Here is a 55217-nt window from a genome sequence, read left to right as displayed (position 1 = left end):
ACGAAGAACAGGATGAGTGCGACGAACGGGACGATCGAGACCACGACGTAGCCCCAGCGCTCCGGGCGACGACGGGAGGCGTCCTCGTCGGCGTACCCGGCGGCGCTCTGCTGGGCCGCCATCGGCCGGCGCACGGAGCCGGTCGCCGGCGCTCCCCCGTCCAGCTCCAGCGGCCCCGGCAGGTCGGAGAACAGCGGCGCGAGGTCGCCTCTGGTGACCGCGGCGCGCGCCGCAGAGCTGCGGGACGCGAGCTCGGCGTCGGTGAGCCTGCCCTGCGCAGCGTGGGCCTGCAGCGCGCCGACCGCGCGCTCGCGCTCATCGTCGCTCAGGCGCAGCGACGCCCCGGACGGATCGCTGAAGTCAGTCATGGCGCTCAGTATGGCAGGTGCGCTCCGTCGGCCGGGAGGTGTCCTGTCCCGGCAGATCGGCGACCGTTCCGGCTACGCAGAGGAACCACTGGCTCCGCGGCGGACATGAAGGAGGGGTGCGAGCCTGGGCTCGCACCCCTCCGTGTTGGTCTACGTGATAGCCGGCGCGGTGATGAGGTCAGTGCGTGATGCGTGCAGCGGTGTGCTTGCGGGCCCGCAGCCGCCGGTATCTTTGCCCGAGGAAGTAGACCCCCGGCGCTCCGAGCGCGGTCGCGAGAATCGCCTGCATCGTAGCGCCGAGCATTACCAGAATGGCGGCCATAGCGGCGCCGACGAGCAACGATACGAAGAAGTCCTCGACAAGGTAGTAGAGCGGTGACTTCGGTCCTTCAGCATGTGACATCGTAGATCAGCCCGGTCCGACGTATGGGATATTCAAAGCGGGGCGACAGCGCCCGGATTTCACGGTACAATACCAGATCTTACATGGGACTCAGTCGATGAACCCATCGATTCCCACGTCCGTCTCGTCATCTCGCAGTGGCCCGACGATGTCCGCGCGGCGCCGTCTCATCGTATTGCGCGGCACGTGCATCTGCCGGAAATCGTTCTACGAATAGCGGAAACGCAGGCGGACGGCATCGGTATCACAGTGGTCGAGTTCGTTTGACGACGCCGAGAATTAGTGCGGCTGCCAGCCCGACCACGGCGATGATGGAGGCGGTGGTCACGTAGCCCATCGCTGCGCTCGTCTGGTTCATGAGCATCGGCAGGGCGATGATGATCAGCGTGGCAGCAGCGCCGACGAGGATGCCGATTCCGACGAGGACGAGCCTCTCGAGCGTTTTCATGAGCGTCTCCGTTCTGATCGGTGGCACTATTGCGCACAGCAGACGAAGCCTGCAAACGCCAGCTCGACGCCGGTCCCGTTCGCAGCGCAGGCCTGAATCGACCACACGCGGTATTGCATCAACGCTGGCACGATAGCGGTCACCGCGCCAACCCCCAACTCACCGCAGCGGCGATGATGGCAGCGAGTGCTGTGGCACCGACACCGGCTTGCAACGCGCCGACCAGTTGGGGCACCACACACGAACTGAACTTCGCGTGCCCGCCAAGCCAGTCCGTCCACATCGTGCCGACGCCCTGGATGCAGAACGTCACCGATGCCCTGCGACATGACACCGTCGGCCGGGAGGCTTACACTTCTCTTCGAACATATGTTCGAGCCCACCGGCTCGGCACGGAGGGAGGAGGCGTCCCATGACCGACATCGACGAGTCCGTCGCGGTGTGGACGACCGACGACGGCGTCCCCACCCGGCTCGTCTGGCGCGCGACCCGCTACCGGGTCACCGACACCCCGACGGTGTGGGCGGAGATCTGCACGTGGTGGCGGCCGTTCGGCGAGCACCGGTACGGGGTCGGCAGCCTGCCGAGGGAGATCGGCGGCTGGCGGTTCCAGGGCACGAGCGACAGCGGAGACGCGCACGTGTTCGACGTGCGGCACGACCCGGGCGAGCGCACCTGGCGGCTGGTGCGGGTCTTCGACTGACGGAGCGCCTCCCCCACCCGCGGGCCGCGTTCGCCTAGCCTCCACAGGGTGATGGACGACCGCTACGGAACCGATGTGCTCGCGACGGACTGGCGGAGCGCCGGCCGGAAGCCCGTGCCCGAGGTGGAGGCCGTGCGCGACCTCGTGGTCGAGGAGGCGGCGACCGGCTTCTGCGGGGCGATCACGCGCCTGGAGGCGCAGACCGTCGAGCTGGAGGACTACTTCGGCAAGAAGCGCGTCTTCCCGCTCTCCTCCGGCTTCCTCATCGACGGCGCGCCCGTGCGCCTCGTCGTGCCGAAGGCCGGGCAGCAGGGCAGGACGCGCACCGCGTCCGGCTCGTTCGCGGTCGGCGACGCGCCGGCCAGGGTGGCGCGCGCCAGCCGCATCTTCGTGGAGGGCAGGCACGACGCCGAGCTCGTGGAGCGGGTGTGGGGCGACGACCTGCGCGTGGAGGGCGTCGTCGTCGAGTACCTCGAGGGCGTCGACGACCTGGACGCGATCGTGAAGGAGTTCGCTCCCGGCCGCGGCCGCCGGATCGGCGTCCTGGTCGACCACCTCGTCCCCGGCTCCAAGGAGAGCCGGATCGCCGAGCGGGTCGCGCGCGGCCCGTACGGCGCCCACGTGCTGGTGGTCGGCCACCCGTACATCGATATCTGGCAGGCGGTGAAGCCGGCCAGGGTGGGCCTGAAGGCGTGGCCGAGCATCCCGCGCTCGATCGAGTGGAAGCACGGGATCTGCGAGGCGCTCGGCCTCCCGCACGCGTCGCAGGCGGACATCGCGCGGGCGTGGAAGCTGATCCTCGGGCGCGTGAGCACGTACTCCGACCTGGAGCCAGAGCTGCTCGGCCGGGTAGAGCAGCTTATCGACTTCGTCACCGCGCCCGACGCCTAGCGCCCTTCCGCACCGGCACGGCTCCAGCCCCCGCCGTCTGCCACATTTCGCACAATGTCGGCTTCAGCCCCGCCGCCTGCCACATTTGGCACAAATGTGGCCTCCAGCCCCTGCGAACCCCAACATTTGGCACAAATGTAGGGTCCGGGGCGGCGTGTTTGCGAGGTTGTGGCGCACATGTCGGGGGTGCGTGGCAGGGTCGCGCACAGCGAAAATGCATTTGCCAAGTTCGAACATGTGTTCGAAAATAGGGATATGTCCCTGGCAGCCCTCCACACCGCAGACCCGGTCGTCGACCGGGCGCAGGTGCACGAGCTGCAGACCCGCATCCGCCAGATGCAGGCGACCAAGCTGGAGAGCCGGTCGCTGCAGACCCACCCCGCACTGGGGCCGCTGCTGCCCGGCGGAGCGCTCAAGGCCGGGGCCGCCTACTCGGTGCTCGGCTCCACCACGCTGCTGATGGCGATGCTCGCCGGCCCGAGCGCCGCGGGCGCCTGGTGCGGGGTCGTCGGCATGCCGGACTTCGGGGCGGAGGCGGCGGGCCGGTTCGGCATCGACCTGGAGCGGCTGGTGCTGGTCCCGCATCCCGGCGACCAGTGGCTGACGGTCACCGCCGCCGTGGTCGACGTGCTCAGCGTCGTGGTCCTCGCTCCCCCGGCCCGCGCGACGGACGGCGACGTGGCCCGGCTGAGCGCGCGACTGCGCCAGCGCGAGTCGACGCTCGTCGTCGCCGGCGCCTGGCCGCAGGTGGAGGCGACGCTGCGGGTGGCCCGCAGCGGCTGGGACGGGCTCGGCTCCGGCACCGGCTACCTCTCCGCGCGGCGGGTGACCGTGGAGTCCGCGCCGCGCGGCGGCTCCGGCCCCCGGCGCCGCGCCGAGCTGTGGCTGCCCGCGGTGGACGAGAGCTTCCGCGCGTCCGGCCCCACCCGGCTGGAGGCGGTGGGTCCGATCCAGGGGGTCGGCTGATGCGCGAGGTCACCCGCGCGATCGTGCTCTGGTGCCCGGACTGGCCGGTGATCGCCGCCCGGCAGCACCTCGAGCTGCCGGAGGACGTCCCGCTCGCGCTCGTGGAGAAGGGGGTCGTCTTCGCCTGCTCCGCCGCGGCGCGGGCGGACGGGGTGAAGCGCGGGCTGCGGATGCGCGAGGCGCAGGCGCGCTGCCCGCAGCTGGAGGTCGTGCCGTACGACCCGGTGCTCGACGAGCGGGCGTTCGACCCGGTGCTGACGGCGATCGAGCAGATCGCGCCCGGCGTGCAGCCGGTCCGGCCCGGCACCTGCGTCCTGCGGGCGCGCGGGCCGGCGCGCTACTACGGCGGAGAGGAGCAGGCCGCCGCCGAGCTGCTGCGCTGCCTGGACGGGCTGTCGCTGACCGAGGCGCGCATCGGCGTCGCCGACGGGCCGTACGCCGCGGAGCAGGCCGCACGCTCCACGGGCGGGGAGCGCGTGCGCATCATCCCTCCCGGCGGCTCCCCCGGCTTCCTCGCGCCGCGGCCGATCGCCCAGCTGGGGCTCACCGACCTCACCCCGCTGCTGCGCAGGCTCGGCCTGCACACCCTCGGCGACCTGGCCGCACTCGACAGGGTGGACGTGCGCGAGCGCTTCGGCGAGCGTGGCGAGCACGCCCACGACCTGGCCAGCGGCATGGACAGCGCAGGCGTGGTGCCGCGCACCCCGCCGAAGCAGCTGGACCGGGCGATCGAGTTCGAGCCGCCGCTCGACCGCGTCGACCAGGTGACCTTCGCCGTCCGCGGCACCGCCGAGCAGTTCACGGCCGGGCTCACCAAGGCCGGCCTGGTCTGCACGGCGCTGCGGGTGGAGGTCACCGACGAGTCCGGGCGCACGAGCGAGCGCACCTGGCTGCACCCGCGGCTGTTCTCCGCGGCGGACGTCGTGGACAGGGTGCGCTGGCAGCTGCAGGGCTCCGGGCCCACCGACAGCGGCCTCGCCTCCCCGATCGCCCGGGTCGCGCTCGCCCCGGAGGCGGTGGACGACATCGGCCACCACGAGGACGGGCTGTGGGGCGGAGGGGCGGACGAGCGCATCCACCACGGCCTCACGCGCGTGCAGAGCATGATCGGCCACGACGCCGTGCTCACCGCGACGATCGGCGGCGGCCGCGCGCTCGCCGACCGGCAGGTGCTGGTGCCGTGGGGCGACCGGCCGGTCGGCGTGCCGAGCGCCGACCGGCCGTGGCCGGGCTCGCTGCCGGCGCCCGCGCCGTCCACGGTGTTCGAGGTGCCGCGGCCGGTCGCGGTGCTGAGCCCGTCCGGCGAGACGGTGGAGGTGACCGACCGCGGCGAGGTGACCGCGCCGATCGCCGCGTTCTCGGCGACGGGCGCCGCACGGGACGCCAAACCCGTCGACTCGTGGGCGGGCCCCTGGCCGGTGCGCGAGCGCTGGTGGGACGCCTCCCTCGCCCGCGCGATGCACCGCTTCCAGCTGGTCGACGCGGATGGGACGGCGTGGCTGCTCGCCCTCACCGGCACGGCCTGGTTCGCCGAGGCGCGCTATGACTGAGCGCCTCGCGCCGGCCGGGATGGGAGGACTTCGCGCCCGTTCCGGCCCGGAACTCCTCCCCTTTCCGCATCCGACCGGCGTGTCGCGGCGCTCCTCCTCCCCTTCCAACCGTCCCGACACCAGGCGGGGGGCGCGCTGATGGGCTGGAACAATCCGCCGATCCCGTGGGCCGAGTTCGAGCGGCGGCTCTCCGGGCGCCGCACCGGCGAGCAGCCGGAGCGCCCGTCCTCGCGCAAGCGCCAGAAGTACGTCCCGCAGCCGATGCCGGACGAGCCGGAGACGGGTCATGTCGGCTACGCCGAGCTGCACGCGCACAGCAGCTTCAGCTTCCTCGACGGCGCCAGCTCTCCGGAGGAGCTGCTGGAGGAGGCGACCAGGCTGCGGCTGCACGGGCTGGCGATCACGGACCACGACGGCTTCTACGGCGCCGTGCACCTCGCCGAGGCGGCCGAGGCGTACGACCGGGTGAAGACGGTGTACGGGGCGGAGCTGTCGCTCAGCCTCAGCCGGCCGCAGACCGGCGAGGCCGACCCGGAGGGCAGCCATCTCGTACTGCTGGCCAGGCAGCAGTCCGGCTACCACCGGCTCGCGGCGGCGATCACCGCCGGGCAGCTGGCCGGCGAGGAGAAGGGCCGCCCCGTCTACAGCATCGAGCAGCTCTCCGAGCAGTCCGGCGGCGAGTGGATGGTGCTCACCGGCTGCCGCAAGGGCGACGTTCGGCTGGCGCTCGCGGACGGCGGCGAGCGGGCGGCCGAGCGCGAGGTGGCCAGGCTCGCCGAGCTGTTCGGGCGCGACAACGTGCTCGTCGAGCTGATCGACCAGGGCAACCCGCGCGACACGACGGACAACGACATCCTCAGCCGGATCGCGGGGCGGCTCGGGCTGCCGGCGGTGGCGACCAACAACGTCCACTACGCCTCGCCGGCGCAGTACCCACTGGCGACGGCCGTCTCCGCGGTGCGTGCCAGGCGCAGCCTGGACGAGATGGACGGCTGGCTTCCCGCCTCCGCTGCCGCCCACCTGCGCAGCGGACGGGAGATGGCGGTGCGGTTCGCGCGTTACCCGGGAGCGGTCGAGCGCACCGTCGAGGTCGCGGACGACCTCTCCTTCCGGCTGCGCAGCGCCCGGCCCCGGCTGCCGAAGCAGGAGGTGCCGGAGGGGCACACGCCGATGAGCTGGCTGCGCGAGCTCACCTGGCGCGGGGCGGCGGAGCGCTACCCGGACCTGGAGAGCACCCCGGCCAAGCGCGAGCGCATCCAGCGCGAGCTCGACGTGATCGAGGCGAAGGACTTCCCCGGCTACTTCCTCATCGTCCACGACATCGTCCAGTACGCCCGCAGCCAGGGCATCCTCTGCCAGGGGCGCGGCTCTGCCGCGAACTCGGCCGTCTGCTACCTGCTCGGGATCACGGCGGTCGACTCCATCAAGTACGACCTGCCGTTCGAGCGCTTCCTCTCCAGCATGCGCGAGGAGGAGCCGGACATCGACGTCGACTTCGACTCCGACCGGCGCGAGGAGGTCATCCAGTACGTCTACCGCAGGTACGGCAGGCACAACGCCGCCCAGGTCGCCAACGTGATCACCTACCGGCCCAAGAACGCGGTGCGCGACATGGCCAAGGCGCTCGGCTACTCCACCGGTCAGCAGGACGCGTGGAGCAAGCAGATCGACTCGTGGAGCCGCGTCGCGACGACGGACGACCACGACATCCCCGAGCCGGTGGTCGACCTCGCGCAGCAGGTGCTGAAGTTCCCGCGGCACCTCGGCATCCACTCGGGCGGCATGGTGCTCACCGACCGCCCGGTCGGCGAGGTGTGCCCGATCGAGCACGCGCGCATGCCGGGCAGGACGGTGCTGCAGTGGGACAAGGACGACTGCGCGTGGATGGGCCTGGTCAAGTTCGACCTGCTGGGGCTCGGGATGCTCTCCGCGCTCGACTACGCCATGCGCACCATCGAGGCGTCGCTCGGCGAGGCGTGGACGCTGGAGCGCATCCCCAAGGAGGAGCAGGGCGTGTACGACATGCTCTGCCGGGCCGACTCGATCGGCGTGTTCCAGGTGGAGAGCCGCGCCCAGATCGGGACGCTCCCCCGGCTGCAGCCGCGCAGCTTCTACGACCTGGTCATCGAGATCGCGCTGATCCGGCCGGGGCCGATCCAGGGCGGCGCCGTGCACCCGTACATCCGCCGCAAGCTCGGCAAGGAGCCGGTGACCTACCTGCATCCCGCGCTGGTGCCGGTGCTGGAGCGGACGATGGGCGTTCCGCTGTTCCAGGAGCAGCTGATGCAGATGGCGGTCGCTGTCGGCGGCTGCACGGCGGAGGACGCCGACCTGCTGCGCCGCGCGATGGGCTCCAAGCGCGGGGTGGAGCGGATCGGCGCGCTGAAGGCGAAGCTGTACGACGGGATGGCGGGAAACGGCATCACCGGCGACGACGCGGACGCGATCTACGAGAAGATCGAGGCGTTCGCGAACTTCGGCTTCGCGGAGAGCCACGCGATCAGCTTCGCGCTGCTGGTCTACGTGAGCTCGTGGATGAAGCTGCACTACCCCGGCGCGTTCCTCGCCGCCCTGCTGCGCGCGCAGCCGATGGGCTTCTACTCGCCGCGCACGCTCACGGCCGACGCCAGGCGGCACGGCGTCGTCGTGCGCCGGCCGGACATCCAGCTCTCCGGGGTGTTCCCGCTGCTGGAGCCGATCGATCCCTCCCGGCCGGGCCCCACCGGGTCGGCGGCGTGCCTCGAGCACGACCAGCCGCCGGTCGGCCGCTTCGAGCGCGCGGTGCCGCTCGACCACGCCGCGCACCGCAGGGACGCCGGTCACGCGGTGCGGCTGGGGCTCGCCGGGGTGACCGCGATCGGCGAGAAGCTGGCGGAGCGCATCGTCGCCGAGCGCGAGGCGGGCGGTCCGTACGCCGACCTCGGCGACCTGGCGCGCCGCACCGGCCTGAACACCGCGCAGCTGGAGGCGCTCGCCGCAGCCGGCGCGTTCGAGGGCTTCGGGCTGAGCCCGCGCCAGGCGATCTGGGAGGCGGGCAACGCGGCGCAGGAGCGCCCGGAGTACCTCGCGGGCACCACGATCTCGGTGCAGCCGCCACTGCTGCCGATGCTCTCCCCCGCCGAGCAGCTGGCGAGCGACCTGTGGGCGACCGGGGTCTCCCCGGACGACCACCCGATCCGCTTCCTGCGGCCGACGCTCACCGCGCGCGGGGTGCGGGCGGCCGACACGCTGGCGACGGCGGAGTCCGGCAGGCGGATCGAGGTGGGCGGGGTGGTCACGCACCGGCAGCGTCCCGCCACCGCCGCCGGCGTCACGTTCCTGAACCTCGAGGACGAGACCGGGCTGGTCAACGTGGTCTGCCCGGTCGGCGTGTGGAACCGCTACCGCCGGGTGGCGAGGCAGGCTCCGGCGATGATCGTCCGCGGCATCCTGGAGCGCAGCGAGGAGGGCGTCGTCAACGTGGTCGCCGACCGCCTGGAGCCGCTGGACTCCGCCATCCGCACCACCTCCCGCGACTTCCGCTGACCGCGCCGGACGCTGAAGGGCACGTCATCGTCGCCTTCTCGGGTGAGAAGCGACGACGACGTGCCCTTCGAGGAGACGGATCAGGCCTGCTGCAGGACCGCCTGCAGCTCGAGCGTGATGGTCACGTCGTCGCCGAGCAGCATGCCGCCGGTCTCGAGCGCCGCGTTGTAGGTGAGGCCGAAGTCCTCACGGTTGATCTTGGTCTTCGCGGTCGCGCCGGCCTTGTAGTTGCCGTACGGGTCCTGGCCGAAGCCGCCGAAGTCGAACTCGAAGGTGACCGGCTTGGTGACGCCCTTGATGGTCAGGTCGCCGTCCACCAGGAACTCGCCGTCCTCGTGGCGGACGCCGGTGGAGACGAAGTCGATGGTCGGGAACTCCTCGGCGAGGAAGAAGTCGCCGGTGCGCAGGTGCGCGTCGCGGTCGGCGTTCTTGGTGTTGATCGAGGCGACGTGCGCCTTCGCGGTGACGGTGGACTCCAGCGGGTTCTCCGCGGTGACGAAGCTGGCGTCGAAGTTCTCGAACACGCCCTTCACCTTGCTGATCATCAGGTGGCGGATGCTGAAGCCGACCTCGCTGTGGGTGGGGTCGATGGTCCACGTGCCGGCCTTGTAACCGGGGATGTCGATCGTCATTCGTGGGTCTCCTTGGATCTGGTCTGTGGTGACGACAAGCCGTCGAAGTGTATGCAAGCGCATCGACCGGCACGCTATTCCGGAAATCCGAAAAAAAGTTGACGCGTCACCGCTGAGGCGCGAGCGAGCGGCGCAGCTGGAGCACCGCACGGGCGTCCGCGTCGATCGTCGACGCCGGGATCGCGCCCCTGACGACCGCGGCGACGACCGCGTCGATCATGGCGGCGGGGTCGGTGCCGGAACCCTGCACCATCAGGATCATCGTGTTGCCGGCCGCGAGCGCCTGCACCGCGTTCGCCCCCGCGTCCCGGTACTGCGGCAGCCCGGTGTCCTGCAGCATCCGCATGTCGTCGGTGATGGTCACGCCGTGGAAGCCGAGGTCGTCCGCCAGGATGCGGTGCCAGGCCGGCGAGAGCGACGCCGGGCGCGCATCCACCCCGCTGTAGACCAGGTGGCCGAACATCACGAGCTCCGCGCCCGCGTCGATACCCGCGCGGAACGGGGGCGCGTCCTGCGCCGCCCAGCGCGCCGCGTCCACCGGCGCGGTCGGCACGGTCAGGTGCGAGTCGGCGTCGGTCTCGCCGTGCCCGGGGAAGTGCTTGATCGTGCTGAGCACCCGCCCGCGCTCCCCCGTCACCGACGCCGCGACCCGCGCGGCGGCGGACGCCGGGTCGGTCCCGAGCACACGCCCGAAGATGAACGAGGACGAATCGGCGGTCACGTCGGCGACAGTGCCGAAGTTCACGTTCACCCCCGCCTGCTCCAGCAGCGCCGCGCGGGCCGCGAAGGCGTCCTTCGTCGCCTGCGGCGGCCGGCCGCGCAGGACCTCGGCGCCCGGCGAGCCGTCCCAGGGCAGCCGGGTGACGTCGCCGCCCTCCTCGTCGGTGCCGATCAGCAGCGGCAACTCCGGGTCGGAGGCGCACGCGGCGGCGGTCTGCGCGGCGAGGGCGGCGGGTGTCGCGGGGATGTTGTCGCCCATCAGGATCAGCCCGCCGAGCCCGTAGCGGTCGGCGAAGGCCCGCAGCGCGGCACCGTCGGTGCCCGGTCCGTGCAGGATGAACAGGCTCGCGACCTCCTGCCGCAGCGTCATGTTCGCCAGCCGTGCGTCCGCGTACGCGGCGACCGGGTCGGGCGAACGCGTCGCGGTCGCAGCCGGCGTCGGCCGGGCCGACGCCGAGCCCGGCGCCGCGGACGCCCCGCCCGTGGCCGTGGCCGTGGGTCGCCCGGCTCCGGCACCCGCCGCGCACCCCGCGAGCGTCGCCGTCAGCGTCGCGGTCAGGGTCGCGGCGACCACCGCGGGGAACCATCGGGAGCGTCGCATCCCAGCGATGGTAGCCCTCAGCCCTTGACGGCACCTCCGAGCCCGGCGCTGCGCAGGAACAGCCCCTGGAACACCAGGAACAGCACGATCGGGATGAGCGTGGAGATCGCCAGCGCCGCGAGGTACACGTCCAGCTGGATCGCCGCCTGCAGGGTCGGCAGCCGCACCGACAGCGGCTGGATGCCGGGGTCGCGCAGCACCAGCAGCGGCCAGAGGTAGTCCTTCCACGCAGCGATGATCGCGAACACCGACACGACGCCGAGGATCGGCTTGGACATCGGAAGGACGATCGACCAGAACAGCCGGAACGGTCCCGCCCCGTCGGTGCGCGCCGCCTCGAACACCTCGCGCGGCAGGTTGTCGAAGAAGCGCTTGACCAGCACCAGGTTGAACGCGCTCGCGCCCGCGGGCAGCCAGACCGCCCAGAACGTGTTGATCAGCGACTGGCCGAGCAGCGGCGGGTTCAGGATCGTCAGGTACAGCGGGACCAGCAGCACCACCGACGGCACGAACAGCGTGCACAGGATGAGCCCGTAGAGCACCTTTCCGTACTTCGGCCGGAGCACGCTCAGCGCGTAGCCCCCGGTGGTCGCGACGATGACCTGCATCGCCCACGAGCCGGCCGCGACCCAGATCGTGTTCATGAACTGCACGTCGATGTGCACCGTCGACCACGCCGTCGACAGGTTCGCCCAGTCGACGCCGTTCGGCCAGAGCGCCATCGGCGTCTTCAGCGTGTCGGCGGTGGGAGTGATCGCCGACTTCGCCAGCCACAGCAGTGGTCCGAGCCCGACGACCAGCAGGACGACCAGCAGCACCGCGTTGATCACCCCGCTGGAGACGCGCACCCCGCGCCGGCGCCGGTCGGAGACGGAGAGGATGCCGCGGTCGCCGTCGTCGGCGGACCGGCGGCGGCGCCGGGGCGGGCGGCCGCCCGGCGCGCCGTCCCCGTCGAGCTGCTCGCCGGCGACATCGGTGAGGACGCGCCGCACTTCGGGCGGGGTCTGGGTGGAGGTGGTCAATTCTGGCTCCAGGACTTGGTGAGGCGGAAGTAGACGAGGGAGAGCACGGCGAGGAACGCCGCCAGCATGAGGCTGAGCGCGGTCGCGGCGCCGTAGTCGCCGCCCAGCGAGTTCTGGAACGCGTAGCGGTAGATCAGCAGCAGGATCGTCACGGTCGAGTCGACCGGCCCTCCCCCGGTGAACAGGAACGGCTCCAGGAACACCTGCGCGGTCCCGATGATCTGCAGGATGAGCGTGATCAGCAGGACGCTGCGCAGTTGCGGCAGCGTCACGTGCCAGATCTTCCGCCAGATCCCGGCGCCATCCACCTCGGCCGCGTCGTACAGCTCCGGCGCGACGCCGGTGATCGCGGCCAGGTAGATGATGATCGTGCCGCCCGCCGCCGCCCAGGTCGCCTCGACGACGAGCGAGGGCATCGCCTGGGTGGCGTCCTGGATCCACGGCTGCGGTGGGATCCCCACCCACCCGAGGATGGTGTTGAAGACGCCGGTCGGCCGCGCGTCGTAGAAGAACTTCCACAGCAGCACCGCCACCACCGGCGGCACGACGACCGGCAGGTAGGCCAGCGCGCTGTAGAGGCCCTTCGCGCGCTTGACCTCGCTCATCAGCACCGCGGCGACGAGCGGGATCGGGTAGCCGAGGATGAGCGCGAGGAAGGCGAACCAGGCGGTGTTGCCGACCGCCGTCCAGAACAGCGGGTCGTTCACCACCTGCACGAAGTTGTCCCAGCCGACCCAGGTGGGCGCCGAGACGAGGTTGGTGTGCTGGAAGCTCATCACGACGCTGCGGACGATGGGCCACCAGGAGAAGACGCCGAAGATCACGAGCATCGGCGTGAGGAACAGGAGGGTCGTCAGCCCTCCTCCCCTGATCCAGGTGAGCGGGCTCCGCCGCGGCCGGCTTCTCGCGGCCGCCTGTGTGGGGCGGGGTCGGTCGATCGCTGTCATGCGCAGGTCCTTCTGTGCGGGTGCCGGCGGGAGGCGCGTCGCTGACGCGGCCTCCCGCCGGCGGGGGGTGAGGTGCCCGGCCGTGCCGGGAAGGGGGTCCGGCTACTTGTCCGCGTCGACGAGCTTCTGGATATCGCTGTCGACCTTGCTGAGCAGCGCGTCCACGTCCGCGTTCTTGTCGGTGAGCACCGCCTGGACGACGGAGTCGAGCGCGCCGTACAGCTCCTGGGTGTGCTTGTTGGGCTCCGGGACGAGGTTCGCGTCGAAGATCGCGTCCGTGAACGGCGCGACGTTCTCCTGCGGGACGTTGATCTCCTCCTTGATCCACTCCATGTTCTGGTCGTAGGTGGCCTTGTCGAACACCGGGAGGGTCGGGACGCCGACCGGCTGGCCCGACTTCACCAGCACCTTGGCGTCGGCGACGGCCTGGTCCTCGTTGAGCAGCTTCTGCATGTAGTAGAAGTCGATCCACTTCACCGCGGCCTCCTTCTGGGCCTGCGACGACTTGGGGCTGACCGCCGCGACGTTGCCGCCGCCGAGCACGCCGGCGTCCTTGTTGCTGCTGTCGATCGGCAGCATGGTCAGCCCGTAGTTCTTCGGGTCGACCGCGTTCTGCTGCACGAGCGTGGTGAGCACGTCGGAGCCGGACGGGTACATCGCGACCTGGCCGGCGCCGAACGCCTGGTTGATGCCGCTCCAGTCGAGCAGGAAGTTGCTGCCGACCGAGTTGTCCTCCCAGCGGAGGTCGTGCAGCCACTGCAGCGCCTCCTTGGTCACCGGGTTGTTGGTGGTGACCGTCGTCTTCCCGCCGTCGCTGGTCTCCATCCGGCCGCCGCGCGCGTAGACCGTCGTGGTCAGCTCCCAGCCGCCGGTGTTGCCCTGCGTCATCTGCATGTAGCCGGCGACGCCGGGGACCTTCTCGGCGATGGTCTTGGCGTCGGCGCGGACCTCGTCCCAGGTCGTCGGCGGCTTGTCCGGGTCGAGCCCGGCCTTCTGGAAGAGCTCACGGTTGTAGGAGAGCCCCATCGCGTACGGCCCGTACGGGATCCCGTAGATCTTGTCGCCCTGCTTGGCGACCGCGAGGACGTTCTCGTTGAACGTGTCCGCGTACGGCAGCTTCTTCACCTCGGCGGTGATGTCGGCCAGCTGGCCGGCCTGCAGCAGCGACTGGGAGTCGGTGAAGGGGACGTTGAAGACGTCGGGAAGGGTGCCGCCCGCGAGCTGCGTCGCGAAGGTCGGGCCCGTCCACTGGTACTCCTCGGACTTCACGACGATGTCGGGGTTCGCCTTCTCGAACTCCTTGACGCGGTCGTCGAAGGCCTTGAACGCGGCCTTGTCGCTGCCGGGGATGAGGCTGGCGACCGTGATGTGGACCTTGCCGTCGCCGGAGTCCGAGCCGGACGACGAGCATCCGGCCAGGAGCCCCGCTCCGGCGATCGTGACCGCGGCCACCGCCGCGATCGTGCGTGCTGACTTCATTGTCGGTGACGTTCCTTTCATTCAGTGGTGAGGTTCTCCGGCGGCTAGTGCTGTGTTCTGAGCCACGCCGTGGAGTCGGAAGGCAGCTGGCCGCCGGCGAGCGGGCTGCTGCTGAGCAGGATGGCGACGTGATCGGGCAGGTCGACCGGCGCCGCCGAGAGGTTGGTGACGGAGACGAAGCGCTCGCCGCGCTCGAAGACCAGCACCCCGTCCGGGGCGTCCCGCCAGGTCAGCGGTCCGTCGCCGAGCCCCGGCTCGCTCCGCCGCAGTCGCAGCGCCTGGCGGTAGAGCCAGAGCATCGAGGACGGGTCGCTCTGCTGCGCCTGGACCGTCAGCGCCGCCCAGGACGCCGGCTGCGGGAGCCACGGCTCCGCCGTCGCGCCGTCGGGGCTGAAGCCGAACGGCGGCGTGAGGCCGCGCCACGGCAGCGGCACCCGGCAGCCGTCCCGTCCGGGGTCGACGCCGCCGGAGCGGAAGTGCATCGGGTCCTCGATCCGGTCCTCGGGCAGGTCCTCGACCTCGGGCAGGCCGAGCTCGTCGCCCTGGTACAGGTAGAGCGACCCCGGCAGCGCCGCCGTGAGCAGGGCCGCCGCCCTGGCCCGCCGGGTGCCGACGGCGAGGTCGGTGGACGTTCCGCGGCGCTTCGTGGCGAATGCGAACGAGCTGTCCTCTCGCCCGTAGCGGGTGACCGGCCGGGTCACGTCGTGGTTGGACAGCACCCACGTGCTCGGTGCGCCGACCGGGGCGTGCGCCGCGAGGGTCTGGTCGATGGACGCGCGCAGCTGGCGCGCATCCCACGGCCGGGCCAGGAAGTCGAAGTTGAAGGCGGTGTGCAGCTCGTCCGGGCGCAGGTACTTCGCGAACCGGTCGATGTCCGGCAGCCAGATCTCGCCGACGAGGACGCGGGTGCCGGGATAGGAGTCAGCGAGCCGGCGCCACGAGCGGTAGATGTCGTGGAGCTCGTCCCTGTCCTGGTTCGGGTGCTCCCCCGGTCCCGGGTCGGCCGGCACCTCCGGCAGCGCCGCGTCCTTCACGAGCAGGGCGGCCGAGTCGATGCGCACGCCGGCGACGCCGCGGTCGAACCAGAACCGCAGGATGTCCTCGTGCTCGGCGCGCACGTCCGGGTGCTCCCAGTTGAGGTCGGGCTGCTGCGGGCTGAACAGATGCAGGTACCATTCGCCCGGCGTCCCGTCCGGGTCGGTGGTCCTGGTCCAGGTGTCGCCGCTGAAGTTCGACGGCCACCTCGTCGGCATGCCGTCGCCGTTCTCGCCGCGGCCGGGCCGGAACCAGAACCGCTCGCGCTCGGGCGAGCCGGGACCGGCGGCCAGCGCCGCCTGGAACCAGGGGTGCTCGTCGGAGACGTGGTTGGGGACGACGTCGATGATCGTGCGGATGCCCAGCGCAAGGGCCTCGGCGATGAGCGCCTCCGCCTCGGCCAGGTCGCCGAACGCCGGGTTGATCCTGCGGTAATCGGCGACGTCGTAGCCGCCGTCGGCCAGCGGGGAGGCGTACCACGGCGTGAACCAGATCGCGTCGACGCCCAGGTCGCGCAGGTAGCCCAGGTGCTGCCGGACGCCCGCCAGGTCCCCGACCCCGTCCCCGTTCCCGTCCGCGAAGCTGCGCGGGTAGACCTGGTAGATGACGGCGCTGCGCCACCACTGCGGATCGTCGGCCGGGGCGGGTGCGGCCGGCGCCGTCGCTGCGCTCGCGGTCGCTACGGGCGCGGCGGTCTTGCCGGCCAGCACGGAGAGGTCCACGGTGAGCCCTTCGCTCTGTGCGACCCCGGGCGGGGTCGGCGTTGCTCACCGAATGTAGCTATCGCGACAGAATGACGCAAGAACTAAACAATACGCAATTCGTTTGCGTACATTTGCGCCGAATTGCGTTACGAGACCGCGTGCGTCGCCGGTCCGGTCGAGCCGCGGACGACCAGCTCCGGCTCGAAGAACAGCTCGTCCCTGATCGCCGAGTCGCTCGAGATCTGCCGCAGCAGCAGCTCGATCACGGTGCGGCCCATCGGCTCGATCGGCTGACGGATCGTCGTCAGCGGCGGCTCCGTGCAGTTCATCAGCGCGGAGTCGTCGTAGCCGACGATCGACACGTCGCCCGGCACCGACAGCCCGGCCCGCCGCGCCGCGCGGATCGCGCCGAGCGCCATCGGGTCGCTCGCGCACACGATCGCGGTCACCCCGGCGGCGAGCAGCCGCGCCGCCGCGGCCTGCCCCGCCTCCAGCGAGTACAGCGAGTTGACCACGAGGCTCTCGTCGAACTCCTGCCCCCAGCCGGCCAGGATGCGCCTGGCCGCCTCGAGCTTGCGCTGCGACGGGACGTGGTCGCGCGGCCCGAGCAGCAGACCGATCCGCTCGTGGCCGAGCGAGCGCAGGTGCCCGAGCGCCTGCGCCGTCGCCACCGAGTCGTCGCAGGACACCGTCGCGAAGTGCAGGGCGTCCACCGGCGCGTTGACGAGCACCGTCGGCAGGTGCAGGTCCGCCAGGCGCGCATAGTGCTCGTGGGAGGCGTCCTGCTGCGCGTACGCCCCGCCGACGAACACCACGCCGGACACCTGCTGCTGCAGGAGCAGCTCGACGTAGTCCGCCTCGGAGATGCCGCCTGCGGTCTGCATGCACAGCACCGGCGTGTAGCCGTTCTGCGCGAGCGCACCGCCGATGATCTCGGCGAACGCGGGGAAGATCGGGTTCTGCAGCTCCGGCAGGACCAGGCCGACAAGGCGCGCGCGCTCGCCGCGGAGCTTGCTCGGCCGTTCGTAGCCCAGCACATCCAGCGCCGTCAGGACCGCCTGCCGGGTGGCGTCGGAGACCCCCGGCTTGTCGTTGAGCACGCGGCTCACGGTCGCTTCGCTCACTCCGACCTTGCGCGCCACCTCGGCGAGACGTTTCGACATGCCCACAGTGTACGCAAATCCTTGCAGATCGACGCAAGCCCTTTGCAGCATCCACCCGCGGGCCTACGATGACGCCATGGCGAACAAGCCCCTCTCCCTGCTGCTCGCCAGTCACCCCGGCCCGACCGCCGTCGTCACGGTGATCGCGACCGGCCTCGGCATCGGCCTCGGCTACCCGCCCGCCCGCCTGCTCGTGCTCGCCGTCGCCATCCTGCTCGGCCAGCTCTCGATCGGCTGGTCGAACGATTGGCTCGATGCGGCGCGCGACCGCTCCGTGCTGCGGGCGGACAAGCCGGCGGCCCGCGGCGACATCCCGGTCCCCGTGGTGCGCGCGTCCGCGTTCGTGGCGGTCGCCACCGCACTGCTGGCGACGGTCGTGCTCGGCTGGGCGGCGCTCGCGGCGCACACGGTCGCCATCGCCGGAGGCTGGGCCTACAACCTGGGGCTCAAGCGGACCGCCTTCTCCTTCGTCCCGTTCGCCGTCAGCTTCGGACTGCTGCCCGCGATCGCGACCCTCGGCCAGGAACACCCGGCCTGGCCGGCGCCCTGGGTGCTCGTCGCCGGCGCGCTGCTCGGCGTCGCCGCGCACATCACGAACGTGCTCCCGGATCTGGCCGACGACGCCCGCACGGGCATCAGCGGGATGCCGCACCGGCTCGGCGCGCGGCGCAGCGGCGTCCTCGCGTTCGGCTGCCTCGCCGTGGCGACCGCGCTCGTCGCGTTCGGTCCCGGCCTTCCGGTGCGCCCGCTGCTCGTCGCCGGGCTCGCGATCGGGCTGGCCGCCGCGGTCACCGGCGTCGTGCTCGTGCTGCGGCGCAGCCCGACGCGGCTGCTCATGCAGCTCATCATGACGTGCGCGATCGTCGACGTCGCGATGCTCGCGCTCGCCGGTCAGTCCATCACGGTCTGAATCGGCTCAGCCGCCGGCTCGTGGTTCCTGATCCCGATCGCCGAGACCACGCCGCCGACGATCAGCAGGCCGGCGGTCGCGAGCATCGCCCGGTGCATCCCGTCCACATCCAGCTGCTGGCCGATGATGATGCCGGCCATCGCGACCGTGATCAGTCCCGCGATGCGCGAGACCGCGTTGTTCACGGCGGAGCCGATGCCCGCCTGGCCCGGGTGGATCGAGCCGAGGATGGCGCTGGTCAGCGGCGCCACCGTCATCGAGAGCCCGACGCCGAACAGCAGGACGCCGGGAAGCAGGTTGAACCAGTAGTCGACGTGCGAACCGAGCAGCAGCATCCAGAGGAAACCGGCGGAGGCGACGATCGGGCCGACCGCCATGAAGAACCGCGGCCCGTAGCGGCCGGCGAGACCGCCGAAGTAGCCGGAGAGCAGCAGCATGCACAGCGTCGAGGGGATGAACACGAAGCCGGCGACCGTCGCCGCGAAGCCGACCACCTGCTGCAGGTAGAGCGTCACCATCAGCGGCCCGAACGACAGAGCGCCGTACACGAACGCGGTCGCCAGGTTGCCGACCCAGAAGTTGTGCACCTGGAACAGCCCGAGCGGCAGCATCGGCTGCTTCACCCGGGTCTCGGCGATGAAGAAGCCGACGAGGGACGCGATGCCGATCACGAACGGGATCCACACCCGCGGGCTCCCCCAGCCGTACGCGCCCTGCTCGATCAGGGCGAACACGGTGCCGGCCAGACCGATCGAGCCGAGCACGGCGCCGAGGATGTCGACCCGTCCCCCGCTCCCGGTGTCGCTCTGCCCGAGCGTGAGCATCAGCAGCAGCGTGATCGCGATCGGGATGACGTTGATCACGAACACCCAGCGCCAGGACAGCGTGTCGACGAAGATGCCGCCGATCACCGGGCCCGCGATCATCGCGATGCCGGTCCACGCCGTCCACCGGCCGATCGCCTTCGCCTGCGCCGCCCCCTCGAACGTCGAGATGATGATGGCGAGCGAACTCGGCACCAGCAGCGCGCCCGCCACGCCCTGCAGCGCTCGCGAGACGACGAGGAACACGCCGTTCGGCGCGAACGCGCACAGCAGCGAGGTCACCAGGAAGCCGATCAGGCCCGCGTAGAGCACGCGCTTGCGGCCGAACACGTCGGACAGCGAGCCGGCGATCAGGATGAGCGAGCCGAGCGTCACCAGGTAGGCGTCGACCACCCACTGCTGCAGTGGGAGTCCGCCGCCGAGCTCCTTGTCGATGGCGGGCAGCGCGACGTTGATCACCGCGCCGTCGAGGAACGCGACGAAGCTGGCGAGGATGGCGACGACGAGGACCCGGAACTGCAACGACGACATCTTCTCCCGGGCCATCCCCTCATTCAACGACCCCGATGCGGATGCGCGCAAGCGCCGTCGCCTCGGCGTATCGTGACGACGTGTCGCAGCAGCAGCGTCCCATCCCCGCATCCCGCGGCCCGCACCGGCTTCGCGCCGAGGTGCTGACCCGGCTCGCCTGGCTCGGTGTTCTGCTGCTGACGAGCCTGTTCCACGCCGTCCGCGGGGCCCCGCTCGACGCCGGCATCTACGCGGCTGGCGCGGCGGTGCTCGCATTGGACAGACTCGGCTGGCTGCGCATCCCGCTCCGGCTGCGTGCCGACAGGGACACCGTGCGTCGGCGCGTTCTCGCCGGCGTCCTGATCGCGGTCGCCGCGCTGACACTCGCCGTCACCCCGCTCTACAGCGCCGCCGACACCGCGATCGTCGTCGGTCTGGGAGTCCTGCTGCTGCCGGTCGCGTGGGCGGATCGCCCGGGGCCGGCCGGAGGCGCCGGCGACGCCGCCGAGCGCGCAGCGCTGCGCAGGGCGGCGATCGCCTGGTCCGCCGTGATCGCGGCGGGCTGCCTGTGGGAGCTGGCCGCGTTCTTCCTCGGCCGCGGTACGCCGGGCGGAATCACCGACTACCCCGCCCTCTCCGATCTCACCGATCCGCTGCTGGCATGGCCGCCCGCGCGCGCAGTCCTGGTCGCGTGCTGGCTGCTCGGCGGTTACGCGCTGGTGCGCAGGGGGTGGGCGCGGTGAGGGAGGTGACGATCGCCGGGTTCGTGCTCTGCGGGGCGCTCATCGTCCTTCTCGTCGTGCGATCCCGCCGCGACCCGCTGCGCAGTGCGCGACTCGGTTCCCTGCTCGACGTCGTGATGACCGACCGGGCGGCGCGGATCACCATCCTGCTGTTCTGGTGGTGGCTCGGCTGGCACTTCCTCGCCGTGCCGCCGGCGCCCTAGTCCTCCACCCGGCCTTTCGCGCAGGTCTGCTGCGCAGCGGTCTGTCCGGTGACGGTGTCCGGAAGTGCCCCGTCGCCGCCCGGCGTCGCAGGGGCCGAGGTGGACGGCCCCGGTCCGCCGGGCGCGTCCGCGCCTGCCGACGGCGTGGCGGGCGCCGGGCCGCCGGCGCTCGGCGGCGTCGCGCCGCCCGCTCCCTGCTGCGCCGCCACCGCCCGGCCCGGCGCACCGCTCAGTTTCAGCGGGCGGTCGGCGACGAGCGCGGCGCTCACGGCGGCGGCCGCGGACTCGTCCGGCACGACGCGGTTCGGGTCGTCCGGGTCGTCCACCACCGGGTACTGCAGGAACACGATGTTCTCCAGGCCGGTGTTCTTCACGGCAAGGGCGATCTGGACGAGCGTCGTGGGGTTGCGCAGGGTGTCCGACGGCGTGATGTTCGCCACCGCTGCCTTCGCCAGCGCGTACAGCTTCACCGGGTCGCCGAGCACCCCGCCGTTCACGATCTTCCGCGCGAGAGCGGACAGGAACACCTGCTGGCTGCTGATCCGGGACAGGTCGCTGGCGTCGCCGACGCCGTGCCGGGAGCGCAGGAACGACTGCGCCTCCGCGCCGACCAGCGTGTGCTCGCCGGCCGAGAGATCGAGCGCGGGATGGGTCCTGGTGTCCCGCATCGGCGACGCCAGGCACACGGTCACGCCGCCGACGGCGTCGGAGAGCGCCGTCACCCCCGCGAAGTTCACGACCGCCCCGAACGGGATGTCGAGGCCCGTGAGCCGGGAGACGGCGAGCACGACGCACGAGAGCCCGCCGTCCGTGAGCGCCGTGTTGAACTGCGCGGTGTGCGGAGCACCGTTGGCCGGATCGGAGCAGTCTGGCAGCTCGGTGACCAGGTCGCGCGGGAAGCTGACGACCGCCGCGCTGCGGTGGTCGGCGGCCACGTGCAGCAGCATGGTCACGTCGTTGTGACCAGCTCCGCCCTCCGCCTGGTCCTCCGGGTTGTCGTACGGGCCGCCCAGGCCCTCCCTGCTGTCCGTGCCGACCAGGACGAGATTGATGCCGCCCTTCAGCGCGCCGACGTCCGGCACGTCCTGCTGCGTCCCTCCCCCGAGCTTGCTGAGGGCCGCGCCCGGCTTCACGGACCGCGCGACATCCCACACGCCGTAGGCGGCGACGCCCGCCGCTGAGAACAGCAGGACGCAGACGGCGATGCCGAGCAGCCGGAGCGCCGAGCGCGGCCCGGTGCGCGGGGCGAGCCTGCCGTGGCGCGCGATCTCCGGCTCGTGCGTTCGGTCGACCATGCCCAGACCCTATCCCTGGGAAGGCGCTTCCCCGGGCGGGCTCCTGGCTGATTGCCAGGTGCGGCGGCAGCCTAGTCGTTGCCCTTGGTGCAGGTCTGCTGCGCGGCGGTCTGGCCGGTGACGGTGTCCGGCAGCTCGACCGTCCCGGCGCCGGTCGGCGTGGGGGTCGGAGCGCCCGGCGCGGGGGGCGTGGTGGGAGTGCCGGTCGACGTGTCCGCCGGCGGCGCGGTGTCGGTCGGCGCCGGCGTGTTCGTGGCGTTCGGGTCCTCCGCCGCGCGCCCCGTGCTGCCGGTCAGCTTCACCGGCTGGTCCTTGACGAGAGCCTCGTTCACGGCGTCCGCCGCGTAGCTCGGGATCACCCGGTTCACGTTGTCGGGGTCGCCGACCGTGGGGTACTGCAGGAACACCATGTTCTGCAGGCCCGTGTCCTTCACCGCCAGCGCGATCTCCACGAGCGTCGTCGGGTTGCGCAGCGACTCGGACGGCGTCACGTTCGACACGACCGCCTTCGCCAGTGCGTAGAGCTGGACGGGGTTCGCCAGCACGCCCCCGCTGACGATCTTGCGGGCGAGCGCGGAGAGGAACACCTGCTGGTTCGAGATGCGGCCGAGGTCGCTGCCGTCGCCGACGCCGTGCCGCGAGCGCAGGAACGACAGCGCCTGGTCGCCGACGAGGGTGGAGTCGCCGGCAGGGAGGTCGAGCGGCGGGTTCGTGTACTCGTCGACCACCGGGGACGCCAGGCACACCGTCACCCCGCCGACGGCGTTGGAGAGCGCGCTCACCCCGGCGAAGTTCACCGTCGCCGCGAACGGGATCTGCACCCCGGTCAGCTGCTCGACGGTGAGCACCACGCACGCGAGACCGCCGCGCGAGAGCGCCGTGTTGAACTGCGCGTAGTCGGAGCCGTACACCGTCCCCTGGCCGTCCGGCGACGGGCAGTCCGGGATCTCCACCATCAGGTCGCGCGGGAAGCTGACGACCATCATGCTCTTGTGGTCCTGGGCGATGTGCAGCAGCATCGTCACGTCGTTGTTGCCGGCGCCGCTGCTCGCGTCCTGCTCCTCCGAGCTCTGGTAGATCCCGCCGAGACCCGTGCGGCTGTCCGTGCCGGCGAGCAGGAGGTTCACGCCGCCGTCGATCGCGCCCACGTTCGGGATGTCCTGCGGCAGCGCGGTGTGGCCCGGTAGCGCGACCAGCTTGACGCCGGTCTGCACCGAACGGGTGACGTCCCACACGGCGTACGCGGCGACCGACACCGTGCTGACGAGCGCGACGGCGACGACCCCGGCGAGCAGCTTCGCGACACTGGACACCGCACGCCTGCGGGGCAGCCGGCCGTGGCGGACCGCTGGTGCGCCCTTCGCGCGCTGGTGGCGACGTGGCAGATCGGTCATCCCGGCCTCTCCGGTACGAACAGGTGGCTGGGCAGAATCCTACCGACTGGTCGCGTCTGCAACGTTGCGCGGTACGGTGCGCCCGACGGACGCGAAAAAGCCCGGTCCGCGTGGACCGGGCTTCTCTCGGGTGGATCTGAGGGGACTCGAACCCCTGACCCCCTGCATGCCATGCAGGTGCGCTACCAGCTGCGCCACAGACCCGTTTCGTTTTCCCGGAGCTCTCCGGGGCAACTCATTCAGCTTACTACACGCGGGCAGCCCTGCGAAAATCGGCGCGGCATCCCGGGCGTGTACGCCGGCCCGTCACTCGGCGGGCTCGTGCACGGGCAGCTCGACCGGGATGACCGGGCAGTCCTTCCAGAGCCGCTCGAGCGCGTAGTACATGCGGTCCTCCTCGTGGAAGACGTGCACCACCAGGTCGCCGAAGTCGAGCAGCACCCAGCGGCCCTCCGCCTTGCCCTCGCGGCGCAGCGTGCGGACGCCGGCCTCGTTGAGCCGGTCCTCCACCTCGGACGCGATCGCGATCACGTTGCGCTCGACGCGGCCGGAGACCAGCAGGAACGCGTCCGTCAGGGGCAGCGGCCCCGAGACGTCGAGCGCGACGGGATCCGAGCCGCCCTTCGCGTCGGCGGCCGCGGCCGCGATCTGCAGGATGTCCCGGGCGTGCTGGGATGCGGTCACAGAAGGTCCTTCATGGTCGGGCTCGTCATCAGAAGAGGTGGAGGGCGTACGCGGCCACCAGGAGGCCGATCACGCCGACGGCGAGGACGCCCGCCGTCACCATCAGGACGATCGGGAGCGTATTGCCGCGCTTCTTGGGAGGGGTGATCACGCCGCGCGTCGACGTGTGCGAGCTGATCGCGCGCGACGCCCGGACCGGGGCCACCTCGGAGGTGTTGAACTCGTTCTCCTCGTCGTCGAGCAGGCGGTCGATGTCGGACGAGTCGATGTGGTCGGGGTGCGCGCCGGTGGCGCCGAGCGCGCGAGGCAGGTCGATCGAGCCGGTGACCAGGATCTCGCCGGTGCTGGTCAGCGGGCCGGTCGCGTCCGCCTGCGGCAGGCTCGGCAGGATCAGCGCGTTGGTGGTGGTCGCGGCCGTCGAGTGGGCGACGTTGCGCGAGGTCACGGGAGCGTTCTTGTCGTCGAGCTCCGCCGCGGTCGACCAGTGGCCGGTGGGCGGGGTGAACGGACGGCGCTCCTCCGGGGAGGCGGCGGGCGCGTCCGGCGCCTCGGCGTCCGGCTTCTTCTCGTCCTTCCACGGCGTCGGGATGCCGAGCGCCGTGAAGGCGGAGGTCGCCGACTGGGTCACGGTCGCGTCCGGCCCGTTCGACGCGCTCGCCGGGGCGGGCGTCGCTGCGGGAGCGGACGACGCTCCCGCGCTGAACGGCCAGGCGGTCTTGGCGCTGGTGTCCGGTGCGGCGGGTGCCGACGGCGCGGCCGGCGCCGCAGCGGCGGGGGCGGCGGGCGTGGCATCCGCGTCCGGCGTGAAGGTGACGGGGAAGACGGCGTCGGTGACCGGCGCCCCGTGGTTGGCCTGCTGGTTCGCCTCCTGCGCCTGCAGCATCGCGCGCAGCTCGCGGCGGGTGAGCGTCCGCTCACCCGTGCCGCCGGCGGTCGTCGCGGCGGGCGTCGGGGTCACGACCCCGACCGGCTGGGTCACCGGCTCCGGGGTCTCCGGGTCGGAGGCCTGACGGAAGAGTCCGGATCCGCTCTGGGGCTCGTCGCGCTTCGCGGGGGATGCGCCGCGGCCGGCGTCGAAGACCAGGTCGTCGAAGCCGCCGGAGCTGGACGCGGGCCGGCTGGGGCTGTGCACGCCGGGGTCGGCGAACGCGGTCGCGGGGATGGCCGGGGCCTCCTGAGCGGGCGCGGGCGGCACCTGCTGCTCGTCGGCGGGCGCCTCCTGAGGCTCGGCACGGAACGTCGTGGTCATCTCGGGGATCTCCCCCGCCGGCGTCGGTTCGGCCGTTCCGGCACGTCGTGCCGCCTGCCGCTCGTTCTCCCGAGCCTGCCGCCGTGTCTGAGGCGGCTGGCTCGCATTCGTCGGCTGTTCAGGCCACAAACTCATGCCACGCTCCGATACAAGTGGTGTTTGGAGATGTACTGTACGACGCCATCAGGTACGAGGTACCAGACCGGGAATCCCCTGCTCACCCGGCTCCGGCAGTCAGTGGACGAGATCGCCAGGGCCGGAACTTCCAACAAGCTTACGTCTTGTTTCGGCAATCCAGAAATACTCAAGTCATGTCCCGGACGACTCACAGCAACGAAGTGCGCCAGCTTCCAGAGCTCCTCGACATCCCGCCAGCTGAGGATCTGCGCGATGGCGTCCGCGCCCGTGATGAAGAACAGCTCGGCGTCCGGTCGCTCCTCGTGCAGATCGCGGAGCGTGTCGATCGTGTACGTGGCGCCGGCGCGGTCGATGTCGACCCTGCTGACCGTGAAGCGCGGGTTGGAGGCGGTCGCGATGACCGTCATGAGGTAGCGATGCTCCGCCGGGGTGACGGCGCCCTTCTGCCAGGGCTGGCCGGTGGGGACGAAGACGACCTCATCGAGGTCGAAGGACTGCGCGACTTCGCTGGCGGCGACCAGGTGGCCGTGGTGGATGGGGTCGAAGGTCCCGCCCATCACGCCGATGCGAGGGCGGCGGCTCTTCTCCGTCAGCTCCATGCCGCGGCGGCTCAGTGTCCCTGGGTCGGGTGCCCGGTGCCGTGGTGGGTCGCGCCGGGCGCGCCGGCGTGGCTGGCCGCGTCGGCCGCGGAACGGTGGCTGTGCCGGTTGGCGACGTCCTTGTAGCTCCAGGTGACGCCGAGGAGCAGCAGGAAGACGACGATGGCGATGGCGCCGAACGCCCACGTGGGCATCGGCAGCTCGACGTGTGCCTCCGCTGCGGCGAGGACGGTCGTCAGGTGGGACATCGTGTTCGTTCCTTTCGGTGCGCTGTGGCGCGAAGCCTGATCCAGTCTAGCGGGCGGTCACGCGCGGATCTGACCCGACCCGCGCACGATCCACTTGGTGCTGGTGAGCTCGGGCAGCCCCATCGGGCCGCGGGCGTGCAGCTTCTGCGTGGAGATGCCGACCTCCGCGCCGAAGCCGAACTCGCCGCCGTCGGTGAACCGGGTGGACGCGTTGACCATCACCACGGCGGAGTCGACCTCGTTCAGGAAGCGCTCCGCGTTCGCGAGGTCGTTCGTCACGATCGCCTCGGTGTGCTGCGTGGAGTAGCGGCGGATGTGCTCGATCGCCGCGTCCAGGCCGTCCACCACCCTGACCGAGATGTCGAGGCTCATGTGCTCCGTCGCGTAGTCCTCCTCGGTCACCGGGACGCCGCCCGGCGCGAACGGCAGCGCGGTCTCGTCGGCGTGGATGGTGACGCCGGCGTCGGCGAGGGCGCCGAGAACGGGCGGCAGCAGGCGCTCGGCGGCCGAGCGGTGCACCAGCAGCGTCTCCACCGCGTTGCAGACGCTCGGGCGCTGGACCTTGGCGTTGCGGACGATGTCCACCGCCCAGTCCTCGCGGGCGCTCTCGTCCAGGACGATGTGCACGACCCCGGCACCGGTCTCGATCACCGGGACCGTCGACTCGGTGACGACGGTGCGGATCAGGTCGGCGCTCCCCCGCGGGATGAGGACATCGACGAACCCGCGGGCGCGCATCAGCTCCGCGGCGCCCTCTCGGCCGAAGTCGTCGATCGTCTGCGCGGCATCGGCCGGAAGTCCGGCGGTCGCGAGCGCGTCCTGGATCGCGCCGACGAGCACGCGGTTGGTGTTGATCGCCGCGCTGCCGCCCCGCAGCACGACCGCGTTGCCGCTCTTGATCGCGAGGGCCGCGATGTCGACGGTGACGTTCGGCCTGGCCTCGTAGATGGCGCCGACGACACCGAACGGCACCCGCACCTGGGTGATCCTGACGCCGTTCGGAAGCGCGCTGCCGCGCACCGCCTGGCCGACGGGATCGGTCAGCCCGACCACCTCGAGCACCGCGTCCGCGAGCGACTGCAGGCGGGCGGGGGTGAGCGTGAGGCGGTCGAGCAGCCCGGTGCTCAGTCCGTTCTCACGGCCGTTGGCCACATCGAGCTCGTTCGCGGCGAGGATCTCGTCCGCGGACGCGAGCACGCCGGCGGCGATCGCCGAGAGCGCGGCGTTCTTGCGCTCGGTGGTGGCGGTCGCGAGCTCGATGGAAGCGCGCTTCGCCGCGCTCAACCGGTCGGAGAGGGTGGTGGCGGCGGAGGTGGTCTGCGACATGGGTCAAGTCTAGAACGCGGCGACGTCGGCGTCCTCGGCCGACGGTGCGGGGGCGAACCAGGTGCCGACCGGCTCGCCGCGCAGCGCCTCGGAGACCAGTGCCGTGGCCGTCAGGATCACGGCCGTGCCGCGCTCGGCGGCCTGCCGGGCCGCGGACACCTTCGTCAGCGCACCGCCGGTGCCGACGCCGGAGAGCCCGGTCGCGCCGATCTCGACGCCCTCGAGCCCGTCGTCCCAGCCGACCTCGGCGATCCGTTCCGCGCCGGGCTCCTGCGGCGGCCTGGTGTACAGCGCGTCGACGTCGGAGAGCAGCACGAGCAGGTCCGCCTCCACCAGCAGCGCGACGAGCGCCGCGAGCCGGTCGTTGTCGCCGAAGCGGATCTCGTGGGTCGCGACGGTGTCGTTCTCGTTGACGATGGGCAGGATGCGCAGGTCGAGCAGTCGCTCCATCGCCCGCTTCGCGTTGCTGCGGTGCGTCGGGTTCTCCATGTCGCCCGCGGTGAGCAGCACCTGGCCGGCGACGATGTCGAACCGGTCGAGGCTGTCCTGGTAGCGGTAGATGAGCACGTTCTGGCCCACGGCCGCCGCCGCCTGCTGCGTGGCGAGGTCCGTGGGCCTGGACTCCAGCTGGAGGTACGGAATGCCGGTCGCGATGGCGCCGGAGGAGACGAGGATGACCTGGGTGCCGCGGCCGTGGGCCTCGGCGAGGGCGTCGACCAGCGGCCCGATCTGTCCCGCGTTCTCGCCGCTGATGGACGAGGAGCCGACCTTGACGACGATTCGTCGGGCGGCGGGGACCTGGCTGCGGTCGTCGATGGTCATTCCCTGCCCGTCTCCTCGCTCTCGGCCTCGTCGGCGGCCGCGTAGTCGTCGTACTCGTCGTCCTGCCAGAGGCCGGCCTCGCGCTCGCGGAGCAGCTCCGCGCGCGCCTCGGCCTTGGCGTCCATCCGGTCGAAGTAGTCCTCGCGGCGCTGCGCGCGGGTGGGCCGGTTGTTCGCGTCCAGGCGGGCGTCGCTTCCGCGCGGGGAGGTGATGAGCTCGGCGGTGGAGGTGAGCGTCGGCTCCCAGTCGAAGACGACGCCGTTGTCCCGGCCGATCACGACCGTGGAGCCGGCGACGGCACCCGCCTTCACCAGCTCGTCCTCGACGCCGAGCTTCGCGAGCCGGTCGGCGAGGTAGCCGACCGCCTCGTCGTTGGCGAAGTCGGTCTGGGCGACCCAGCGCTCCGGCTTGACGCCGAGGATCCGGTACACGGGGCCGTCCGATCCGCCCTCCGCCTTCACGGTGAAGCCGGACTCGTTCACGGCCTTCGGCCGCATCACGATCCGCGGCCGCGCCTCCTCGACGGCGGCCTGGGCCTTCCTGGCCTCCTCGACCAGCTCGGCGAGGGCGAAGGACAGCTGACGCAGGCCCTCGTGGCTCACCGCGGAGATCTCGACCCCGCGGTCGCCCCGCGCCTCGAGATCGGGGCGGACGAAGTCGGCGAGCTCCTTGGCGTCCGGAACGTCGACCTTGTTGAGCGCGATCAGCTGCGGGCGCTCCAGCAGCGGCGGCTGACCCTCCGGCACCGGGTACGCCGCGAGCTCGCCGAGGATGACCTCGAGGTCGCTCAGCGGGTCGCGGCCCGGCTCCAGGGTGGCGCAGTCCAGCACGTGCAGCAGCGCGGAGCAGCGCTCGACGTGCCGCAGGAACTCGAGGCCGAGGCCCTTGCCCTCGCTGGCGCCCTCGATCAGGCCAGGCACGTCCGCGATGGTGTAGCGGACGTCGCCCGCCTGCACGACGCCGAGGTTCGGGTGCAGCGTGGTGAACGGGTAGTCGGCGATCTTCGGCTTGGCGGCCGAGAGTGCGGCGATCAGGCTCGACTTGCCGGCCGACGGGTAGCCGACGAGCGCGACGTCGGCGACCGTCTTGAGCTCGAGGAGGACGTCGCCCTCCCAGCCGGGCGTGCCGAGCAGCGCGAAGCCGGGCGCTTTGCGCTTGGGGTTCGCGAGGGCTGCGTTGCCGAGGCCGCCGACGCCGCCGGGCGCGACGACGACGCGCATCCCCGGCTCGGTCAGGTCGGCCAGCTCCTCGCCGTCCGCGGTCTTGACGACCGTCCCGACGGGCACGGGCAGCTCCAGGTCCTCGCCGGTGTGGCCGCTGCGGTGGTCGCCCATCCCGAAGCCGCCGTTCTCGCTCGAGCGGTGCGGGTGCCGGTGGTAGCCGAGCAGGGTGGTCACCTGGCTGTCGGCGACCAGGACGATGTCGCCGCCGTCGCCGCCGTTCCCGCCGTCGGGGCCGGCGAGCGGCTTGAACTTCTCACGGCGGACAGAGACGCACCCGTTGCCGCCGTTTCCGGCGCGCAGGTGCAACGTCACGCGGTCCACGAACGTTGCCATGGGTACTGCTCCTAACGGTTGGGGAAAAACGGATGGGCGGGCCGAAGCCCGCCCATCCTCACGTGGTGCTGTGGTGCGAGGTTCAGACCTCGGCGGCCACGATGTTGACGACCTTGCGACCGCCCTTGTTGCCGAACTCGACGGCGCCGGCCGCCAGGGCGAACAGGGTGTCGTCGCCGCCGCGCCCGACGTTCACGCCGGGGTGGAAGTGCGTGCCGCGCTGACGGACGAGGATCTCGCCCGCGTTGACGGTCTGGCCGCCGAAACGCTTCACGCCCAGGCGCTGTGCGTTCGAGTCACGACCGTTGCGAGTGGAGCTCGCGCCCTTTTTGTGTGCCATGTCTTCTTCTCCTCGGGAGGTCCGCTAGCGGCTACTTGATGCCGGTGATCTTGACGCGCGTGAGCTCCTGACGGTGGCCCTGGCGCTTCTTGTAGCCGGTCTTGTTCTTGAACTTCTGGATGACGATCTTCGGGCCGCGCAGGTCGCCGAGGACCTCCGCCGTGACCTTCACCTTGGCGAGCGACTTCGCGTCGGAGGTGATCTTGTCACCGTCGACAAGCAGCACAGCGGCCAGCTCGACGTTGCCGTCCTTGTCGGCCTTGATGCGGTCCATCGTCACGATGGTGCCGACCTCGACCTTCTCCTGCCGGCCACCGGCGCGCACAACTGCGTAAACCACTTGTCTCTACCTTTTTCATCGGGGAACAGTTCCTCGGGCGACGCCGTGGACCTGGTCCTGCTCTTGCTGTTCGGGGAGTTACTGGCGAGTCCGTCCCCGCCGCATCGTGCAGCAGGTGGCTCTCAGAAAACCGTGCGGATGTCCGGGACACACCCGGCACACACCAACGGTCAACTTTACCCGACGCCACACACTGCGTCAATTCAGCAGGGGGCGGTGGGACCGTCCGGCAGCCATGTCGGCGCCGGTTCCTACAATCATTCTATGACGGTCCTGATCGATCCCCCGGCATGGCCGGCCCACGGCATGTTGTGGTCGCATCTGGTCAGCGACACGTCGCTGGACGAACTGCACGCCTTCGCGGCCGCGAACGGCATCCAGGCGCGCGCGTTCGACCTCGACCACTACGACGTGCCCGACCGGCGCTACGACGAACTGGTCGCCGCCGGGGCGACCCCGGTGCCGGGCAAGGAGCTGGTCCGCCGGCTCATCGCGAGCGGCCTCCGCGTCCCCGAGCGCGAACGCCGGGGACCCGGGTCCTGAGACACGCTGCCCGGTGGGCACGCGCCGCCGGTCACCTCGTGGGACCGCGTCGATTCGTGACGAATGCGCGGGATTCGCCGCGAACGGCACGCATTCGTGACGACCGGATGCGGTGACGGGACGCCCGCGCGCAGCGACTGCGCCCGGCGCGGAACGTCTGCGCCCGCGCGGAACGTCTGCGCCTGCGTGCGCAGCCGCAGACAGTCCGGACGACCGCAGTCGCGCTGCGCCGGCCCGGCCGCTCAGGACTCGGAGCCGCCGCCGGGGATCTCGCCCCCGGCGATGACCGCGGTGCTGGCACGGCGGCTGCGGCCGCGGCCCTGACCCGGCTGCTTCGGCTGCGGGAGCGCGTCCAGCACGGAGTCGAGCAGCAGCTCGGTCTCCACGACGGACGGCCGCTGCGCCGGCGCCGTGTGCACGGGCTCCGGGAGCTCGATCAGCGGAACCGCGGCGTGCGGGTCCGCCTGCTCCGCGGCGGGCTGCTCGGCTGCGGGCTCTTCGGCGGCGGTCTGCGATGCCGTCGGCTGCGCCTCCGCGGGCTGCTGGGCCGCCTCGTCCGCGCGCCGGTTCTCGCCCGACGGCTCCTGTGCGTCCTGCTTCTGCTCGGCCTGCTGGCCGCCCTTGCTCTTGCGCCTGCGCTTCTTCGGGGCCGCCTCGACGGCCTCGGCGGCCGGTGCGGCGGTCGCGGGCTCCTGGGCGGCGTCCGCGTCGTGCGGGTGGATGGTCGAGGCGGCGATCTGCGCGAGCGCGTTCTTCGCGTCGTCGGTGATGGCGTGCGTCCCGTTGCCGCTGTGCTGCTGGCTCGGGGCGGAGCCGCCGCCTCCGCCGTTGCCGCCGCGGCCGCGACGGCGCTGCTCGCCGCCGCCCTGCTGCTGCGGCTGACGGTGCTTGACGACCGGGTCGTGGTGCACGATGACACCGCGCCCCGCGCACACCTCGCAGGCCTCGCTGAAGGTCTCCAGCAGGCCGAGGCCGAGCTTCTTGCGGGTCATCTGCACCAGGCCGAGCGAGGTGACCTCCGCCACCTGGTGCTTGGTGCGGTCGCGGCTCAGGCACTCGACCAGGCGGCGCAGCACCAGGTCGCGGTTCGACTCGAGGACCATGTCGATGAAGTCGACGACGATGATGCCGCCGATGTCGCGCAGGCGCAGCTGACGGACGATCTCCTCGGCCGCCTCGAGGTTGTTCTTGGTGACCGTCTCCTCGAGGTTTCCGCCGGAGCCGACGAACTTGCCGGTGTTGACGTCGACGACCGTCATCGCCTCGGTGCGGTCGATCACGAGCGAACCGCCGGAGGGCAGCCAGACCTTGCGCTCCAGCGCCTTCTCGATCTGCTCGGTGATGCGGTACTCGTCGAACGCGTCCTTCTCGCCCGTGTACGCCTCGATGCGGTCGAGCAGGTCGGGGGCGACCTGGCGCAGGTAGTTCTCGATGGTCTGGCGCGCGTCGTCGCCCGCGATGACGAGCTTCTGGAAGTCCTCGTTGAAGACGTCGCGGATGATCTTGATCAGCAGGTCCGGCTCGCTGTGCAGGAGCGACGGCGCCTGCTGGGTCTCGACCTGCGTGCTGATGTCCGCCCACTGCGCGGTGAGCCGGTTGACGTCGAGCGTCAGCTGCTCCTCGGTCGCGCCCTCGGCCGCCGTGCGCACGATCACGCCGGCGTTCTCGGGGAGGACCTCCTTGAGGATCTTCTTCAGGCGCGCGCGCTCGGTGTCCGGCAGCTTGCGGCTGATGCCGTTCATGGAGCCGTTTGGCACGTACACGAGGTAGCGGCCGGGCAGCGAGATCTGGCTGGTCAGGCGGGCGCCCTTGTGGCCGACCGGGTCCTTGGTGACCTGGACCAGCACGCGGTCGCCCGGCTTCAGAGCGAGCTCGATGCGGCGCGGCTGGTTGCCGGTCTCCACCGCATCCCAGTCCACCTCGCCCGAGTAGAGCACGGCATTGCGGCCGCGGCCGATGTCGACGAACGCGGCCTCCATGCTGGGCAGGACGTTCTGGACGCGGCCGAGGTAGACGTTGCCGATGAGCGACGCCTCCTGCGAGCGGGCGACGTAGTGCTCGACCAGCACCTTGTCTTCGAGCACGCCGATCTGGATGCGGCCGCCCTTCGAGCGGACGATCATCTGCCGGTCGACGGACTCGCGGCGGGCCAGGAACTCGGCCTCGGTGATGACGGTGCGGCGGCGGCCGGCGTCGCGGCAGTCGCGGCGGCGCTGCTTCTTCGCCTCGAGCCGGGTGGAGCCCTTGACCTTCTGCGGCTCGGTGATCAGTTCCGGCTCACGAGGGGCGCGGACCTTGACGACCGTGTTCGCCGGGGCGCCGTCATCGCTGCGGCCGGGCTCGCCGGCGCGGCGGCGGGAGCGGCGACGGACGCTGCCGGTCGGCTCCTCCTCGTCGGGCAGGGCGGGCAGTGGCGGCAGGTCGGGCGCCTGGAAGAGCAGGGTCGTCGGCGGCAGGCCGGGCGCGGCGGGACGGCTCGCGGCCTCCTCGCCGTGCGGCTGCGGGAGCGCGGGCGGCTCGTGGGCGGCCGGGACGGCCGGTGTGGCGGCAGGCTGCGCGGCGGCCACCGGCGCGGCGGCGTCCCGCTCCTCGGCCTCGGCAGGCTCCTCGACGGGAGCGTCGGCGGCGACCTGCTCGGTCACCGCGGACTCCGGGGTGTCGGCCGACGCCGAGGCGGGAAGCCCCGCCCGCGTGGCGCGGCGGCTCCCGAAGAGCCCCCGTCGCCTGCGTCCCCCTGTCTCCGTCTCGTTGCTGGTGTTCGTGCTGTCGGTATTCTCGTTTTCCACCATCGCTGGTGCACTCCTCGACCGGCGGCGGTTCCCCGCTCGCCGGGTACTCTCCGTCGGAGGCGACTCCTTGCGGGTCCCTCCGTAATCCTTGCTCGGGCGCTGCCTGCTCGTGGCACGGCGTGCGTCCGGCTCTCTTCCTGGCCGGCCACGCGGCCGGCTTCTCACCTGGGCGCACTCGGCGCCCTCAAGCCTTCTCTTGGCGTCGTCCGGCGGGGCCGGAACGACTTCTGGCATCGATTATCGCATGTCACGGGCCACACGCCCGTCGCACACGCGCCTTCCAGGTGGGCTTGTGGGCGCACATGCCATAATCCGACTGTGTCAGACTCCCCCGCCGCGGCCGACTACCGCCGCCCCACGGCGCTCGCCGTCTTCCTGATCATCGCCGGCGTCATCGGCTTCTGGGCCGCGTTCATGCTGACGCTCGACAAGTTCGCGCTGCGGGCGAACGCCAACGCCCAGCTCTCCTGCAACTTCAACGTGCTGGTCGGCTGCGGGAAGAACCTGGGGTCGTGGCAGGGCTCGCTGCTCGGCTTCCCGAACCCGCTGCTGGGACTGGCGGGATGGACGGCGACGATCGCCGTCGGCGTCGGGCTGCTGGCGGCGACCGGCCGCTTCGCGCGCTGGTACTGGCTCACGTTCAACGTCGGCGTGGTGCTGGCGCTGGCGCTCGTAATCTTCTTGATCACCGCGTCCCTCACCGACCTGCGCGTGCTCTGCCCATGGTGCATGGTCACGTGGTCGGTCACGATCCCGACCTTCTGGGCCGTGACCCTCTACAACCTGAAATCGGGCAACATCCCGCTGCCCGAACGCGCGCGGCGCTTCTTCGGCACGCTGTACGGCTGGGTACCGGTGATCACGCTGGTGAGCTACGCGATCGTCGCGATCCTCGCGCAGCTCCAGCTCGACTGGATCCACCGGGCGTTCGTCTGAGCGGGTGCGGTCCCGGGATACGGGCGCACCCGCGCCGCGCTCGCGAAGGAGCAGACGAGTATCCGGGCTGGTCAACCAAGGAGTTCCCTCGCCGATCGCCGCGGGGTCGGGCTGCTCGAAAAGCGGCTCGCACTGGGCGAACTCGTGCGAGTCAGGGCCGTCCACGTGGTTCGGCTCGCCTGGATCCACCGCCCTCTCGCCTAACCCACGCTCGCGAGAGACACGCTCGAGCCGGCCCAGACCTGAGGCAATAGGTAGTCGAGCGCCAGCCTTCTGCTATCGCTTCGTTCGCGCCGCCTTCGTGAACACAACGGCGACGTAGGCAATCACGGCAATCGGAGTTCCGGTCGAGACGATCGGGATCAGCGCCGGGTCCAGTGTGACCCAGTACAGGATGAGCGTGGTCATCGCGAACACCCCGATGACGATGCCGATACTCGCGTAAACGGGTGTCCGAACCACACGGCGCGCATTGCGTCCCAGAGTTTCACTGTTCATGACGCCCCGCTGCGATCGGTGGTTGATCGTGCACTCATATCCCACTATGACGTACACAGTTTATTGAATCAACCATTTTACAAATGTGCAGGAACGGAGGAGATTCGGGGCTGAACAGCCCCGAACGCGGCTTGCGGAGGAGTTTCCCGGCCGGGTGGCCGAGGAACTCCTCCGCTTGTACGGGTCTCGCTCAGTCGAACCAGAGGGCGAGCTCGCGCGCGGCGGACTCGGGCGAGTCGGAGCCGTGCACCAGGTTCTGCTGGACCTTCAGGCCCCAGTCGCGTGCGAAGTCGCCGCGGATGGTGCCGGGGGCGGCGGTGGTCGGGTCGGTGGTGCCGGCCAGCGACCGGAAGCCCTCGATCACGCGGTTGCCGGCGACGCGGATGGCGACGATCGGCCCGGACTCCATGAACTCGACCAGCGGCTCGTAGAACGGCTTGCCCTCGTGCTCGGCGTAGTGCTGGGCCAGGATCTCCCGGTCGGCCTGCAGCATCCGGATGTCGACGAGCGAGTAGCCCTTCGCCTCGATGCGGCGCAGGATCTCGCCCGTGAGGTTGCGGGCGACTCCGTCCGGCTTGACGAGGACGAGGGTCTCTTCGACGGCGGTGGTCATGGGTTCTCCTTTATCGCTTGGTGGTGCGGTCGATGCGGGCGGCGGCGACCATGCAGTAGGTCCACATGGCCGTGAAGATGGCGCCGACCACGAAGAAGGCGGGCACGAGGAAGCCGGCGGCGACGACGATCAGCTGGATGATCCAGCCGAGCGCGATCCCGACCGGCCAGCGCAGCAGTCCGATCGCGACGATCATCAGGACGACGACGGCCGCTCCCCCGCCGAGGGCGACGGCGGCGGGAAGCGCCTTCAGGCCGAACACGACGAGCGCGCCGAGGAACACGATGATGAGCTCGAAGCCGAGCACGATCGAGCCGAGGCTCTCCCGGAGCGAGCGCTGCCTGCGCGTCCGGGCGGGGCGGCCCTCCGCCTGCTCGCCGCTCACGCGGGCGCGTCCTTCCAGCCCTGCTCCGCGGCGTACGCCATCGCCGCGCCGACGAGCACGATCGAGCCGGTGACGACGACCGCGCGGCGGCCCTCCTCGCCCGCCCACTCGCGGGCGGCCTCGAGCGCGTCGAGCGCGTCGCTGTAGACGATGGTCGCCTCGTCCCCCGCCTCCTCGCGCACGATGTCGCCGAGGTCCTCGGCGGGCAGCGCGCGGTCGGAGGCAGGCTCGGTCACGAAGAACTGCGCGGCGACCGGGGCCAGCGCGCGAACGACTCCGCGCGCGTCCTTGTCGCCGAGGCTGCCGACGACGAAGGTGATCTCGTCGAAGTCGAAGTAGCGGCGCAGCGCGTCCGCGAGCGTCGCGGCGCCCGCCGGGTTGTGCGCGGCGTCCACCAGCACGGTCGGCTCGATGCCGATCAGCTGGAGACGGCCGGGCGAGGTCGCTGTCGCGAAGCCCTCCTCGACGAGGTCGGCCTTCAGCGGCTGGGTCCCGCGGCCGAGGAAGGTCTCCACCGCCGCGACGGCGACCGCGGCGTTCTGGGCCTGGTGATCGCCGTAGAGCGGCAGGAAGACATCCTCGTAGGTCGCGGCGCGGCCGCGCACGGTCACGAGCTGCCCGCCGACGGCGACCCTGGTGGCCGCGACGTCGAACGCGATCGGCTGGGCGGCCAGTGTCGACTCGGTGAGTCGCGCCGCCTCCTCCAGCTCGGCCATCGCCTCGGTGGTCTGCGCCGAGGTGACGACGTCCGCGGACGGCTTGATGATGCCGGACTTGGTGCGCGCGATCTCGCGCACCGTCTCGCCGAGCTGCTTGGTGTGGTCGAGCGAGATGGGCGTGAACACGGCGACCTGGCCGTCGCCGACGTTCGTCGAGTCCCACTCGCCGCCCATCCCGACCTCGATCACCGCGACGTCGACCGGCGCGTCGGCGAATGCGGCGAACGCGAGCGCCGTGAGTGCCTCGAAGAAGGTCAGCGGCTGCTTGCCCGCCTCCACCAGCTCGGCGTCCACGATCTCCAGGTACGGACGCACGTCCTCCCAGTTGCGCACCAGGTCCTCGTCGGCGATCGGCTCGCCGTCGATCACGATGCGCTCGTTGAAGCTCACCAGGTGCGGGCTCGTCAGCAGCCCCGTGCGCAGCCCGTAGGCGCGCAGGATGCTCTCGATGATCCGGCTGGTCGAGGTCTTCCCGTTCGTTCCGGTGATGTGGATGATCGGGTACGCCCGCTGCGGGTCGCCCAGGAGCTCCACGGCCCGGCGGGTCGCGTCCAGGCGGCGCTCCGGGGCGCCCTCGCCGATGCGCGCGAGCAGGGCCTGGTAGACGGCCTCCGCCTCCTCGCGCAGCTCGTTGTCGTCGAACGCGTCGCTCATCGAACGCTCACCTCCGCTTTCGCCACCCCGACCGTGAAGGCGCCCGCGTTCGCGAACTGCCCGGCCGCGAAGCTCTTGGTGAACTCGCCGTCCACCTCCGCCGTCCCGCCCGCGGCGATGCCGACGAGCACCGCCAGCGTCTCGGCCCCGATGTCGACCGTCGCCGCGGCCGACTCGACCGCGGCGCCGTCCGCCGGGTCCTCGAAGCTCAGCGACAGCTCGATGCGGTCGCTGACGTCGAGCCCGGCCGCCTTGCGGGTGTCCTGGACGGCACGGATGATGTCGCGGGCGAGGCCCTCGGCCTCCAGCTCCGGGGTCAGCGCCGTGTCGAGCTCGATGTAGACGCCGTTCTCGTAACGCGCGGTCGGCGCGCTGATCACGACGGTCTTCTCGTACTCGCCCGGCTGCAGCTCGACGCCGCCGGCGCGCACGACGCCGTCGACCTCGTCCCAGTCGCCGCTCTTCGCGGCGCGGATGACATCCTGCACCTGCTTGCCGATGCGCGGGCCGAGCGCGCGGGCGTTGACCGTCAGCGTCTGCTCGACGCCGCCGTGCTCACCCTCGACCAGCTCCACCGCCTTGACGTTCAGCTCGTCGCGCAGGATGCCCTCGAACGGCCGAAGCGCCTCGACGCCCTCGGCGACAACCGTGAGCTTCGCGAGCGGCAGGCGCACGCGCAGCCCGGCCTGCTTGCGCAGCGAGAGGGCGGTGGAGCTGATGGCGCGCACGCGGTCCATCGCCGCCACCAGCGCGTCGTCGGCCGGGAACTCGTCCGGCTCCGGCCAGTCGGTCAGGTGCACGCTGCGGCCGCCGGTGAGGTCCTTCCAGATCCGCTCGGCGACCAGCGGGAGCAGCGGTGCTGCGACCCGGGTCAACGTCTCCAGCACGGTGTAAAGGGTGTCGAACGCCTCGGCGCCCGAACCGTCGTCGCCGATGCCCGCCCAGAACCGGTCGCGCGAGCGACGCACGTACCAGTTCGTGAGCACGTCGGCGAAGTCGCGGAGCTTGGCGGCGGCGAGCGTCGAGTCCAGCCCCTCCAGGTCCTCGGTCACCGCCTCCACCAGGTCGCGCGTCTTCGCCAGCAGGTAGCGGTCGAGGACGTCGGTGGACACGGTGGAGCGCTTCGCCTCGTAGCCGGTCGCGTTGGCGTACAGCGAGAAGAAGTACCAGGTGCTCCACAGCGGCAGCAGCACCTGACGGACGCCCTCGCGGATGCCCTCCTCGGTCACGATCAGGTTGCCGCCGCGCAGCACGGGGCTCGACATCAGGAACCAGCGCATCGCGTCCGAGCCGTCGCGGTCGAAGACCTCGTTCACGTCCGGGTAGTTGCGCAGCGACTTGGACATCTTCTGCCCGTCGCTGCCGAGCACGATGCCGTGGCTGATCACGTTCTTGAAAGCGGGCCGGTCGAACAGCGCGGTGCCGAGCGTGTGCAGCAGGTAGAACCAGCCGCGGGTCTGCCCGATGTACTCGACGATGAAGTCGGCCGGGTTGTGGCTGTCGAACCAGTCATGGTTCTCGAACGGGTAGGGCACCTGGGCGAACGGCATCGACCCGGAGTCGAACCAGACGTCCAGCACGTCCGGGATGCGGCGCATCGTGGAGCGGCCGGTCGGGTCGTCCGGGTTCGGGCGGGTCAGCTCGTCGATGAACGGCCGGTGCAGGTCGGGCTCGCCGTTCGCGTTCACCGGCAGCCGGCCGAAGTCGCGCTCCAGTTCCGCCAGCGAGCCGTAGACGTCGACGCGCGGGTAGGCGGGGTCGTCGCTCTTCCACACCGGGATCGGCGAGCCGAAGTACCGGTTGCGGGACACCGACCAATCGCGGGCGCCGGCCAGCCACTTGCCGAACTGGCCGTCCTTGACGTTGTCCGGGACCCAGTTGATCCGCTGGTTGAGCTCGACCATGCGGTCCCGGAAGTCGGTGACGCGGACGAACCAGCTGGAGACCGCCTTGTAGATCAGCGGGTTCCGGCACCGCCAGCAGTGCGGGTAGGAGTGCTCGTAGCTCGCCTGGCGCAGCAGTCGGCCCTGCTCGCGCAGCAGCTTGGTGAGCGGCTTGTTGGCCTCGAACACCTGCAGGCCGGCCACGTCCGACACCGCGGGCAGGAAGCGCGCGCCGTCGTCCACGGAGATGATGACGGGGATGCCCGCCGCCTCGCAGACGCGCTGGTCGTCCTCGCCGTACGCCGGGGCCTGGTGCACGATGCCGGTGCCGTCCTCGGTCGTGACGTAGTCGTCGACCAGGATGCGCCACGCGTTCTGGGTGCCGTACTTCTCGGTGTCCGCGTAGTAGTCCCAGAGCCGGTCGTACTCGACGCCCTCCAGCTCGCGGCCGGGGATCGTGCGGGTCACCGCGTCGCGCGCGGCCTCCGCCGACGCGTAGCCGAGGTCCTTCGCGTAGTTGCCGACCAGGTCGATCGCCAGCAGGTACTCGCCGCTCCGCACGGTGTCGTCCGGGCGGCCGTGCGTGTCGGCGGCGCCGTTCGGTCCGGCGGGGACGACGGCGTAGTGGATGTCCGGGCCGACGACGAGCGCCAGGTTGGTCGGCAGCGTCCACGGCGTCGTCGTCCAGGCGAGGGCGCGCACGCCGGTGAGCCCCAGCACCTCCGCGCGCTCGCCGACCAGCGGGAAGGTCACCGTGACCGTCTGGTCCTGGCGCATCTTGTAGACGTCGTCGTCCATCCGCAGCTCGTGGTTGGACAGCGGGGTCTGGTCACGCCAGCAGTACGGGAGCACGCGGTGGCCCTCGTAGGCGAGGCCCTTCTCGTGCAGCTGCTTGAACGCCCAGATCACCGACTCCATGTAGCTGGTGTCGAGCGTCTTGTAGTCGTTGTCGAAGTCGACCCAGCGCGCCTGGCGGGTGACGTACTCCTGCCATTCGCGCGTGTAGCGCAGCACGGAGTCCTTCGCCGCCTGGTTGAAGGCGGCGAGGCCCATCTCCTCGATCTGGCTCTTGTCGGTGATGCCGAGCTGCCGCTCCGCCTCCAGCTCCGCGGGAAGCCCGTGGGTGTCCCAGCCGAACCGGCGCTCGACCTTCTTGCCGCGCATCGTCTGGAAGCGCGGGAAGACGTCCTTGGCGTACCCGGTCAGCAGGTGGCCGTAGTGCGGGAGGCCGTTGGCGAACGGCGGGCCGTCGTAGAAGACCCACTCGGGGGCGCCGTCGCGGTTCTCGATCGACGCGCGGAAGGTGCCGTCCTGCTCCCAGAAGGCGAGCACGTCGGTCTCGATCTCCGGGAAGACCGGCGAGGGGGTGACATCCTGGCGCGGGACGTCGGTGCGCTCCGGCTCGGCTCCGTCCGGTGCGGACTTGGGGTACGGCATCTCTCTCCTGGCAGGTTCGCTGTTCTGCACGAGGACGCCGGACGCTCGCGCGCCCGTCGCGGTACCACCCCGCTTGCCCCACCCGTCGTCTGCGCCGGATGCGGCCTCTCGTTCATCGGCTGTGACGGGCCGTACCCGTTCGGTTCTAGTGAGCGGACGCGCCGCCGTTCTTCCGAAGACTCACCGGTGAGGGCCGGGTCGATGTCTGTGGATCGATTCTACCGGTTCGCGAGCACGTCCGCGTAGCCGGCCCAGACCGGCTCGACGATTCGTGAGGAATATCGACTACTCGTCACGAATCAGCCGCATTCGTCACGAATGCTCGGTGCCGAGGCGAGCACCCACGCCGGCAGTCCGGAGTCGCGCGTCAGCGGGCGGGCGGTGGCGCGAGCACGTCCGCGTAGCCGGCGCAGACCGGCTCGACGGCGGCGCGGACGAGGGGGGCGAGCGGGCCCCTGCGCACACCGGCGGCGGCCCAGGCCCCTGCCGCGGCGACGGCCGCCCCGACGACGGCGGTGGCGGCGCTGCGCGGCAGCAGGGCGTCCGGATCGTCTCCGGTGCGCGCGGCGATCGCGGCCGCCACCTGGCGCACGACGGCGAGGAACCGCGGAAGCGCCGACGCCTGCAGCTCGTCGTCCGTGCCCATCAGCTCCACCTGGGTGACGGCGAGCGGCAGCCGGTCCGGTCCGAAGCTCTCGGCGAGCCTGGTCACCGCCGTCAGCACGGCGGCCATCGGCGGCACGTCGGCGGCGGGTTCGGCGAGCATCGCGGGGAACAGCGCGAGCGACTCGTCGACCTCGAGCCAGAGCAGGTCGCTCTTGGACGCGAAGTAGTTGAAGAAGGTGGCGCGGCTGACCCCCGCGCGGCGGGCGATGTCGTCGACCGTCGTCCCCGCGTAGGTCTGCTCCAGGAAGAGCTCGCCCGCCGCCTCGGCGAGCATGCCCCGCGAGGATGCCCTCGGTCGTCCCGTCCCCGCCGGGGAATGGCGCGGTGTCATGCCGTGTTGTCTCCTCACGCCTATTATTGGACCCGGTTCAAATACCCGCACTCAAAGGACAGCCGTGACCTCCACAGCCACCCCGCCCGTCAGCGACACCGATCTCCCGGGCATCACACCCGGCACGGCACGCCGCGTCACCGTCGCATCGTTCGTCGGGACCGCCCTCGAATCGTACGACTTCTATCTCTACGCGTACTTCGCCGCGTTCTTCGTCGGTCCGCTGTTCTTCACGCCGCTCGGCGCGTTCGGCGGCGTGCTCGCCGGCTTCCTCGCCATAGCGGCCGGCTTCGTGATCCGCCCGGTCGGCGCCGTGATCTTCGGGCACCTGGGCGACCGGATCGGCCGCCGTCCCGTGCTGCTGATGACCATCCTGCTGATGGGCATCAGCACCGGCCTCGTCGGCGTGCTGCCGAGCTACCAGGCGGCCGGCTGGTTCGGCGGCATCGCGCTCGTCGTGCTCCGCCTGGTGCAGGGCCTCTCGCTCGGCGGCGAGTGGGGAGGCTCCATCCTGCTCGCGACCGAGTACGCCAACCCGAAGCGCCGCGGCTTCTATGCAGCGCTCCCCCAGCTCGGCTCGCCGGTCGGCTCCATCCTGAGCGCCGTCGTGTTCATCGTGCTGACCCTGAGCATGTCCAGCGCCGACATCGCGGCCTGGGGCTGGCGCATCCCGTTCCTGACCGCGTTCCCGCTGCTGCTCGTCTCCCTCTACCTGCGCTGGTCGATCGACGAGACCCCGGTGTTCCGCAGGCTCCTGGAGACCGGCCGGCGCGACCGCTTCCCGGTCGTCGATGTGTTCCGCAAGGCCCCGACCGGCTTCGTGATCGCTGTCGGCGCGGCCGTGCTCGGCATCGGCTCGTACTCGCTGATGAACACGTACATGGTGGACTACGGCACCAGCGTCCTGAAGTTCTCGTTCCAGGATCTGCTGGTCGCGACCACCATCGGCGGCCTGCTGCAACTGGTCACCATCCCGCTGTTCGGCCTCTGGGCGACGAAGATCGGCTCCGCGCGCGTCGTGGCCATCGGCGCGATCGGGACGCTGCTGATCGCCTTCCCGATGTACCTGCTGCTGCAGTCGGCGTCCTTCGCGGTGCTGGTCGGCAGCATGATCATCGGCGGCATCCTGCCGACGCTCTCCTGGGCGGGCCTCGGCGGCCTCATGGCCGACCTGTTCCCGAGCGAGGTGCGCTACAGCGCCCTCTCGGTCGCCTACAGCATCGCGGCCCTGCTCACCTCGTTCGTGCCCGCGCTGACGCTCCTGCTCGGCAACGCCACCGGCAACGCGTGGTGGCACCCGGGTGTCGTGCTCGCGATCATGTCCGCGATCACGCTCGTCGCCGCCTGGGCCGCCTCCCGCCGGCGCCCCGTCCTGGACGACGTCTCCGCCTGAGACGCGTCCACCCCGAGGGGACGCGACACGCCGCCCGGCCGACCCGGGTGCGGCGCGTCGCGTCCCCTCCGCGCATCCGGTGGCCGACGAGGCACGCGGCGATTCCGGTACCCTTGACGGGTTACGACATTCAGGCACCTCGAGGACACGGTGCCGCACATATCGAATCGGAGACAGCCATGAGCGCCATCAACCCCGTGCCGGACAAGCCAGCCCTGGAGGGCCTGGAGACCAAGTGGGGCGGCCACTGGCAGCAGGAGGGGACGTTCCGGTTCGATCGCGACGGCGCCCTCGCCGCCGGCCGCGAGGCCGTGTACTCCATCGACACGCCGCCGCCGACCGCCTCCGGGTCGCTGCACATCGGCCACGTCTTCAGCTACACCCACACCGACGTCGTCGCCCGCTACCACCGGATGCGCGGCGAGCACGTGTTCTACCCGATGGGCTGGGACGACAACGGCCTGCCCACCGAGCGGCGCGTGCAGAACTACTACGGCGTGCGCTGCGACCCGTCCCTCCCCTACGACCCCGGCTTCGTGCCCCCGTTCGAGGGCGGCGACAACAAGAGCTCGAAGGCGGCGGACCAGAAGCCGATCTCGCGCCGGAACTTCATCGAGCTGTGCGAGCGGTTGACCGTCGAGGACGAGAAGCAGTTCGAGGCGCTGTGGCGTTCGCTCGGTCTCTCCGTCGACTGGTCGCAGACCTACCGCACCATCGGTGCGGACTCGCTTCGCGTCTCCCAGCTCGCCTTCCTGCGCAATGTCGCCCGCGGCGAGGCCTACCAGGCGCTCGCGCCGACGCTGTGGGACATCACGTTCCGCACGGCCGTCGCCCAGGCCGAGCTCGAGGACCGCGAGCAGCCGAGCGCCTACCACCGCGTCGCCTTCCACGGCGCCGACGGCCCCGTCTACATCGAGACCACCCGCCCCGAGCTGCTGCCCGCGTGCGTCGCCCTGGTGGCTCACCCCGACGACGAGCGCTACCAGGCGCTGTTCGGCAGCACCGTGCGCACGCCCGTCTTCGGCGTCGAGGTGCCGGTCGTCGCCCACCACCTCGCGCAGCCGGACAAGGGCTCCGGCATCGCCATGATCTGTACGTTCGGCGACATCACGGACGTCACCTGGTGGCGCGAGCTCGACCTCCCCAACCGCGCGATCATCGGCTTCGACGGCCGCATCCTGCCGGAGCCGCCCGCGGCGATCGAGTCGGAGGCCGGCAAGGAGGCGTACGCCCAGCTCGCCGGCAAGACGGTGTTCTCGGCCAAGCAGGCCGTGATCGAGCTGCTCCGCGCCTCCGGCGACCTGATCGGCGAGCCCAAGCCCATCCAGCACCCGGTCAAGTTCTTCGAGAAGGGCGACAAGCCGCTCGAGATCGTCTCCACGCGGCAGTGGTACGTCAAGAACGGCGCGCGCGACGAGAAGCTGCGCGAGCGGCTCATCGAGCTGGGCCGGCAGATCGACTGGCACCCCGACTTCATGCGCGTGCGCTACGAGAACTGGGTGAACGGGCTCACCGGCGACTGGCTGATCTCGCGCCAGCGCTTCTTCGGCGTCCCGATCCCGGTCTGGTACCCGCTGGACGCGGACGGCAACCCGGTCTTCGACCAGCCGATCCTGCCGTCCGAGGAGAGCCTGCCCGTCGACCCCTCGTCGGACGCCGCGCCCGGCTACGACGAGGCCCAGCGCGGCCAGGCCGGCGGCTTCATCGGCGAGCACGACGTGATGGACACCTGGATGACCTCTTCGCTCACGCCGCAGCTGGCCGGCGGCTGGCAGCGCGACGGCGCCCTGTTCGAGGCGGTCTACCCGTTCGACCTGCGTCCGCAGGGCCAGGACATCATCCGCACCTGGCTGTTCTCGACCCTGCTGCGCTCGCAGCTCGAGCTCGGCGTCTCGCCGTGGTCGAACGCGGCGATCTCGGGCTTCATCGTCGACCCCGACCGCAAGAAGATGTCGAAGTCCAAGGGCAACGTCGTGACCCCGGCCGACATCCTGGAGAAGCACGGCTCCGACGCCGTCCGCTACTGGGCGGCCTCGTCGCGGCTCGGCACCGACGCGGCCTTCGACCCGCAGAACCCGACGCAGATCAAGATCGGCCGCCGCCTGGCGATCAAGCTCCTGAACGCCGCCAAGTTCATCCTCGGCTTCGAGGCGCCCGCCTCGCTCGATCTCGCGCAGGTGACGAGCCCGCTCGACCGCAGCATGCTGCAGCAGCTCTCCGACGTCGTCGCCGAGGCGACGGCCGCGCTCGACGGCTACGACCACGCGCGCGCCCTGGAGGTCGCCGAGACGTTCTTCTGGACGTTCTGCGACGACTACCTGGAGCTCGTGAAGGAGCGCGCGTACGGCGAGGCGACCGCCGAGCAGGCCTCGGCCGTCGTCGCACTGCGCACCGCGCTGTCGGCGTTCCTGCGCCTGTTCGCGCCGGTCCTGCCGTTCGCGTCCGAGGAGGCGTGGAGCTGGTTCAACGACGGCTCGGTGCACGTCGCGGCGTGGCCGGCGGCCGAGGAGGTCGCCGCGGAGTGGAGCGACGACCGCGCCGTGCTCACGGTGGTCGGTCGCGCGCTCACCGGCATCCGCGGCGCCAAGACGGCGGCGAAGGCCTCGCAGCGCACGCCCGTCGACTCGGCGGTGATCGCCGGCCCCGACGCCGAGATCGAGGCGATCCGCTCCGCGGCGGGCGACCTCGCCTCCGTCGGCAGAATCGCCGAACTGCGTTTCGCATCCGCGCCGGAGCTGCAGGTGACCGATATTCTGCTTGCTCAGACGCCGATCGAGGAGGAAAGATGACGGCAACGGTCCGGCGCGTAGAGGACAACGAGTTCTTCACCTGGCTCGACCTCTACACGGGCTACGGCGAGTTCTACGAGAACCCCGTCACCGATGAGAAGGCCCTTCTCGTCTGGAGCTGGCTGACCGACAAGGACAACGACCTCGAGGCCTGGTTCGCCGTCGACGACGAGGGCGCACCCATCGGCCTCGCACACGTCCGCGAGTTCGCCCGTCCGCTGGACGGCAGCAAGGGACTGTACCTGGACGACCTGTTCGTCCTGCCGGACGCGCGCGGCGAGGGCGCGGGGACCGCCCTGCTCGAGCACCTGCGCGATCAGGCGCGCGAGCGCGGCCTCTCCGTCGTCCGCTGGATCACCGCCAAGGACAACGAGACCGCGCGCCGGCTCTACGACAAGGTGGCCGAGAAGACCAAGTGGGTCACCTACGACCTCGTCCCCTGAACCGGACCGCGATATGGTCGAAACACACGCCGGACGCCCAGCCGTGCGGGGAACGCGAACGGAGGAATCCATGTCGATCGAGGTTCGACCGGTCAAGGACGGCGATTTCTTCGCCTGGCTCGATCTGTACGCGAAGTACGCCGAGTTCTACGAGACCGAGCTGACCGACCAGAAGGCCCTCGTGCTGTGGTCGTGGCTCACCGATCCCGACCACGAGGAGAGCGGATACGTCGCCGTGGACGGCGACCGGATCGTCGGCCTCGCCAACGTCCGCGAGTTCGCACGTCCGCTCGAGGGCGACCGCGGCCTGTTCCTGGACGACCTGTTCGTCGCGGAGGACGCCCGCGGCGCCGGGGTCGGCGGCCTGCTCATCCAGACCATGCGCGAGCTCGCCGAGCAGCGCGGCCTCGGCGTGGTCCAGTGGATCACCGCGCAGGACAACGCCACGGCCCAGAAGCTCTACGACGGCGTCGCCGACCGCACCGGGTGGGTCACCTACGAGATCGACCTGGTCTCGGCACGCGCCGGCGAGCGCGCCTGATGCAGCTCGGGACCCGCTGGGCCGTCGGAGAGCAGCCCCCGTCCTCGCTCCCCGAGGTCGTCGCCTACGCGGTGACGACCGTCGAGGAGGAGCTCGTCGCCACCGATGTGGAGACGGACGGCTGGCGCTGGACGCTCACCTGGCTCGAGGGCAAGCCGGTGGTGGAACTGGATGACGGGACGGTCATCCGCTACAACCAGAACGAGGACTCGGCGACCATCACGCAGCCGGTCGAGACCGAGTCCTCCGACTACGACGAGGTCTGAGCGGGCGACCGTCTCAGCGCGGCAGCTGCGGGAGCAGCCGGGCCGCGCTGTCGCGGGTGGACTCGAGGACGGCGACACGCGCGGCGTGGTCGGGTCCGATGGCGGGCTGGCGCGTCCCCCACGCGGTGAGGGCACGACCGAGCCGGAGTGCGGCGCGGTGGCTGATGGGCCTGCGCACGGTCACGGTGACGGCGGTCATTTCACGGTTCCTTCCGGGATGATGTCGGTCGGTTCGGCGGACCGGACGCCGGAGTCGGCGGCCTGTCCGTAGCTGTCGGCGCTCAGGAGCAGCCGGGTGGCGATCAGGGTGAGGACGACCACGATCCCGCCGCCGATGAGGAACGGGAGCTTCAGGTCGATGCGGGCGACGAACCCGCCGAGGATGGTCGCGATCGGGGTGAGGCCCCAGCCGATGCTGCGCACGATCCCCATCGCCCGGCCGAGCATCGCGTTCGGCACGATCGCCTGGCGCAGCGCGCCCCACGGCACGTTCCAGACGGCGACGCCGAAGGCGCCGATCGCGTAGGCGAGGATACCGAGCACGACGTTGCCGGTCAGACCGACGCAGCCGATCCCCACCCCGCTCAGCAGGATCGAAACGAACATCACCCGGCCGCGGCCGAACCGCGCGACGAACCGGCTGGAGAGCAGCGCGCCGGCCAGGGCCCCGACACCGATCACGGCGGTGACGACGCCGACGAGCGCGGTGGGCAGGCCGTAGGTCTGGATGAGCAGGAGCACGACGCTGCCCTGCGCGAAGGCGAGAGCGGACGCGGTGATCGAGGTCAGGATGATCATCGGCCGCAGGAAGGGGTGCCCGGCGAGGAAGCGCACGACGGCGCCCATCCCCGGCCGCGGACGGGTCTGCGCCTCGGATCCGATCGCGTGCGCGCGGGCGGCGGCGGCGGGGATGGTGAGCGCCAGCAGTCCGGCGATCAGGAAACCGGCCCCGGTCAGCCAGACCGGAAGCAGCAGCGCTGCGGCGAACAGGAAACCGGCGACCGGCGTCGCGATGAAGTTCTGGATCACGATCTCCGCCGACTGCATGCGCCCGTTCGCGCGGTCGAGCTGGTCGCGGGTGACGAGGCTCGGGACGACGGTCGTCGTCGCGTTGTCGAACACGGTCTCGCCCAGCCCGAACAGCAGGACGCACGCATACAGCCACCAGATGGTGAGCGCGCCGCCGGCGATCAGCAGCGCGAGCAGCGCGGCGACCGCGAACCGGAGGCTGTTGGCGACCGCCATCGCGATCCGCCGGTCCACCCGGTCCAGGAGCATCCCCGCCGGGATGCCGAAGAGCAGCCAGGGCAGGAAGGTCACGGCCGTGAGTCCGGCGATCAGCGCGGGGTCGCGCGTGAGCGTCGTCGCGATCAGCGGGACCGCGGTGCGGCCGATGCCGTCGGCGAAGTTGCTCGCGATGGCGGACGTCCAGAGCCGGCCGAAACCGGCGCCGAGCCGGGTGCTCATCGGCCGGAGCCTTCCGCGCGGTCCTCCTGCTCGACGAGCGGGAACGCGTTGAACTGCGCCTGGACGCGCTTCTTCTCCCCCTCGGCCGGCTCCGTCTTCCACTTCTCCTTGAGCCGGTTCACCAGGATGTAGTACTCGCGGCCGAGCTCGGCGAGCTGCTCGCGCGTGACCTCGAGGTGCGTCGTGGAGAGCGCCGCCGCCTCCATCCAGTCCATGCCGAACGTCTCGATGCCGCGGCGGACGAACGCGCTCAGCCTGCGGTCGTTGTTGTAGGCCCACGCGAGCGAGATCTGCTCGGTCGCCTCGCGGCCCGCCGGGGAGGCGAGGATCTCTTCGCCGCCGAGCGAGACGCCGCCCGGCGCCATCTTCCACCAGCGCTCGCGGCCCTTGCCGCGCTCGTCGTCCTCGACGATGATCTCGTGCTTGGCCAGCTGCCGCAGGTGGTAGCTGGTCGCGCCGCTGGACTCCCCCAGCCGCTCGGCGAGCATCGACGCCGTCGCCGGGCCGAAGTCGGAGAGCTCGTTCATGATCTCCACCCGCAGCGGGTGCGCGAGCGCCCGCAGCGCCGGCATCCCGATGGGCTCGAAATGCGGCTCGTACTGCTCGCCGGTGGGCTGGTCTTCGTTCGCCATGTTCACAGACTAGTGATGCAAAGGAGTCTTTGCAAGTAGATCTTTGCATTGTTCTCTTTGCAACGTGTCCTTTGCATGGATCGGCCGCACCCCTAGGCTGGAGGGATGGCAGAGACCTCCAACCCCTTCTTCTCCCCCAGCACGCTTCCCTACCAGCTGCCGCCGTTCGCGGACATCCGCGACGAGCACTACCGCCCGGCGTTCGACCGCGGTTTCGAGGAGCAGCTCGCCGAGATCGCCGCGATCACCGCGACCGCCGAGCCGCCGACGTTCGAGAACACGATGCTCCCGCTGGAGCGCTCCGGGCAGACGCTGATGCGGGTCGCCGAGGTGTTCTTCAACAAGAGCTCCTCCGACAGCACCGACTTCACGAACGCGCTGGAGGAGGAGATCGCCCCGCGCCTCGCCGAGCACCAGGACGCCATCCGGCTCGACCCGCAGCTCTACGCGCGCATCGCCGACCTGCACGGCCGCCGCGACGAGCTGGGCCTGGACGCGGAGTCCCGCTACCTGCTCGAGCGCTACTTCACCGAGTTCACCCTCGCCGGAGCCGGCCTCGACGACGCGGACAAGGCGACCCTGCGCGAGTACAACCAGCGCCTCTCCACGCTCACCACCCGGTTCGAGAAGAACCTGCTGGCCGACACCAACGACCTCGCCGTCGTGTTCGACACCGCGGAGGAGCTCGACGGGCTCGGCGACGGCGAGCTCTCCGCCGCCGCCGAGGCGGCCAGGGAGCGCGGTCTCGACGGCAAATACGTCGTCACGCTGGTCCTGCCGACCGGCCACCCGTGGCTCGCGAACCTCACCGACCGTGCGTCGCGGGAGCGGATCATGACCGCCTCCCGGGCTCGCGGCATCCGCGGCGGCGACAACGACAACCGCGAGCTCGTCCTCGAGATCACCCGGCTCCGCGCGGAGCGCGCCCGGCTGCTCGGCTTCGACACGCACGCCGCGTTCGTCACCGCGGACGAGACCGCGCGCACCCCGCAGGCGGTCGCGGACATGCTCGGCCGGCTCGCGCCGCCCGCCGCCAGGAACGCGCGCGCCGAGCAGGCGGACCTGGAAAAGCTCGCCGGTGACGACGTGCAGAGCTGGGACTGGGCGTACTACACGGACAAGGTGCGCCAGGCCACCTACGACGTCGACTTCGCCGCGATGCGCCCCTACTTCGAGGCGGAGCGCGTGCTCCACGACGGCGTCTTCCACGCCGCGACCTTGCTCTACGGCATCACCTTCGAGGAGCGGCCGGACCTCGTGGCCTACCACCCCGACGCCCGCGTGTTCGAGGTGCGCAACGACGACGGCAGCGAGCTCGGGCTCTACATCCTGGACCTCTACACCCGGGACTCCAAGCGCGGCGGCGCCTGGATGAACCCGCTCATCTCGCAGTCCGAGCTGCTGGGCACCCCGACCGTCGTGGTCAACAACCTCAACGTCCCGAAGCCGGCGGCGGGCGAGCCGACGCTGCTCACCTACGACGAGACCAACACGCTGTTCCACGAGTTCGGCCACGCCCTGCACGGCCTGTTCGCGCGGGTGACCTACCCTAAGTTCGCCGGCACCAACGTGTTCCGCGACTTCGTCGAGTTCCCCAGCCAGGTCAACGAGATGTGGATGCTGTGGCCGGAGATCGTCGAGAACTACGCGGTGCACCACGTGACCGGCGAGCGGATGCCGCAGGAGCTCATCGACCGGCTGCACGCCTCCGAGTCGTTCAACGAGGGCTTCGCGACGAGCGAGTACCTCGCCGCCGCGCTGCTCGACCAGGCCTGGCACTCGATCACCGCCGACGACGCGATCGGCGACGTCGCGGCGTTCGAGGCCGACGCCCTGGCAGCGGTGGGCCTGGACAACCCGGCCGTCCCGCCGCGCTACGCCTCCACCTACTTCGCGCACACCTTCTCCGGCGGCTACGACGCCGGCTACTACTCCTACATCTGGAGCGAGGTGCTCGACGCGGACACGGTCGAGTGGTTCAAGGAGAACGGCGGCCTGAAGCGCGAGAACGGCGACCGGTTCCGGCAGCGCCTGCTCGGTGTCGGCGGCTCGAAGGACCCGCTGGAGGCGGACCGCGACTTCCGCGGGCGCGACGCGGTGATCGAGCCGCTGCTGAAGCGCCGCGGCCTCGACGGCTGACCTCTAGCCCCCTTCCCGCCCGACGCTCTAGCCTGAGCGCAGCGCGGGAAGGGGGCGCCGATGTCCACCACCGAGCCGGAGCGGCCGGCCCCGACCGTGCGCTCCCTGCTCCTCGCGAGCATCCCGGCGCTCGTGATCGGCGTGGTCAGCGCGCTCACGCTGTGGGCGGTGGACGAACTCGCCGGCGTTGTCGAGGACGGCGTCTGGACGGCTCTGCCGCACGCACTCGGGATCGACCCGGCCTCCGGCTGGTGGATCTTCGCGGTCCTCGCGGTGACCGGACTCGCCGTCGGGCTGACCGTCTGGCTGGTTCCCGGCCACGCCGGGCCCGACTCGGCGACGACCGAGCTCGTCGGCACGCCGTTGCGGATCTCCGTGGTGCCCTCGCTCGCGCTCGCGGCCGTCCTCGGCCTCGCCGGCGGCGTGAGCCTCGGCCCGGAGAACCCGATCATCGCGATCAACGTCAGCATCATGGTGACGCTCGCGGCGCGGCTCTGGAAGGCGGTGCCGAGCACCGTCGTGATGCTCATGGCCGCCTCCGGGACGATCGGCGCCCTGTTCGGCACGCCCGTCGCGGCCGCGCTGGTCTTCACGAGCGTCGTCGCCGCCGTCCGCGGCGGCGGCGAGGTCTGGGACAAGCTGTTCCTGCCGCTGGTGTCCGCGGCGGCCGGCTCGCTGACCATGACGCTGCTCGCGCATCCGTCGTTCGCGATCCCGATGCCCGCCTACACGCAGGTGACCGGCTGGGATCTTGTGGCCGCGCTCGTGATCGCCGCCGTGTCCGCCGCGGTCGGCGTGCTCGCGGCGGCGGTCTTCCCTGCGGTGCACCGGCTCTTCCACGCCCTGCGGCACCCGGTGCTGATCACGCTCGCCGGCGGCCTCCTGCTGGGCGTCATCGGCGCGGCCGGCGGCCCGGTCACGCTGTTCAAGGGCCTGCAGCAGATGGGCGAGCTGGTCACCGACCGCTCGGACTACAGCCCGGGGCAGCTCGCGCTGATCACGGTCGTCAAGCTGGCCGCGCTGCTGGTCGCGGCCGGCGCCGGGTTCCGCGGCGGCCGCGTCTTCCCCGCCGTGTTCATCGGCGCGGCGATCGGGACCCTCGCCAACGCGCTGGTCCCCGGCGTTCCGGTCGCCGTCGCGGTCGCGGCCGGCGTGCTCGGGGTGACCCTCGCCGTCACGCGCGACGGCTGGATCGCCATCTTCATCGGGGTCGCGGTCACCCACAACCTGCTGATCCTGCCGATCCTGTCGCTGGCGGTGCTGCCGGCGTGGCTGATCGTGACGAAGGCGCCGCCGATGCTGATCCGGCCGGCCCCCGCTGCTACGCCGACTTCTCCTCGCGCCGCGGACGGTGCGGGACGATAGTCGGCGCCGCGTTCTCGAGCACCGCCTCCTTGGTGACGACGACCCGGGCGACCTCGGAGCTGGACGGCACCTCGAACATGATCGGGCCGAGCACCTCTTCCATGATCGCGCGGAGGCCGCGGGCGCCGGTCTTGCGGAGCACGGCCAGGTCGGCGATCGCCTCGAGCGCGGAGTGCTCGAACTCGAGCTGCACGCCGTCGAGCTCGAACATGCGCTGATACTGCCTGACCAGCGCGTTCTTCGGCTCGGTGAGGATCTGCATCAGCGCGTCCTGGTCGAGCGGCGTCACCGTGGTGACGACCGGCAGACGGCCGATGAACTCGGGGATCAGGCCGAACTTGTGCAGGTCCTCCGGCAGCACCTCGCTGAAGAGGTTGATGTCGTCGCCCTTGGAGTGCAGCGGGGCGCCGAAGCCGATGCCCTTCTTGCCCGCGCGCGAGGAGATGATCTCCTCCAGCCCGGCGAACGCCCCGGCCACGATGAACAGCACGTTCGTCGTGTCGATCTGGATGAACTCCTGGTGCGGGTGCTTGCGGCCACCCTGCGGAGGGACGGAGGCGACCGTGCCCTCGAGGATCTTCAGCAGTGCCTGCTGCACGCCCTCGCCGGAGACGTCGCGCGTGATCGACGGGTTCTCGGCCTTGCGGGCGATCTTGTCGACCTCGTCGATGTAGATGATGCCCGTCTCGGCGCGCTTGACGTCGTAGTCGGCGGCCTGGATGAGCTTGAGCAGGATGTTCTCGACGTCCTCGCCGACGTAGCCGGCCTCGGTGAGGGCGGTCGCGTCCGCCACGGCGAACGGCACGTTCAGCCGGCGCGCGAGGGTCTGGGCGAGGTAGGTCTTGCCGCAGCCGGTCGGGCCGATCAGCAGGATGTTCGACTTGGCGATCTCGACATCGTCGATCGCGTCGGCCGAGGTGATGGTCTGCTTGGCGCGGACGCGCTTGTAGTGGTTGTACACCGCGACGGCCAGGGCGCGCTTGGCCTGTTCCTGGCCGATGACGTACTCCTCGAGGAAGCCGAAGATCTCCTTCGGCTTCGGCAGGTCGAACTCGCTCGACGCCTCCTCGCCCGCCTCGGCGAGCCGCTCCTCGATGATCTCGTTGCAGAGCTCGACGCACTCGTCGCAGATGTACACGCCGGGACCGGCGATCAGCTGCTGCACCTGCTTCTGGCTCTTGCCACAGAAGGAACACTTGAGCAGATCGGCGCTCTCCCCGATGCGTGCCATCCGTCTCCCCCTCCTTGTCGGGTCTCTCCGACGAGCCTAACCCGCGGCGGCGACATTGGCGCGCACCTGCGACGCTTTTGGTCGCCGCGCGCCGTTACGCCCAGAGCAGAAGCGGCTCCGGTCACAGCAGATGCCGGAACCAGCGCCCGGGCGCGTCGAGGAACGAGCGCTCGTTGCGCACGACCTCCAGCTCAGCCCACGCCGTCTCGCGGATACCCCACTCGCCGAGCTCGAGGATGTGCGCGCCGGGCAGGGCGGAGAGCACGGGCGAGTGCGTCGCGCACAGCACCTGGGTGCCGCGCTGCACCATCTCGGCGAGGTTCGCGAGCCAGGACAGCGTCGAGGAGAACGACAGCGCCGCCTCCGGCTCGTCGAGGCAGACCAGGCCCGCGGTGAACTGCGGGTGGTTCAGCCGCGTCGCCAGCAGGGCGTTGAACGACTCGCCGTGGCTCATGGTGTGCAGCGCGGGATCGTCGCCGGTCGCCACCGACTCGAAGTACGTGTAGTAGCCGTGCATCGTCTCGGCGCGCAGGAAGAAGCCCCACTTCGCCGCCCACGGCGCGCGCTCCAGCAGCAGCCAGTCCGCCAGCGGCGACTCGGTGCGGCGGGTGGCGTGGTGGCCCTGGTTGCTCCCGCCCTCCGGAGGGAGACCGTAGGCCTCGGCGACGGCCTCCACGATGGTGGACTTGCCCGCGCCGTTCTCGCCGACCAGGAACGTGACGCCCGCCGGCAGGTCCAGGCCATCGCGCAGCAGCTGGCCGACCGCGGGGATGGACGCCGGCCAGGCGCTCGCGTCGTACGCGGCGTCCCGCCTGGTCCTGACACGACGAACGGGGCGGTCGTCGAAGGGACCGCCCCGTTCCGTCATACCCGTCAGGCTACTTGACCAGCGCCGGAAGGGTCTTCCTGCTGGTGAGCACCTGGTCGATCAGGCCGTACTCGAGGGCCTCCTCCGCGGACAGGATCTTGTCGCGGTCGATGTCCTTGTTGACCTGCTCCACGCTGCGGTTGGAGTGCTTCGCGAGCGTCTCCTCCAGCCAGGTGCGCATGCGCATGATCTCGTTCGCCTGGATCTCGATGTCCGACGCCTGGCCCTGGCCGGCCTGGCCGACGGCCGGCTGGTGGATCAGGATGCGCGCGTTCGGCAGTGCGAGGCGCT

At 71.1% G+C, this 55217-nt stretch carries 52 protein-coding genes and 1 tRNA gene (1 of these 53 running past the window's edge); 17 read left to right on the top strand and 36 right to left on the bottom strand.

The window, feature by feature from the left end:
- From ACTHMF_RS05585 to ACTHMF_RS05575, 3 genes are all read right to left on the bottom strand, one after another.
- A protein-coding gene (locus ACTHMF_RS05585) for a DUF1707 domain-containing protein (RefSeq protein WP_440316632.1) crosses the window boundary here: on the bottom strand, positions 1-368 show its 5' portion. 103 nt of this gene lie to the left of the window's left edge; 368 of the gene's 471 nt are visible here — the first part of the coding sequence; it begins with the start codon at positions 366-368; its stop codon lies off the left edge, out of view.
- A gap of 178 nt (positions 369-546) precedes the next feature.
- Positions 547-771 (bottom strand): hypothetical protein, encoded by a 225-nt coding sequence (locus tag ACTHMF_RS05580; RefSeq protein ID WP_440316631.1) that lies wholly within the window; start codon positions 769-771, stop codon positions 547-549.
- 244 nt (positions 772-1015) lie between these two features.
- Complete coding sequence (locus tag ACTHMF_RS05575; protein ID WP_440316630.1) at positions 1016-1219, bottom strand: hypothetical protein; 204 nt, start codon at positions 1217-1219, stop codon at positions 1016-1018.
- Positions 1220-1631: 412 nt separating this feature from the next.
- Here ACTHMF_RS05575 and ACTHMF_RS05570 point away from each other — a divergent pair, with 412 nt between their 5' ends.
- From ACTHMF_RS05570 to ACTHMF_RS05550, 5 genes are all read left to right on the top strand, one after another.
- Positions 1632-1922 (top strand): DUF6504 family protein, encoded by a 291-nt coding sequence (locus ACTHMF_RS05570; RefSeq protein ID WP_314149141.1) that lies wholly within the window; start codon positions 1632-1634, stop codon positions 1920-1922.
- Positions 1923-1973: 51 nt separating this feature from the next.
- Complete coding sequence (locus ACTHMF_RS05565; RefSeq protein WP_440316629.1) at positions 1974-2813, top strand: DUF3097 domain-containing protein; 840 nt, start codon at positions 1974-1976, stop codon at positions 2811-2813.
- 255 nt (positions 2814-3068) lie between these two features.
- Positions 3069-3779, top strand: a complete 711-nt coding sequence (locus ACTHMF_RS05560; RefSeq protein WP_314149143.1) for a hypothetical protein — start codon at positions 3069-3071, stop codon at positions 3777-3779.
- Entirely contained in the window at positions 3779-5329 is a 1551-nt protein-coding gene (locus ACTHMF_RS05555) for a DNA polymerase Y family protein (RefSeq protein WP_440316628.1), read from the top strand. The genes ACTHMF_RS05560 and ACTHMF_RS05555 overlap by 1 nt, the downstream gene beginning before the upstream one ends.
- Before the next feature lie 138 nt (positions 5330-5467).
- A complete protein-coding gene (locus ACTHMF_RS05550; RefSeq protein WP_440316627.1) occupies positions 5468-8854 on the top strand; it encodes an error-prone DNA polymerase in 3387 nt (1128 codons plus the stop codon).
- Positions 8855-8934: 80 nt separating this feature from the next.
- On the opposite strand, the gene ACTHMF_RS05545 is transcribed toward ACTHMF_RS05550, so the two are convergent.
- The 7 genes from ACTHMF_RS05545 to ACTHMF_RS05515 form a co-directional block, all read right to left on the bottom strand.
- The gene (locus ACTHMF_RS05545) at positions 8935-9486 is read right to left on the bottom strand and encodes a YceI family protein (RefSeq protein ID WP_314149642.1); all 552 of its coding nucleotides are present in this window, start codon (positions 9484-9486) and stop codon (positions 8935-8937) included.
- A 106-nt stretch (positions 9487-9592) separates the two neighbouring features.
- Positions 9593-10807 carry a glycoside hydrolase family 3 N-terminal domain-containing protein gene (locus ACTHMF_RS05540; RefSeq protein ID WP_440316626.1) on the bottom strand — a complete coding sequence of 405 codons (1215 nt, stop codon included), beginning with the start codon at positions 10805-10807 and terminating at the stop codon, positions 9593-9595.
- Between the two features lie 17 nt (positions 10808-10824).
- Positions 10825-11688 (bottom strand): carbohydrate ABC transporter permease, encoded by an 864-nt coding sequence (locus tag ACTHMF_RS05535; protein ID WP_440316646.1) that lies wholly within the window; start codon positions 11686-11688, stop codon positions 10825-10827.
- A gap of 137 nt (positions 11689-11825) precedes the next feature.
- On the bottom strand, positions 11826-12776 hold the full coding sequence (locus ACTHMF_RS05530) for a carbohydrate ABC transporter permease (RefSeq protein ID WP_314149370.1): 951 nt from the start codon (positions 12774-12776) through the stop codon (positions 11826-11828).
- Positions 12777-12878: 102 nt separating this feature from the next.
- Positions 12879-14255, bottom strand: a complete 1377-nt coding sequence (locus ACTHMF_RS05525) for an extracellular solute-binding protein (RefSeq protein ID WP_440316625.1) — start codon at positions 14253-14255, stop codon at positions 12879-12881.
- A 44-nt stretch (positions 14256-14299) separates the two neighbouring features.
- Positions 14300-16012: a glycoside hydrolase family 13 protein gene (locus tag ACTHMF_RS05520; RefSeq protein ID WP_440316624.1), complete on the bottom strand. Its 1713-nt coding sequence runs from the start codon at positions 16010-16012 to the stop codon at positions 14300-14302.
- A 128-nt stretch (positions 16013-16140) separates the two neighbouring features.
- The gene (locus ACTHMF_RS05515) at positions 16141-17157 is read right to left on the bottom strand and encodes a LacI family DNA-binding transcriptional regulator (RefSeq protein WP_440316623.1); all 1017 of its coding nucleotides are present in this window, start codon (positions 17155-17157) and stop codon (positions 16141-16143) included.
- A gap of 76 nt (positions 17158-17233) precedes the next feature.
- Between ACTHMF_RS05515 and ACTHMF_RS05510 the strand changes: the two genes are divergently transcribed.
- Positions 17234-18067, top strand: coding sequence for a UbiA family prenyltransferase (locus ACTHMF_RS05510; protein ID WP_440316622.1), 834 nt, complete (start codon positions 17234-17236; stop codon positions 18065-18067).
- Here ACTHMF_RS05510 and ACTHMF_RS05505 read toward each other — a convergent pair.
- Positions 18049-19437 carry an MFS transporter gene (locus tag ACTHMF_RS05505; RefSeq protein WP_314149365.1) on the bottom strand — a complete coding sequence of 463 codons (1389 nt, stop codon included), beginning with the start codon at positions 19435-19437 and terminating at the stop codon, positions 18049-18051. The genes ACTHMF_RS05510 and ACTHMF_RS05505 overlap by 19 nt on opposite strands.
- A 65-nt stretch (positions 19438-19502) precedes the next feature.
- Here ACTHMF_RS05505 and ACTHMF_RS05500 point away from each other — a divergent pair, with 65 nt between their 5' ends.
- Both ACTHMF_RS05500 and ACTHMF_RS05495 read left to right on the top strand, forming a co-directional pair.
- On the top strand, positions 19503-20144 hold the full coding sequence (locus ACTHMF_RS05500) for a hypothetical protein (protein WP_440316620.1): 642 nt from the start codon (positions 19503-19505) through the stop codon (positions 20142-20144).
- Positions 20141-20347 (top strand): DUF6186 family protein, encoded by a 207-nt coding sequence (locus ACTHMF_RS05495; protein WP_314149363.1) that lies wholly within the window; start codon positions 20141-20143, stop codon positions 20345-20347. Before ACTHMF_RS05500 ends, ACTHMF_RS05495 begins: the two co-directional genes overlap by 4 nt.
- Here the strand turns inward: ACTHMF_RS05495 and ACTHMF_RS05490 are convergent.
- From ACTHMF_RS05490 to rplU, 12 genes are all read right to left on the bottom strand, one after another.
- Positions 20344-21642, bottom strand: a complete 1299-nt coding sequence (locus tag ACTHMF_RS05490; RefSeq protein ID WP_440316619.1) for an LCP family glycopolymer transferase — start codon at positions 21640-21642, stop codon at positions 20344-20346. The genes ACTHMF_RS05495 and ACTHMF_RS05490 overlap by 4 nt on opposite strands.
- Positions 21643-21713: 71 nt before the next feature.
- The gene (locus ACTHMF_RS05485; RefSeq protein WP_440316617.1) at positions 21714-23036 is read right to left on the bottom strand and encodes an LCP family protein; all 1323 of its coding nucleotides are present in this window, start codon (positions 23034-23036) and stop codon (positions 21714-21716) included.
- 131 nt (positions 23037-23167) lie between these two features.
- Positions 23168-23240: transfer RNA gene (locus tag ACTHMF_RS05480), tRNA-Ala, on the bottom strand.
- A 102-nt stretch (positions 23241-23342) separates the two neighbouring features.
- Positions 23343-23720, bottom strand: coding sequence for a ribosome silencing factor (rsfS, locus tag ACTHMF_RS05475; RefSeq protein ID WP_314149828.1), 378 nt, complete (start codon positions 23718-23720; stop codon positions 23343-23345).
- Between the two features lie 28 nt (positions 23721-23748).
- Complete coding sequence (locus ACTHMF_RS05470) at positions 23749-24969, bottom strand: hypothetical protein (RefSeq protein ID WP_440316616.1); 1221 nt, start codon at positions 24967-24969, stop codon at positions 23749-23751.
- 131 nt (positions 24970-25100) lie between these two features.
- Complete coding sequence (gene nadD, locus ACTHMF_RS05465) at positions 25101-25706, bottom strand: nicotinate-nucleotide adenylyltransferase (protein ID WP_314149442.1); 606 nt, start codon at positions 25704-25706, stop codon at positions 25101-25103.
- Positions 25707-25717: 11 nt separating this feature from the next.
- A complete protein-coding gene (locus ACTHMF_RS05460; protein ID WP_314149441.1) occupies positions 25718-25954 on the bottom strand; it encodes a hypothetical protein in 237 nt (78 codons plus the stop codon).
- 57 nt (positions 25955-26011) lie between these two features.
- Positions 26012-27280, bottom strand: coding sequence for a glutamate-5-semialdehyde dehydrogenase (locus tag ACTHMF_RS05455; protein WP_440316615.1), 1269 nt, complete (start codon positions 27278-27280; stop codon positions 26012-26014).
- A 9-nt stretch (positions 27281-27289) separates the two neighbouring features.
- Positions 27290-28102, bottom strand: a complete 813-nt coding sequence (proB, locus tag ACTHMF_RS05450; protein WP_440316614.1) for a glutamate 5-kinase — start codon at positions 28100-28102, stop codon at positions 27290-27292.
- Positions 28099-29658, bottom strand: a complete 1560-nt coding sequence (gene obgE, locus ACTHMF_RS05445) for a GTPase ObgE (RefSeq protein WP_440316613.1) — start codon at positions 29656-29658, stop codon at positions 28099-28101. Before obgE ends, proB begins: the two co-directional genes overlap by 4 nt.
- Before the next feature lie 82 nt (positions 29659-29740).
- A complete protein-coding gene (rpmA, locus tag ACTHMF_RS05440; RefSeq protein ID WP_314149437.1) occupies positions 29741-29998 on the bottom strand; it encodes a 50S ribosomal protein L27 in 258 nt (85 codons plus the stop codon).
- Between the two features lie 31 nt (positions 29999-30029).
- The gene (gene rplU / locus ACTHMF_RS05435; protein ID WP_055916382.1) at positions 30030-30338 is read right to left on the bottom strand and encodes a 50S ribosomal protein L21; all 309 of its coding nucleotides are present in this window, start codon (positions 30336-30338) and stop codon (positions 30030-30032) included.
- A 264-nt stretch (positions 30339-30602) separates the two neighbouring features.
- Between rplU and ACTHMF_RS05430 the strand changes: the two genes are divergently transcribed.
- The gene (locus tag ACTHMF_RS05430) at positions 30603-30881 is read left to right on the top strand and encodes a DUF4031 domain-containing protein (protein ID WP_440316612.1); all 279 of its coding nucleotides are present in this window, start codon (positions 30603-30605) and stop codon (positions 30879-30881) included.
- A gap of 242 nt (positions 30882-31123) precedes the next feature.
- Here the strand turns inward: ACTHMF_RS05430 and ACTHMF_RS05425 are convergent, their stop codons facing one another.
- Positions 31124-33670: an Rne/Rng family ribonuclease gene (locus tag ACTHMF_RS05425; RefSeq protein ID WP_440316611.1), complete on the bottom strand. Its 2547-nt coding sequence runs from the start codon at positions 33668-33670 to the stop codon at positions 31124-31126.
- A gap of 318 nt (positions 33671-33988) precedes the next feature.
- Between ACTHMF_RS05425 and ACTHMF_RS05420 the strand changes: the two genes are divergently transcribed.
- The gene (locus tag ACTHMF_RS05420; protein ID WP_440316610.1) at positions 33989-34606 is read left to right on the top strand and encodes a vitamin K epoxide reductase family protein; all 618 of its coding nucleotides are present in this window, start codon (positions 33989-33991) and stop codon (positions 34604-34606) included.
- Between the two features lie 276 nt (positions 34607-34882).
- On the opposite strand, the gene ACTHMF_RS05415 is transcribed toward ACTHMF_RS05420, so the two are convergent.
- From ACTHMF_RS05415 to ACTHMF_RS05390, 6 genes are all read right to left on the bottom strand, one after another.
- On the bottom strand, positions 34883-35104 hold the full coding sequence (locus ACTHMF_RS05415; protein ID WP_440316609.1) for a hypothetical protein: 222 nt from the start codon (positions 35102-35104) through the stop codon (positions 34883-34885).
- Positions 35105-35294: 190 nt separating this feature from the next.
- Positions 35295-35717 carry a nucleoside-diphosphate kinase gene (gene ndk, locus ACTHMF_RS05410; protein ID WP_440316608.1) on the bottom strand — a complete coding sequence of 141 codons (423 nt, stop codon included), beginning with the start codon at positions 35715-35717 and terminating at the stop codon, positions 35295-35297.
- Positions 35718-35727: 10 nt separating this feature from the next.
- Positions 35728-36102 (bottom strand): DUF4233 domain-containing protein, encoded by a 375-nt coding sequence (locus ACTHMF_RS05405; RefSeq protein ID WP_314149515.1) that lies wholly within the window; start codon positions 36100-36102, stop codon positions 35728-35730.
- Positions 36099-37475 carry a bifunctional folylpolyglutamate synthase/dihydrofolate synthase gene (locus ACTHMF_RS05400; protein ID WP_440316607.1) on the bottom strand — a complete coding sequence of 459 codons (1377 nt, stop codon included), beginning with the start codon at positions 37473-37475 and terminating at the stop codon, positions 36099-36101. The genes ACTHMF_RS05405 and ACTHMF_RS05400 overlap by 4 nt, the downstream gene beginning before the upstream one ends.
- Positions 37472-40795, bottom strand: coding sequence for an isoleucine--tRNA ligase (ileS, locus tag ACTHMF_RS05395; protein ID WP_440316606.1), 3324 nt, complete (start codon positions 40793-40795; stop codon positions 37472-37474). Before ileS ends, ACTHMF_RS05400 begins: the two co-directional genes overlap by 4 nt.
- Before the next feature lie 367 nt (positions 40796-41162).
- Positions 41163-41735, bottom strand: a complete 573-nt coding sequence (locus tag ACTHMF_RS05390) for a TetR/AcrR family transcriptional regulator (protein ID WP_440316605.1) — start codon at positions 41733-41735, stop codon at positions 41163-41165.
- Between the two features lie 121 nt (positions 41736-41856).
- Here ACTHMF_RS05390 and ACTHMF_RS05385 point away from each other — a divergent pair, with 121 nt between their 5' ends.
- From ACTHMF_RS05385 to ACTHMF_RS05365, 5 genes are all read left to right on the top strand, one after another.
- Positions 41857-43185 carry an MFS transporter gene (locus tag ACTHMF_RS05385; protein ID WP_314148412.1) on the top strand — a complete coding sequence of 443 codons (1329 nt, stop codon included), beginning with the start codon at positions 41857-41859 and terminating at the stop codon, positions 43183-43185.
- A gap of 179 nt (positions 43186-43364) precedes the next feature.
- The gene (gene valS, locus ACTHMF_RS05380) at positions 43365-45974 is read left to right on the top strand and encodes a valine--tRNA ligase (RefSeq protein ID WP_440316604.1); all 2610 of its coding nucleotides are present in this window, start codon (positions 43365-43367) and stop codon (positions 45972-45974) included.
- Positions 45971-46417 (top strand): GNAT family N-acetyltransferase, encoded by a 447-nt coding sequence (locus ACTHMF_RS05375; RefSeq protein ID WP_440316603.1) that lies wholly within the window; start codon positions 45971-45973, stop codon positions 46415-46417. The genes valS and ACTHMF_RS05375 overlap by 4 nt, the downstream gene beginning before the upstream one ends.
- A 70-nt stretch (positions 46418-46487) precedes the next feature.
- On the top strand, positions 46488-46958 hold the full coding sequence (locus tag ACTHMF_RS05370; protein WP_314148409.1) for a GNAT family N-acetyltransferase: 471 nt from the start codon (positions 46488-46490) through the stop codon (positions 46956-46958).
- Positions 46958-47224, top strand: a complete 267-nt coding sequence (locus ACTHMF_RS05365; protein WP_314148408.1) for a hypothetical protein — start codon at positions 46958-46960, stop codon at positions 47222-47224. The genes ACTHMF_RS05370 and ACTHMF_RS05365 overlap by 1 nt, the downstream gene beginning before the upstream one ends.
- Positions 47225-47237: 13 nt before the next feature.
- Here ACTHMF_RS05365 and ACTHMF_RS05360 read toward each other — a convergent pair whose 3' ends face one another.
- From ACTHMF_RS05360 to ACTHMF_RS05350, 3 genes are read right to left on the bottom strand one after another with little or no spacing between them, the layout of a single operon-like run.
- Positions 47238-47423, bottom strand: coding sequence for a hypothetical protein (locus ACTHMF_RS05360; RefSeq protein WP_314148407.1), 186 nt, complete (start codon positions 47421-47423; stop codon positions 47238-47240).
- The gene (locus tag ACTHMF_RS05355) at positions 47420-48691 is read right to left on the bottom strand and encodes an MFS transporter (RefSeq protein WP_440316601.1); all 1272 of its coding nucleotides are present in this window, start codon (positions 48689-48691) and stop codon (positions 47420-47422) included. The genes ACTHMF_RS05360 and ACTHMF_RS05355 overlap by 4 nt, the downstream gene beginning before the upstream one ends.
- Positions 48688-49323 carry an ArsR/SmtB family transcription factor gene (locus ACTHMF_RS05350; protein WP_314148405.1) on the bottom strand — a complete coding sequence of 212 codons (636 nt, stop codon included), beginning with the start codon at positions 49321-49323 and terminating at the stop codon, positions 48688-48690. The genes ACTHMF_RS05355 and ACTHMF_RS05350 overlap by 4 nt, the downstream gene beginning before the upstream one ends.
- A 105-nt stretch (positions 49324-49428) precedes the next feature.
- Between ACTHMF_RS05350 and ACTHMF_RS05345 the strand changes: the two genes are divergently transcribed.
- Both ACTHMF_RS05345 and ACTHMF_RS05340 read left to right on the top strand, forming a co-directional pair.
- A complete protein-coding gene (locus ACTHMF_RS05345) occupies positions 49429-51462 on the top strand; it encodes a M3 family metallopeptidase (RefSeq protein WP_440316600.1) in 2034 nt (677 codons plus the stop codon).
- Between the two features lie 60 nt (positions 51463-51522).
- Entirely contained in the window at positions 51523-52827 is a 1305-nt protein-coding gene (locus ACTHMF_RS05340; RefSeq protein WP_440316599.1) for an ion channel protein, read from the top strand.
- On the opposite strand, the gene clpX is transcribed toward ACTHMF_RS05340, so the two are convergent.
- From clpX to ACTHMF_RS05325, 3 genes are all read right to left on the bottom strand, one after another.
- Positions 52784-54058, bottom strand: coding sequence for an ATP-dependent Clp protease ATP-binding subunit ClpX (gene clpX / locus ACTHMF_RS05335; protein ID WP_314148401.1), 1275 nt, complete (start codon positions 54056-54058; stop codon positions 52784-52786). The two genes, ACTHMF_RS05340 and clpX, sit on opposite strands and share 44 nt — an antisense overlap.
- Positions 54059-54179: 121 nt before the next feature.
- On the bottom strand, positions 54180-54926 hold the full coding sequence (locus ACTHMF_RS05330) for an AAA family ATPase (protein ID WP_440316598.1): 747 nt from the start codon (positions 54924-54926) through the stop codon (positions 54180-54182).
- A 10-nt stretch (positions 54927-54936) separates the two neighbouring features.
- Positions 54937-55217 (bottom strand): ATP-dependent Clp protease proteolytic subunit (locus tag ACTHMF_RS05325; RefSeq protein WP_440316597.1); only part of this gene is annotated, 281 nt, incomplete at its 5' end.

It is taken from the genome of Leifsonia sp. (assembly GCF_051955155.1).
In the GTDB taxonomy this organism is placed as follows: Bacteria; Actinomycetota; Actinomycetes; order Actinomycetales; family Microbacteriaceae; genus Leifsonia.
The sequence above is the reverse complement of the archived record's forward strand: the minus strand, read 5'-3'. Positions and strand labels throughout refer to the sequence as shown.

What these genes read in the sequence shown, in the direction of transcription:
- ACTHMF_RS05580 (WP_440316631.1), bottom strand. Translation starts at nt 771, where the DNA reads ATGTCACATGCTGAAGGACCGAAGTCACCGCTCTACTACCTTGTCGAG.
- ACTHMF_RS05575 (WP_440316630.1), bottom strand. Translation starts at nt 1,219, where the DNA reads ATGAAAACGCTCGAGAGGCTCGTCCTCGTCGGAATCGGCATCCTCGTC.
- ACTHMF_RS05570 (WP_314149141.1), top strand. Translation starts at nt 1,632, where the DNA reads ATGACCGACATCGACGAGTCCGTCGCGGTGTGGACGACCGACGACGGC.
- ACTHMF_RS05565 (WP_440316629.1), top strand. Translation starts at nt 1,974, where the DNA reads ATGGACGACCGCTACGGAACCGATGTGCTCGCGACGGACTGGCGGAGC.
- ACTHMF_RS05560 (WP_314149143.1), top strand. Translation starts at nt 3,069, where the DNA reads ATGTCCCTGGCAGCCCTCCACACCGCAGACCCGGTCGTCGACCGGGCG.
- ACTHMF_RS05555 (WP_440316628.1), top strand. Translation starts at nt 3,779, where the DNA reads ATGCGCGAGGTCACCCGCGCGATCGTGCTCTGGTGCCCGGACTGGCCG.
- ACTHMF_RS05550 (WP_440316627.1), top strand. Translation starts at nt 5,468, where the DNA reads ATGGGCTGGAACAATCCGCCGATCCCGTGGGCCGAGTTCGAGCGGCGG.
- ACTHMF_RS05545 (WP_314149642.1), bottom strand. Translation starts at nt 9,486, where the DNA reads ATGACGATCGACATCCCCGGTTACAAGGCCGGCACGTGGACCATCGAC.
- ACTHMF_RS05540 (WP_440316626.1), bottom strand. Translation starts at nt 10,807, where the DNA reads ATGCGACGCTCCCGATGGTTCCCCGCGGTGGTCGCCGCGACCCTGACC.
- ACTHMF_RS05530 (WP_314149370.1), bottom strand. Translation starts at nt 12,776, where the DNA reads ATGACAGCGATCGACCGACCCCGCCCCACACAGGCGGCCGCGAGAAGC.
- ACTHMF_RS05525 (WP_440316625.1), bottom strand. Translation starts at nt 14,255, where the DNA reads ATGAAGTCAGCACGCACGATCGCGGCGGTGGCCGCGGTCACGATCGCC.
- ACTHMF_RS05515 (WP_440316623.1), bottom strand. Translation starts at nt 17,157, where the DNA reads ATGTCGAAACGTCTCGCCGAGGTGGCGCGCAAGGTCGGAGTGAGCGAA.
- ACTHMF_RS05510 (WP_440316622.1), top strand. Translation starts at nt 17,234, where the DNA reads ATGGCGAACAAGCCCCTCTCCCTGCTGCTCGCCAGTCACCCCGGCCCG.
- ACTHMF_RS05505 (WP_314149365.1), bottom strand. Translation starts at nt 19,437, where the DNA reads ATGGCCCGGGAGAAGATGTCGTCGTTGCAGTTCCGGGTCCTCGTCGTC.
- ACTHMF_RS05490 (WP_440316619.1), bottom strand. Translation starts at nt 21,642, where the DNA reads ATGGTCGACCGAACGCACGAGCCGGAGATCGCGCGCCACGGCAGGCTC.
- ACTHMF_RS05485 (WP_440316617.1), bottom strand. Translation starts at nt 23,036, where the DNA reads ATGACCGATCTGCCACGTCGCCACCAGCGCGCGAAGGGCGCACCAGCG.
- ACTHMF_RS05470 (WP_440316616.1), bottom strand. Translation starts at nt 24,969, where the DNA reads ATGACCACGACGTTCCGTGCCGAGCCTCAGGAGGCGCCCGCCGACGAG.
- nadD (WP_314149442.1), bottom strand. Translation starts at nt 25,706, where the DNA reads ATGGAGCTGACGGAGAAGAGCCGCCGCCCTCGCATCGGCGTGATGGGC.
- ACTHMF_RS05460 (WP_314149441.1), bottom strand. Translation starts at nt 25,954, where the DNA reads ATGTCCCACCTGACGACCGTCCTCGCCGCAGCGGAGGCACACGTCGAG.
- ACTHMF_RS05455 (WP_440316615.1), bottom strand. Translation starts at nt 27,280, where the DNA reads ATGTCGCAGACCACCTCCGCCGCCACCACCCTCTCCGACCGGTTGAGC.
- proB (WP_440316614.1), bottom strand. Translation starts at nt 28,102, where the DNA reads ATGACCATCGACGACCGCAGCCAGGTCCCCGCCGCCCGACGAATCGTC.
- obgE (WP_440316613.1), bottom strand. Translation starts at nt 29,658, where the DNA reads ATGGCAACGTTCGTGGACCGCGTGACGTTGCACCTGCGCGCCGGAAAC.
- rpmA (WP_314149437.1), bottom strand. Translation starts at nt 29,998, where the DNA reads ATGGCACACAAAAAGGGCGCGAGCTCCACTCGCAACGGTCGTGACTCG.
- ACTHMF_RS05430 (WP_440316612.1), top strand. Translation starts at nt 30,603, where the DNA reads ATGACGGTCCTGATCGATCCCCCGGCATGGCCGGCCCACGGCATGTTG.
- ACTHMF_RS05425 (WP_440316611.1), bottom strand. Translation starts at nt 33,670, where the DNA reads ATGGTGGAAAACGAGAATACCGACAGCACGAACACCAGCAACGAGACG.
- ACTHMF_RS05415 (WP_440316609.1), bottom strand. Translation starts at nt 35,104, where the DNA reads ATGAACAGTGAAACTCTGGGACGCAATGCGCGCCGTGTGGTTCGGACA.
- ndk (WP_440316608.1), bottom strand. Translation starts at nt 35,717, where the DNA reads ATGACCACCGCCGTCGAAGAGACCCTCGTCCTCGTCAAGCCGGACGGA.
- ACTHMF_RS05400 (WP_440316607.1), bottom strand. Translation starts at nt 37,475, where the DNA reads ATGAGCGACGCGTTCGACGACAACGAGCTGCGCGAGGAGGCGGAGGCC.
- ileS (WP_440316606.1), bottom strand. Translation starts at nt 40,795, where the DNA reads ATGCCGTACCCCAAGTCCGCACCGGACGGAGCCGAGCCGGAGCGCACC.
- ACTHMF_RS05390 (WP_440316605.1), bottom strand. Translation starts at nt 41,735, where the DNA reads ATGCTCGCCGAGGCGGCGGGCGAGCTCTTCCTGGAGCAGACCTACGCG.
- valS (WP_440316604.1), top strand. Translation starts at nt 43,365, where the DNA reads ATGAGCGCCATCAACCCCGTGCCGGACAAGCCAGCCCTGGAGGGCCTG.
- ACTHMF_RS05375 (WP_440316603.1), top strand. Translation starts at nt 45,971, where the DNA reads ATGACGGCAACGGTCCGGCGCGTAGAGGACAACGAGTTCTTCACCTGG.
- ACTHMF_RS05370 (WP_314148409.1), top strand. Translation starts at nt 46,488, where the DNA reads ATGTCGATCGAGGTTCGACCGGTCAAGGACGGCGATTTCTTCGCCTGG.
- ACTHMF_RS05365 (WP_314148408.1), top strand. Translation starts at nt 46,958, where the DNA reads ATGCAGCTCGGGACCCGCTGGGCCGTCGGAGAGCAGCCCCCGTCCTCG.
- ACTHMF_RS05360 (WP_314148407.1), bottom strand. Translation starts at nt 47,423, where the DNA reads ATGACCGCCGTCACCGTGACCGTGCGCAGGCCCATCAGCCACCGCGCC.
- ACTHMF_RS05355 (WP_440316601.1), bottom strand. Translation starts at nt 48,691, where the DNA reads ATGAGCACCCGGCTCGGCGCCGGTTTCGGCCGGCTCTGGACGTCCGCC.
- ACTHMF_RS05350 (WP_314148405.1), bottom strand. Translation starts at nt 49,323, where the DNA reads ATGGCGAACGAAGACCAGCCCACCGGCGAGCAGTACGAGCCGCATTTC.
- ACTHMF_RS05345 (WP_440316600.1), top strand. Translation starts at nt 49,429, where the DNA reads ATGGCAGAGACCTCCAACCCCTTCTTCTCCCCCAGCACGCTTCCCTAC.
- ACTHMF_RS05340 (WP_440316599.1), top strand. Translation starts at nt 51,523, where the DNA reads ATGTCCACCACCGAGCCGGAGCGGCCGGCCCCGACCGTGCGCTCCCTG.
- clpX (WP_314148401.1), bottom strand. Translation starts at nt 54,058, where the DNA reads ATGGCACGCATCGGGGAGAGCGCCGATCTGCTCAAGTGTTCCTTCTGT.
- ACTHMF_RS05330 (WP_440316598.1), bottom strand. Translation starts at nt 54,926, where the DNA reads ATGACGGAACGGGGCGGTCCCTTCGACGACCGCCCCGTTCGTCGTGTC.